At 67.9% G+C, this 57,257-nt stretch carries 53 protein-coding genes, 1 tRNA gene and 1 pseudogene (1 of these 55 running past the window's edge); 29 read left to right on the plus strand and 26 right to left on the minus strand.

The annotated features are described in order from the left end of the window. Positions 1-66: 66 nt before the first annotated feature. Positions 67-159, minus strand: a complete 93-nt coding sequence (locus FR943_RS26855) for a 50S ribosomal protein bL37 (RefSeq protein ID WP_003882799.1) — start codon at positions 157-159, stop codon at positions 67-69. A 134-nt stretch (positions 160-293) separates the two neighbouring features. Between FR943_RS26855 and FR943_RS09395 the strand changes: the two genes are divergently transcribed. Together FR943_RS09395 and FR943_RS09400 are read left to right on the plus strand one after the other, a co-directional pair. Continuing rightward, positions 294-509, plus strand: a complete 216-nt coding sequence (locus tag FR943_RS09395) for a biotin/lipoyl-binding carrier protein (protein WP_003882798.1) — start codon at positions 294-296, stop codon at positions 507-509. A gap of 34 nt (positions 510-543) precedes the next feature. After that, positions 544-2,043 (plus strand): two-component system sensor histidine kinase PdtaS, encoded by a 1,500-nt coding sequence (locus FR943_RS09400; protein ID WP_217156230.1) that lies wholly within the window; start codon positions 544-546, stop codon positions 2,041-2,043. A 177-nt stretch (positions 2,044-2,220) separates the two neighbouring features. Here the strand turns inward: FR943_RS09400 and whiB1 are convergent, their stop codons facing one another. From whiB1 to FR943_RS09415, 3 genes are all read right to left on the minus strand, one after another. After that, complete coding sequence (whiB1, locus tag FR943_RS09405; protein WP_003882795.1) at positions 2,221-2,475, minus strand: transcriptional regulator WhiB1; 255 nt, start codon at positions 2,473-2,475, stop codon at positions 2,221-2,223. A 257-nt stretch (positions 2,476-2,732) separates the two neighbouring features. Beyond that, the gene (locus tag FR943_RS09410; RefSeq protein WP_217156232.1) at positions 2,733-3,692 is read right to left on the minus strand and encodes a diacylglycerol/lipid kinase family protein; all 960 of its coding nucleotides are present in this window, start codon (positions 3,690-3,692) and stop codon (positions 2,733-2,735) included. A 35-nt stretch (positions 3,693-3,727) separates the two neighbouring features. Next, positions 3,728-4,111 carry a YchJ family protein gene (locus tag FR943_RS09415; RefSeq protein WP_217156234.1) on the minus strand — a complete coding sequence of 128 codons (384 nt, stop codon included), beginning with the start codon at positions 4,109-4,111 and terminating at the stop codon, positions 3,728-3,730. A gap of 130 nt (positions 4,112-4,241) precedes the next feature. On the opposite strand from FR943_RS09415, the gene aroQ reads away from it, so the two are divergent. Further along, positions 4,242-4,682 (plus strand): type II 3-dehydroquinate dehydratase, encoded by a 441-nt coding sequence (gene aroQ, locus FR943_RS09420; protein WP_217156236.1) that lies wholly within the window; start codon positions 4,242-4,244, stop codon positions 4,680-4,682. Further along, positions 4,679-5,056, plus strand: a complete 378-nt coding sequence (locus FR943_RS09425; RefSeq protein WP_217156238.1) for a hypothetical protein — start codon at positions 4,679-4,681, stop codon at positions 5,054-5,056. Before aroQ ends, FR943_RS09425 begins: the two co-directional genes overlap by 4 nt. Here FR943_RS09425 and FR943_RS09430 read toward each other — a convergent pair whose 3' ends face one another. From FR943_RS09430 to FR943_RS09440, 3 genes are read right to left on the minus strand one after another with little or no spacing between them, the layout of a single operon-like run. After that, positions 5,057-5,551: a GNAT family N-acetyltransferase gene (locus FR943_RS09430; RefSeq protein WP_217156240.1), complete on the minus strand. Its 495-nt coding sequence runs from the start codon at positions 5,549-5,551 to the stop codon at positions 5,057-5,059. Continuing rightward, a complete protein-coding gene (locus FR943_RS09435) occupies positions 5,548-6,645 on the minus strand; it encodes an isochorismate synthase (RefSeq protein WP_217156242.1) in 1,098 nt (365 codons plus the stop codon). Before FR943_RS09435 ends, FR943_RS09430 begins: the two co-directional genes overlap by 4 nt. Then, positions 6,630-7,241, minus strand: a complete 612-nt coding sequence (locus FR943_RS09440; RefSeq protein ID WP_217156244.1) for an acid phosphatase — start codon at positions 7,239-7,241, stop codon at positions 6,630-6,632. The genes FR943_RS09435 and FR943_RS09440 overlap by 16 nt, the downstream gene beginning before the upstream one ends. Before the next feature lie 28 nt (positions 7,242-7,269). Between FR943_RS09440 and FR943_RS09445 the strand changes: the two genes are divergently transcribed. Further along, the gene (locus FR943_RS09445; protein WP_217156245.1) at positions 7,270-8,097 is read left to right on the plus strand and encodes a ParA family protein; all 828 of its coding nucleotides are present in this window, start codon (positions 7,270-7,272) and stop codon (positions 8,095-8,097) included. A 40-nt stretch (positions 8,098-8,137) separates the two neighbouring features. Then, the gene (locus FR943_RS09450; protein ID WP_246584950.1) at positions 8,138-8,848 is read left to right on the plus strand and encodes a PP2C family protein-serine/threonine phosphatase; all 711 of its coding nucleotides are present in this window, start codon (positions 8,138-8,140) and stop codon (positions 8,846-8,848) included. A gap of 19 nt (positions 8,849-8,867) precedes the next feature. Here FR943_RS09450 and FR943_RS09455 read toward each other — a convergent pair whose 3' ends face one another. Further along, entirely contained in the window at positions 8,868-10,094 is a 1,227-nt protein-coding gene (locus tag FR943_RS09455) for an Rv3212 family protein (protein ID WP_217156249.1), read from the minus strand. A 35-nt stretch (positions 10,095-10,129) separates the two neighbouring features. Beyond that, positions 10,130-11,638: a DEAD/DEAH box helicase gene (locus FR943_RS09460; protein WP_217156251.1), complete on the minus strand. Its 1,509-nt coding sequence runs from the start codon at positions 11,636-11,638 to the stop codon at positions 10,130-10,132. A gap of 293 nt (positions 11,639-11,931) precedes the next feature. On the opposite strand from FR943_RS09460, the gene FR943_RS09465 reads away from it, so the two are divergent. Beyond that, on the plus strand, positions 11,932-12,630 hold the full coding sequence (locus FR943_RS09465) for a ferritin-like fold-containing protein (RefSeq protein WP_217156252.1): 699 nt from the start codon (positions 11,932-11,934) through the stop codon (positions 12,628-12,630). 30 nt (positions 12,631-12,660) lie between these two features. Here the strand turns inward: FR943_RS09465 and FR943_RS09470 are convergent, their stop codons facing one another. Then, positions 12,661-13,407: a hypothetical protein gene (locus tag FR943_RS09470; protein ID WP_217156254.1), complete on the minus strand. Its 747-nt coding sequence runs from the start codon at positions 13,405-13,407 to the stop codon at positions 12,661-12,663. 217 nt (positions 13,408-13,624) lie between these two features. Here FR943_RS09470 and FR943_RS09475 point away from each other — a divergent pair, with 217 nt between their 5' ends. After that, positions 13,625-13,864 carry a DUF3107 domain-containing protein gene (locus FR943_RS09475; protein WP_217156256.1) on the plus strand — a complete coding sequence of 80 codons (240 nt, stop codon included), beginning with the start codon at positions 13,625-13,627 and terminating at the stop codon, positions 13,862-13,864. A 2-nt stretch (positions 13,865-13,866) separates the two neighbouring features. Here FR943_RS09475 and fasR read toward each other — a convergent pair whose 3' ends face one another. After that, entirely contained in the window at positions 13,867-14,523 is a 657-nt protein-coding gene (fasR, locus tag FR943_RS09480; protein ID WP_217156319.1) for an HTH-type transcriptional activator FasR, read from the minus strand. A gap of 199 nt (positions 14,524-14,722) precedes the next feature. On the opposite strand from fasR, the gene FR943_RS09485 reads away from it, so the two are divergent. The 3 genes from FR943_RS09485 to FR943_RS09495 all read left to right on the plus strand — a co-directional run bounded on the left by FR943_RS09485 (position 14,723) and on the right by FR943_RS09495 (position 18,030). Then, the gene (locus FR943_RS09485; protein WP_217156257.1) at positions 14,723-15,760 is read left to right on the plus strand and encodes a DUF3152 domain-containing protein; all 1,038 of its coding nucleotides are present in this window, start codon (positions 14,723-14,725) and stop codon (positions 15,758-15,760) included. A 185-nt stretch (positions 15,761-15,945) separates the two neighbouring features. Continuing rightward, the gene (moeZ, locus tag FR943_RS09490; protein ID WP_217156321.1) at positions 15,946-17,139 is read left to right on the plus strand and encodes an adenylyltransferase/sulfurtransferase MoeZ; all 1,194 of its coding nucleotides are present in this window, start codon (positions 15,946-15,948) and stop codon (positions 17,137-17,139) included. Positions 17,140-17,175: 36 nt separating this feature from the next. Then, positions 17,176-18,030 carry a TIGR02569 family protein gene (locus FR943_RS09495; RefSeq protein WP_217156259.1) on the plus strand — a complete coding sequence of 285 codons (855 nt, stop codon included), beginning with the start codon at positions 17,176-17,178 and terminating at the stop codon, positions 18,028-18,030. A 14-nt stretch (positions 18,031-18,044) separates the two neighbouring features. On the opposite strand, the gene FR943_RS09500 is transcribed toward FR943_RS09495, so the two are convergent. Together FR943_RS09500 and FR943_RS09505 are read right to left on the minus strand one after the other, a co-directional pair. Beyond that, the gene (locus FR943_RS09500; protein WP_217156261.1) at positions 18,045-18,341 is read right to left on the minus strand and encodes an MGMT family protein; all 297 of its coding nucleotides are present in this window, start codon (positions 18,339-18,341) and stop codon (positions 18,045-18,047) included. 1 nt (position 18,342) lies between these two features. After that, the gene (locus FR943_RS09505) at positions 18,343-19,116 is read right to left on the minus strand and encodes an alpha/beta fold hydrolase (protein WP_217156263.1); all 774 of its coding nucleotides are present in this window, start codon (positions 19,114-19,116) and stop codon (positions 18,343-18,345) included. 56 nt (positions 19,117-19,172) lie between these two features. Between FR943_RS09505 and FR943_RS09510 the strand changes: the two genes are divergently transcribed. After that, positions 19,173-22,325 carry an ATP-dependent helicase gene (locus FR943_RS09510; protein ID WP_217156265.1) on the plus strand — a complete coding sequence of 1,051 codons (3,153 nt, stop codon included), beginning with the start codon at positions 19,173-19,175 and terminating at the stop codon, positions 22,323-22,325. Beyond that, positions 22,322-25,639 (plus strand): ATP-dependent helicase, encoded by a 3,318-nt coding sequence (locus tag FR943_RS09515; RefSeq protein WP_217156267.1) that lies wholly within the window; start codon positions 22,322-22,324, stop codon positions 25,637-25,639. The genes FR943_RS09510 and FR943_RS09515 overlap by 4 nt, the downstream gene beginning before the upstream one ends. Positions 25,640-25,645: 6 nt before the next feature. On the opposite strand, the pseudogene FR943_RS09520 reads toward FR943_RS09515, so the two are convergent. Together FR943_RS09520 and FR943_RS09525 are read right to left on the minus strand one after the other, a co-directional pair. Next, positions 25,646-26,180: pseudogene (locus tag FR943_RS09520) on the minus strand (VIT1/CCC1 transporter family protein); the annotation flags it as partial. Positions 26,181-26,266: 86 nt separating this feature from the next. Continuing rightward, entirely contained in the window at positions 26,267-26,656 is a 390-nt protein-coding gene (locus FR943_RS09525) for a DoxX family protein (RefSeq protein ID WP_217156269.1), read from the minus strand. A 75-nt stretch (positions 26,657-26,731) separates the two neighbouring features. Between FR943_RS09525 and FR943_RS09530 the strand changes: the two genes are divergently transcribed. Next, positions 26,732-27,826 carry a potassium channel family protein gene (locus FR943_RS09530; protein ID WP_217156271.1) on the plus strand — a complete coding sequence of 365 codons (1,095 nt, stop codon included), beginning with the start codon at positions 26,732-26,734 and terminating at the stop codon, positions 27,824-27,826. Between the two features lie 20 nt (positions 27,827-27,846). Then, positions 27,847-28,794 carry an NAD(+) diphosphatase gene (nudC, locus tag FR943_RS09535; RefSeq protein ID WP_217156273.1) on the plus strand — a complete coding sequence of 316 codons (948 nt, stop codon included), beginning with the start codon at positions 27,847-27,849 and terminating at the stop codon, positions 28,792-28,794. 24 nt (positions 28,795-28,818) lie between these two features. Here nudC and mrx1 read toward each other — a convergent pair whose 3' ends face one another. Further along, positions 28,819-29,064 (minus strand): mycoredoxin, encoded by a 246-nt coding sequence (gene mrx1 / locus FR943_RS09540; RefSeq protein WP_217156275.1) that lies wholly within the window; start codon positions 29,062-29,064, stop codon positions 28,819-28,821. A gap of 99 nt (positions 29,065-29,163) precedes the next feature. Here mrx1 and FR943_RS09545 point away from each other — a divergent pair, with 99 nt between their 5' ends. The 9 genes from FR943_RS09545 (at position 29,164) to FR943_RS09585 (ending at position 37,547) form a co-directional block, all read left to right on the plus strand. Continuing rightward, entirely contained in the window at positions 29,164-30,300 is a 1,137-nt protein-coding gene (locus tag FR943_RS09545) for an acyl-CoA dehydrogenase family protein (RefSeq protein ID WP_217156277.1), read from the plus strand. Positions 30,301-30,386: 86 nt separating this feature from the next. Next, positions 30,387-31,409, plus strand: a complete 1,023-nt coding sequence (locus FR943_RS09550; protein WP_217156323.1) for an acyl-CoA dehydrogenase family protein — start codon at positions 30,387-30,389, stop codon at positions 31,407-31,409. 87 nt (positions 31,410-31,496) lie between these two features. Then, positions 31,497-32,024: a helix-turn-helix domain-containing protein gene (locus tag FR943_RS09555; RefSeq protein WP_217156278.1), complete on the plus strand. Its 528-nt coding sequence runs from the start codon at positions 31,497-31,499 to the stop codon at positions 32,022-32,024. A gap of 106 nt (positions 32,025-32,130) precedes the next feature. Further along, complete coding sequence (locus FR943_RS09560) at positions 32,131-32,916, plus strand: aldolase (protein WP_217156280.1); 786 nt, start codon at positions 32,131-32,133, stop codon at positions 32,914-32,916. A gap of 41 nt (positions 32,917-32,957) precedes the next feature. Further along, a complete protein-coding gene (locus FR943_RS09565) occupies positions 32,958-33,836 on the plus strand; it encodes a dihydrodipicolinate synthase family protein (RefSeq protein WP_217156332.1) in 879 nt (292 codons plus the stop codon). Between the two features lie 88 nt (positions 33,837-33,924). Then, entirely contained in the window at positions 33,925-34,635 is a 711-nt protein-coding gene (locus FR943_RS09570; protein ID WP_308170516.1) for an SDR family oxidoreductase, read from the plus strand. Between the two features lie 45 nt (positions 34,636-34,680). Then, a complete protein-coding gene (locus FR943_RS09575) occupies positions 34,681-36,801 on the plus strand; it encodes an ATP-dependent DNA helicase UvrD2 (protein ID WP_218045516.1) in 2,121 nt (706 codons plus the stop codon). Between the two features lie 105 nt (positions 36,802-36,906). Beyond that, entirely contained in the window at positions 36,907-37,080 is a 174-nt protein-coding gene (locus FR943_RS09580) for a hypothetical protein (protein ID WP_217156290.1), read from the plus strand. A gap of 155 nt (positions 37,081-37,235) precedes the next feature. Then, positions 37,236-37,547, plus strand: coding sequence for a WhiB family transcriptional regulator (locus FR943_RS09585; protein WP_217156292.1), 312 nt, complete (start codon positions 37,236-37,238; stop codon positions 37,545-37,547). 126 nt (positions 37,548-37,673) lie between these two features. Here FR943_RS09585 and FR943_RS09590 read toward each other — a convergent pair whose 3' ends face one another. The 3 genes from FR943_RS09590 to FR943_RS09600 all read right to left on the minus strand — a co-directional run bounded on the left by FR943_RS09590 (position 37,674) and on the right by FR943_RS09600 (position 41,386). Then, the gene (locus tag FR943_RS09590; RefSeq protein WP_217156293.1) at positions 37,674-39,008 is read right to left on the minus strand and encodes a macrolide-binding ATPase MABP-1; all 1,335 of its coding nucleotides are present in this window, start codon (positions 39,006-39,008) and stop codon (positions 37,674-37,676) included. Positions 39,009-39,050: 42 nt separating this feature from the next. After that, the gene (locus tag FR943_RS09595; protein WP_217156295.1) at positions 39,051-39,896 is read right to left on the minus strand and encodes a cyclodehydratase; all 846 of its coding nucleotides are present in this window, start codon (positions 39,894-39,896) and stop codon (positions 39,051-39,053) included. Between the two features lie 62 nt (positions 39,897-39,958). Then, on the minus strand, positions 39,959-41,386 hold the full coding sequence (locus tag FR943_RS09600; RefSeq protein ID WP_217156297.1) for a zinc-dependent metalloprotease: 1,428 nt from the start codon (positions 41,384-41,386) through the stop codon (positions 39,959-39,961). Between the two features lie 91 nt (positions 41,387-41,477). Here FR943_RS09600 and FR943_RS09605 point away from each other — a divergent pair, with 91 nt between their 5' ends. The 5 genes from FR943_RS09605 to FR943_RS09625 all read left to right on the plus strand — a co-directional run bounded on the left by FR943_RS09605 (position 41,478) and on the right by FR943_RS09625 (position 50,857). Beyond that, positions 41,478-42,515, plus strand: a complete 1,038-nt coding sequence (locus FR943_RS09605) for a YlbL family protein (RefSeq protein ID WP_217156299.1) — start codon at positions 41,478-41,480, stop codon at positions 42,513-42,515. Between the two features lie 99 nt (positions 42,516-42,614). After that, positions 42,615-45,620, plus strand: a complete 3,006-nt coding sequence (locus FR943_RS09610) for a UPF0182 family protein (RefSeq protein WP_217156301.1) — start codon at positions 42,615-42,617, stop codon at positions 45,618-45,620. Between the two features lie 178 nt (positions 45,621-45,798). Then, positions 45,799-49,203, plus strand: coding sequence for an ATP-binding protein (locus FR943_RS09615; RefSeq protein ID WP_308170517.1), 3,405 nt, complete (start codon positions 45,799-45,801; stop codon positions 49,201-49,203). A 100-nt stretch (positions 49,204-49,303) separates the two neighbouring features. Continuing rightward, complete coding sequence (locus tag FR943_RS09620; protein WP_217156303.1) at positions 49,304-50,698, plus strand: FAD-binding oxidoreductase; 1,395 nt, start codon at positions 49,304-49,306, stop codon at positions 50,696-50,698. An 85-nt stretch (positions 50,699-50,783) separates the two neighbouring features. Next, a tRNA-Met gene (locus tag FR943_RS09625) sits at positions 50,784-50,857 on the plus strand. Between the two features lie 205 nt (positions 50,858-51,062). Here FR943_RS09625 and FR943_RS09630 read toward each other — a convergent pair. The 7 genes from FR943_RS09630 to FR943_RS09660 form a co-directional block, all read right to left on the minus strand. Next, positions 51,063-51,386: a type II toxin-antitoxin system RelB family anti-toxin gene (locus FR943_RS09630; RefSeq protein WP_217156305.1), complete on the minus strand. Its 324-nt coding sequence runs from the start codon at positions 51,384-51,386 to the stop codon at positions 51,063-51,065. A gap of 1 nt (position 51,387) precedes the next feature. Further along, positions 51,388-51,738: a type II toxin-antitoxin system RelE/ParE family toxin gene (locus FR943_RS09635; RefSeq protein ID WP_217156307.1), complete on the minus strand. Its 351-nt coding sequence runs from the start codon at positions 51,736-51,738 to the stop codon at positions 51,388-51,390. Between the two features lie 197 nt (positions 51,739-51,935). After that, on the minus strand, positions 51,936-52,715 hold the full coding sequence (locus FR943_RS09640) for a hypothetical protein (RefSeq protein ID WP_217156309.1): 780 nt from the start codon (positions 52,713-52,715) through the stop codon (positions 51,936-51,938). 35 nt (positions 52,716-52,750) lie between these two features. Further along, complete coding sequence (locus FR943_RS09645) at positions 52,751-54,169, minus strand: TIGR00366 family protein (protein WP_217156311.1); 1,419 nt, start codon at positions 54,167-54,169, stop codon at positions 52,751-52,753. Positions 54,170-54,186: 17 nt separating this feature from the next. Further along, the gene (locus tag FR943_RS09650; RefSeq protein WP_217156313.1) at positions 54,187-55,488 is read right to left on the minus strand and encodes an NtaA/DmoA family FMN-dependent monooxygenase; all 1,302 of its coding nucleotides are present in this window, start codon (positions 55,486-55,488) and stop codon (positions 54,187-54,189) included. Positions 55,489-55,516: 28 nt separating this feature from the next. Further along, positions 55,517-56,131, minus strand: coding sequence for a TetR/AcrR family transcriptional regulator (locus tag FR943_RS09655; RefSeq protein ID WP_217156315.1), 615 nt, complete (start codon positions 56,129-56,131; stop codon positions 55,517-55,519). Next, positions 56,128-57,257 carry the 3' portion of a flavin-containing monooxygenase gene (locus FR943_RS09660; protein WP_308170518.1) on the minus strand. 727 nt of this gene lie beyond the right edge of the window, so the window shows 1,130 of its 1,857 coding nt (coding positions 728-1,857); its start codon lies beyond the right edge, outside the window; it ends in the stop codon at positions 56,128-56,130. Before FR943_RS09660 ends, FR943_RS09655 begins: the two co-directional genes overlap by 4 nt.

Below are 57,257 nucleotides of genomic sequence, written 5' to 3' on the forward strand. Positions count from 1 at the left end.
CCGATACCGGAGGCCCTCACCTGTTCACCGGCGCCACGCCGTTCACAACCTCCCCGAGAGTTACAGCTAGCGCACTGACTTCGAACCGGCGTTGGGGCGCTTGCCGTGGTTCGCCTTCGAGTGCTTGCGGTCCCGCTTCTTGCGGCCACGCTTGGCCATGATGATCCTCCAGATGGTGTAGTTCTTGCTCCCTAGTGTCTCATGCCCCGGCGGCGGCGCTGACCACACCGGGTTGTGGTTCGATATAGCCGCAGAAGTAGTCGGGTTAGCAGCCGTAGTGAAGTGGGGTGAAGATGGCCGAGGACGTTCGCGCCGAAATCGTGGCCAGTGTGCTGGAGGTCGTGGTTCACGAGGGCGATCAGATCGGTGCGGGGGACACCCTGGTGCTGCTCGAGTCGATGAAGATGGAGATCCCGGTGCTCGCCGAGGTCGCCGGCACCGTGACCAAGGTCAACGTCGCCGAGGGCGACGTGATCCAGGCCGGGGATCTCATCGCGGTGATCGACTGACCCGGTTCGTGCCCGGCCCCGGTATCGCTGGCTGATGTCGACTCTCGGTGATCTGCTCGCGGAGCACACGATGCTGCCCGGCAGCGCCGTGGATCACCTGCATGCGGTGGTCGGGGAGTGGCAGCTGCTGGCCGACCTGTCGTTCGCCGATTATTTGATGTGGGTGCGCCGCGACGACGGCGTGCTGGTCTGTGTGGCGCAGGTACGGCCCAACACCGCCACCACCGTGTTGCTGGCCGATTCGGTCGGCACCCTGGCGGCAGCGGCTGACCTGCCGGTGGTCACCACGGCGTTCGAGTCGGGTGCGATCGGTCGGGGAAGTGGTGGCACGCAACGACATTCGCCGGATCTTCCCGGTCTGAACGTGGAAGCGGTGCCGGTGCGGCACCGCGATCACGTGGTCGCGGTGCTGACCCATCAGACCGCGCTGGCCGCCCGCCGGATGGCCAGCCCCCTGGAAGGTGCCTACCTGGACTGTGCCAGCGACCTGCTGCACATGCTGTCGGAAGGCACGTTCCCCAACGTGGGTGATCTGGCCATGTCGCGGTCCAGCCCACGGGTGGGCGACGGGTTCATCCGCCTCGACGAGGTCGGCGACGTGGTGTTCGCCAGCCCGAACGCGATCTCGGCCTATCACCGGATGGGCCTGGACTCCGAGCTCGACGGGCACAACCTGGTGGCGGTCACCCGGCCGTTGATCTCCGACCCGTTCGAGGCCCAGGAACTGGCCAACCATGTACGGGACTCGCTGGCCGGCGGGTCCAGTATGCGGATGGAGGTCGACGCCGGCGGGGCAGCGGTGCTGATGCGCACCCTGCCGTTGGTCATCCAGGGCGGCTCGGTCGGTGCCGCGGTCCTGATCCGGGACGTCACCGAGGTGAAACGTCGGGACCGCGCGCTGCTGAGCAAGGACGCCACGATCCGCGAGATCCATCACCGGGTGAAGAACAACCTGCAGACTGTGGCGGCACTGCTGCGACTGCAGGCGCGCCGGACCAACCACCCGGAAGCCCGTGAGGCGCTGAGTGAATCGGTGCGGCGGGTGTCCTCGATCGCGCTCGTGCACGATGCGCTGTCGATGTCGGTGGACGAGGAGGTCAACCTCGATGAGGTGATCGACCGGATCTTGCCGATCATGAACGATGTCGCCTCGGTGGACACTCCGATCCGGATCAACCGAACAGGTGCGCTCGGTGTGCTCGACGCCGACCGGGCGACGGCGTTGGTCATGGTGATCACCGAGTTGGTGCAGAACGCGATCGAGCACGCCTTCGACGCCAATACGGCGCAGGGCTGCGTGACCATCCGGGCCGAGCGTTCGGCCCGCTGGCTCGACGTCGTGGTCCACGACGACGGGCGTGGCCTGCCCGACGGATTCAGCCTGGAGAAGTCCGACCGGCTCGGCCTGCAGATCGTGCGCACCCTGGTGACCGCCGAACTGGACGGGTCGCTGGGTATGCACGACGTCGAGTCGGGTGGAACCGACGTGGTGCTACGGGTGCCGATCGGTCGGCGCAGCCGCGGAGTCCAGTGACCCGGACGCGTCTTCACAGCGAGTTCGCAGTGGAACGGCAGTACCACTAATGAATTGCACAACGGTGCCGAAGCGAAATGTGACGACCATTACGCAATTTGCCATCGATAAATGCCGCAAAAATAAGCTAGGCCCCGACTTTCGTCAGGGCCATAGCTTGAGTCGGGTCTGGTGTGATCAGACTCCGGTACGAGCCTTGGTGCGGGCGTTGCGACGCTTGAGTGCGCGACGCTCGTCCTCGCTCATGCCGCCCCACACGCCGGCGTCCTGGCCGGAGTCCAAGGCCCAGGTGAGGCACTCGGTGGTGACGGGGCAACGGTTACACACCAGCTTCGCGTCGGCGATCTGAGCAAGCGCCGGGCCGCTGTTTCCCACGGGGAAGAACAGCTCCGGATCTTCGTCGCGACAGACGGCCTTGTGGCGCCAATCCATAAGATCAAACTCCTCGTTAGACATCACATGTGTGCGCGGCGAAGCGCACCAGATTTTCTTCGGCTGTTAACGCGTGCACACGAAAGTTTCTGCACTGTTGCATTGATGCTTTCACAGGCTGAACAGATGTCAATAGCATTGAGTTAACACGTGGGCAATGTCACTGGCGGGGCCGGTGACCGAGCAGCCCACTCCGGTGTACTACACTCACACCCATCTGCGCCCTAATTCCACCATTTTAGGTGTCTTTGCGCAGGTCAATCAGCTTTCTTCAGTGGCGCCACCACGTTGAGCGCCTCCGGCACCGACGTGAACGTCATGGTTTCGCGCGCGCCGATGTAATCTCCGTCAATCTGGCAGGCGACCGGCGTGGCGCTCGTCACGGTGACCGATGACACGTCGTCGCGACGGATCAGATGCTTGGCCTTCAGGCGCGGATTGCGCGACACCATCTGACGCACCAGCCGCAGATTCGCCACGACGTTCATGCTCGTCGTGGCGAACACACCCAACCCGGTGTCGAACGTGGTGTCGGGATTCGTCCACACGGGGCGACTGTTGGCATACGTCCACGGACTCGAGTTCGACACGAACGCGAAGTGCACGCCGCTGACCGGGTCGGCGCCCGGCAGCTGCAGGGTCAGGGTCGGCTCCTTGCGGGCACTGGCCAGGAATTCGCGCACGGCCACCCGGATGTAGCGCGCCGCGGTGACCTTGCGGCCCTTCGCGCGCTGCGCCTCGACGGCGGCCACCACGTCACCGTCCACGCCCATCCCGGCGGTGAACACACCCCAGCGTTCACCGCAGTCCATCAGGCCGATGCGGCGCCACGAGCGTCCCATCCGGTAGCCGCCCAGCAGGTCGACGAGTTGGTTGGTGGCCTCGATCGGGTCGGGGCTGATACCCAGCGCCCGGGCGAAGACGTTGGCCGATCCGCCGGGCACGACGGCCACCGCGGGTGCCTGCGCGGCGGGGCGGGTACCGCAGTCCCCGAGCACCCCGTTGACCACCTCGTTGACCGTGCCGTCCCCGCCGTGCACGATCAGCACGTCCACGCCGTCACGCGCCGCGTCGCGGGCGATCTCGATGGCATGGCCGCGGTGGTTGGTGTGCTCGACGCTCAGCGTCACCCGGCTCTCCAGCGCGTGGGCCAACAGGTCACGCCCCGCCGGGGTGGTCGAGGTGGCGTTCGGGTTGACGATCAGCACGGCACGCACGGGGCATCAGCCTAACCGGCTGCGGGATGTGGCCGTCACTCGGAAATCTGTCCGTCGAGGTATCGCCACTGACCCTTCACCCGCACGAAACGGCTGCGTTCATGCAGGATGTGACGCGTGCCGCCGTGCACATACTGGGCCCGGAATTCGACCACGCCGTCCGTGTCGTCCTCGCCACCGGCCTCCGTGTCCACGATCTGCAGCCGGCGCCAGGTGAGAGTGTCGTCCAGTGTCAGCTCGGCGGGACGGGTGTCGGGATGCCAGGAGGCCCGCAGGTAGTCGGCGTCGCCCAGGGCGAAGGCGCAGAAGCGTGAACGCATCAAGGCGACAGCGGTGGGCGCCGGCGCACCGTCGTGCAGCGGGCCGCAGCACTGCCGGTAGGCCAGGCCGGACCCGCACGGGCAGGGGTGGTCGGTCACGTGGCCAAGTATCCCGGTCTGTCCCGCACGCCGTGCTGCACGCCGAGATCGACGTCAGGGTTGTGAATCTCGCCGAATCGCAACCCTGACGTCGATCTCGACGGCGCGAGAGCCCGGTACCGTACAGGACGTGACCGCACGCCGATTACTGCTCGTCAACGGGCCGAACCTCAACCTGCTCGGCACCCGCCAGCCCGAGATCTACGGCACCACCACGCTGGCGCAGATCGAGCAGCAGGTGACCGAGACCGCCGCCGGGTTCGGTCTCGAGGTGCGCGCAGTGCAGAGCAACCACGAGGGCGAGCTCATCGACGCCATCCAGGCCGCCCGCGCGGACTGCGGCGGCATCATCATCAACCCGGCGGCCTACAGCCACACCTCCGTGGCGCTCCGCGACGCGCTGAGCGCCGTCGACCTGCCGGTGGTCGAGGTGCACCTGAGCAACATCCACACCCGCGAACCGTTCCGGCACCACTCGTACGTGTCGGCTGTCGCCCGGGTGGTGATCGCCGGCGCCGGACCGGCCGGCTACGAGTACGCGGTGCGCTACCTGGCGGAGCAGTTGTCGTGATTCAACCGCCTGCCGCGCGCTACGCGGGTTTTGCGACCGCCGCCGAAGGTGTGGCCGCGGTGATCATGGCGGTGGTGCTGGTGGTGCGCGCGGTGGCCGGCGCCGATCAGCACATCGTCAGCGGGTACGGCACCGCGGTCTGGTTCCTGCTCATCGGCGGCGGGGTGCTGGCCGGTGGCTGGGCCCTGATCACGGCACGGCGCTGGGGCCGGGGCATCGCGGTGCTGACCAACCTGCTGCTGCTGCCGGTGGCCTGGTACGTCATCACCTCTCACCACGTGGTGTACGGCGTGCTGATCGGGCTGCTCGCCCTGGTGACCCTGGGGCTGTTGTTCAGTCCGTCGACGGTGGACTGGATCACCGGACGCGAATAGCTAGCCGGTTTCGCCGGCCAGCGCGTCGAGCTCGGCGCCGGACACCCGGTAGGTGGTCCATTCGGTCTGCGGCTTGCCGCCGACCGCGTCGTAGAGTGCGATGGCGTTGACGTTCCAGTTCAACACCGCCCAGGTCAATCGGCTGTAGCCGTGCTCGACACACTCGGCGGCCAAGGTGGACAACAACTTTCGGGCCAGGCCGCGGCGCCGGAACGCCGGACGCACGTAGAGGTCCTCCAGGTAGATCCCGGCCACACCGTCCCAGGTGGAGAAGTTCAGGAACCACACCGCGGTGGCCGCCACCTGCCCGTCCACCTCCACCAGATGTGCGTAGGCCACTGGACGGTCACCGAAAAGTGCTGTGTGCATGTGTTTTTCGGTGACAGCGCATTCGTGGGAGGCCTTCTCGAACTCGGCCAGCTCGCGGATCATCGCGGTGATCTCGACTTCTTCGCCGGGCCGGGCCCGTCGGATCAGCTCGCAAGCGTCGCTCATGTCGCCCCCAGTCCGGTCAGGATGGTCTTGAATTTGGTGGTGGTCTCGTCGACTTCGTCGTCGGGATCGGATTCGGCGACGATACCGCCACCGGCACTGGCCAGGGCGGTGTATCGGTCGGCCGACAGCACCGCGCAGCGGATCGACACCACCCAGCGTCCGTCGCCGCTGCTGTCGCACCAGCCCACCGCGCCGGCGTAGAACCCGCGATCACCCTCCAACTCGCCGATCAGCGCGGCCGCCCGGCCGGCGGGGACACCGCCGACCGCCGGGGTGGGGTGCAGCGCCACAGCGAGATCGATTGCGGTGGTGTGCTTTTCACGAAGCCGCCCGACGACGGGGGTGCTCAGGTGCCAGAGCGCGTCGGTGCCGTGCAACTGTGGTTCCTCGGCGACCCGCAGATCCAGGCACAGCGGGTCCAGCGCCTCGCGCAACATGTCCACCACCAACTGATGTTCGCGGCGGTTCTTGGCCGAGGCGGCCAGTGCCGCGGCGTTGGCCGCATCGACGGTGGGATCGGCCGAGCGTGGGGCCGAGCCGGCGAACGGTTGGCAGATCACCGCCTCACCTTCCCGGGCGACCAGCAGCTCGGGGCTCGCGCCGACCAGGGCGGTGCCGGTGTGCATCCCACCGGCCGGGGACAAATCGGCCAGGTACACCGTGGCGGCCGGATCGGCGTCCGCCAGCCGGCGCAGCACGCTGCGGACCTCCCACGGACTGTCCGCGGTCAGCCGCAGCGCGCGGGCCAGAACCACCTTGTCGATCGGATCCTGCGGATCGCGTAGCCGCCGGATCGCCTCGGCCACCCGTTCGCGATGTACCGCCCTCGGGGGCAGGGTTTGCCGGTCCAGCACGGCCGGAGCCGGTCCCGGCGCCCAGTCCGGCAGCGTATCGGTGAACTCCACGGTCTCGGGCTCGTACAGCGCGGCCGCAGCATCCAGGTCAAACGGCAACGCGCCCACCACGATTGGTGTTCCAGAACGCAGCGCCGCGGTGGCCGCGGCGATCTCGGCGAAACCGGCGCGCACGCCGTGACCCAAAACGGCGCCGGTCGGCCCGGCCAACACGAACGACGGATTCACTGCGGCAGGCACGGGTTGGGGTGCCCGGTCAGGCCCAGGGCGGCGATCTGGCGCACGCCGTGCTCGAATCCGCACACCGCCACCGACGCCGCCACCATCGACACCCGGATGCCCTCGCTCACCGGCAGCTCGGCCCACCGCGTCACCACCGCTCGGGAGAAATGCCCGTGCCCGACGAACACCACGTCGCGGGTGTCCAGCTGTGCCAGCGCGAGCGCCACCGCCTGATCCGCCCGCGCGCCCACCTGGGCGACGCTCTCGCCGCCGGGACAGCCGTGTGTCCATACCAGCCAATCGGGCACGCGCTGCCGGATCTCGGCGGTGGTCAGGCCCTCGTAGTCGCCGTAATCCCACTCGGCCAACACCGGGTTGACCTCGTCGACATGCAGCCCGGCCAACTCGGCGGTGACCAGCGCGCGTTGCCGCGGGCTACTGACCACGAGTGGATCGCTCAGTTGCAGTTCGGCGAGGACCCGCCGGGCCAGGGTGGCCTGTTCACGTCCGGTCGCGGTGAGGGCCAACTCGGTGCGGCCGGTATGCCTGCCGTTGGCCGACCACTCGGTTTCGCCGTGCCGAAGCAGGATCAGCCGGTGCACTCGGTCACTCACATCGGCGATTCTGCCCCACGTCCGGGCAATGCAGACGGGAGCGTGCTTGGATGAAGGTGTGACGCGAGTATTAGCGGTCGCCAATCAAAAGGGTGGGGTAGCAAAGACGACGACGGTGGCGTCGCTGGGCGCGGCGATGGCCGAGCAGGGGCGACGGGTGCTGCTGGTCGATCTGGATCCGCAAGGCTGTCTGACGTTTTCGCTGGGCCACGACCCGGACAAACTGCCGGTGTCGGTACACGAAGTGCTGCTCGGCGACGTCGAACCGGGCGCCGCCCTGGTCGAGACGGCCGAGGGGATGACGCTGTTGCCAGCCAACATCGACCTGGCCGGTTCGGAGGCCATGCTGTTGATGCGGGCCGGGCGGGAGTACGCGCTCAAGCGCGCCCTGGCCAAGATCGACGGCGACTTCGATGTGGTGATCATCGACTGCCCGCCCTCGTTGGGGGTGCTCACGCTCAACGGTTTGACCGCCGCGCAGGAGGTGATCGTGCCGCTGCAGTGCGAGACCCTGGCGCACCGCGGTGTGGGCCAGTTCCTGCGCACGATCTCCGACGTGCAGCAGATCACCAATCCCGAGCTGGCGCTGCTCGGTGCGCTGCCGACGCTCTACGATTCGCGCACCACCCACAGCCGTGACGTGCTGCTGGATGTCGCCGACCGGTACGAACTGCCCGTGTTGGCTCCGCCGATCCCGCGCACCGTGCGCTTCGCCGAGGCCAGCGCGTCGGGGTCCTCGGTGTTGGCCGGCCGTAAGAGCAAGGGTGGGTCGGCCTACCGCGAGCTGGCCCAGGCGCTGCTCAAACATTGGAAATCCGGCAAGAAGCTTCCGACCTTCACCCCCGAGGTGGGGTAGCCGCGTCGACGCGGTCACAGCGGAGCATCGCAGGGGGGAGATGACCTTGGCTTCGGTGTCAGGGGCGGCGACGGCCACCGATCAGGGCCCGGTGCGGGAGAGCAATCAGGATGCGGCGCTTGTCGAGGGCATCCTGTTCGCGGTGTCCGACGGTTTCGGTCCGGGCGGTGAACACGCCAGCCGGATCGCGCTGGAGGTGCTGGCCGCCGGGTTCGCGGCCGCGCCGGACCGAAGCGGGCTGATCGGTGCGGTGCGTGAAGCCAACGACCAGGTTTTCGCACACGTCAGCGCGTCGGGCACCAGTTCCGGCGCGACGTTGACGGCGGTAGCGATGTTCGGTGACGCCGAGGGCGGCCCGATGGTCATCAACATCGGGGATTCGCCGCTGAACCGGATTCGCGACGGCGTCATGCGTCAGCTCACCGATGATCACAGCGTGTCCGGCGAGTTGGTCCGGACCGGTGAGATCACCCGTGAGGAGGCCCGCTACCACCCGCACCGGCACCTGCTGACCCGGGCATTGGGGATCGGCCCCTACATCCGGCCCGACCTGTTCGATCTCGATTGCCGTCCCGGCGACCGGTTGCTGATCAGCAGCGACGGATTGTTCGCCGGCGCCGAGGACGCCGAGATCGCCGCGGCCGCCGCCGCCGATGCCGAGCCCCAGACCGCGGCCCAGCGGCTGGTTCAGGTCGCCAACGACGCCGGGGGCAGCGACAACACCACGGTGATCGTGATCGATATCGGCTGAGCCGGGGGCGGGCCGGGCCTCATCCGGAGCCCAGCGCCACCAGTTGTGTGCCGCGCTGTTCCAGCACGGTGTCTCCGGCCACCGCCGGTACCACCGGGGACACGCTCGGTGCGCGGGGCAGGGCGATGTGGCGTTGCCCGGCGCCGGTGCGCTGATCGAACACGTCGTAGCCGTCGCTCACCGGCACCAGCAGTTGTCCGGCCATCACGGTGGCGGGTCCGACGGGAGCGTGCGGGCCCGAGGGGCTGACGGTGTATTTGTACTCCAGTCCGTTGGCCCCGGTGGTGCTGAACACCAGCACGGAATCGCCGGTCCACCAGGTGATCAGGTCCCCGGCGCGGCTGGTGGTCGACTGCGGTGCCGGTGGCGCCGCCAGCGGCAGGCTGGCCAGGGTTTTCCCGGTTTCGTCGATGACGTTGAGCACCGGTCTCGGGGTCGGCAGATATACCGCCGTGGTGGTGCCCGACACCGCGATCACCTGGGCGCCGGACTCGTCGGTGATGTCCTGCAGTTCGACGTAGCGCACCTCCGGGGTGTCCTCGTCGTCGGCCGGGCGCAGCAGTGTCAGCCGGACGAACTTGCTCTTCGGGCAGGCCTCCAGAACTGAGACCGCCGAGGAACTCGCCGCCGCCGACAGCTGGCGGCACACCGGTGAGGCAGGCACGTCGGGCTTGATGCGGGCGTCCAGCGCCCCGTAGGACAGCATCCGGACCATGTCCGAGCGCCACAGTTCGAGGCGACTGTCCCCGGCCGAGAGCACCGTCGTGCCGTCGGAGGACAACCGGACCTCGGGGTCGGCGTAGGCGGTGCGGGCCGGTCCACGCCGGCCGGTCTTGCCGTCGACGGTGCTGACCTGCCCGCAGCCGCGGATGTCGGGGTAGACCGCGACGGCGTACTGGTACACCGAGGTCACCCCGCACAGCTCGAGGTCGCGGGCATAACTCCACAGCACCGCGCCGCTGACCGGGTCGCGGCCGCTGACGGTGGAGCCCTCACCCGTCACCACCGATCCGCCGGCCAGCACCGGGGCGGTGGTTTTCGGGCTGTCGGCGGCCCACAGTTGCTGCAGTGCCGCGGGCACTTCGCGTGCCGGGGTCAGGTAGGGGACCGGCGCCGCGGCCGGACGGCTGATCGTGGCGCGGGCGTCACTCGTCCACCAGATCAGGCCGGCGGCCAGGGCGACAATCGCGACAATCGCCACGGCGGCGGCGATATCGCCGCGGGTGCGGCGCTCGGGTTTGACCATGGACTGGTGCCGTCTGGTCTTGCCTCGTAGGGCCGTCAGCCGGCCGTGGCGGTCTCGGTCTTGCGGGGACGACGGCGCCGCCGCCGGCGGGTGCTCGGGGTGGCCTCGCCGTCCTGTTCGGTTGGCGCCGCGACGGCGTCGTCGGCGCCGGGGGCCTGGCTGCCCTCGGGGTGACCGGTGGCCGGCTTGCCGCCGCGGGTCCGGCGACGGTTACGGGACTTGGCCTTGGCCGGGCGGTCCGCCGAATCGGCCGAGGAGATGCGCTTCTCGTCACTGCTGCGTTTGGCGGCGGCGGCCTTGCGCGGCGTGCCGATGGTGCCGGTGGCATCGGCGGGGATGCCCAACTCTTCGTAGATGTGCGGTGAGCTGGAATAGGTTTCGGCCGGGTCGGGGCAGCCAAGGCTCAGGGCCTTGTCGATCATTTCCCAGCGGGCCAGTTCGTCCCAGTCCACCAGGGTGATCGCCACGCCGGTCTTTCCGGCGCGGCCGGTGCGCCCGATGCGGTGCACGTAGGCCTGCTCGTCTTCGGGGCACTGGTAATTGATGACGTGCGTGACGTCGTCGATGTCGATACCGCGCGCCGCGACGTCGGTGGCCACCAGCACGTCGACGGCCCCGGAGCGGAACGATTTCAGGGCCTTCTCGCGGGCGCCCTGCCCGAGGTCGCCGTGCACGGCGTCGACCTTGAACCCGCGCTCGGCGAGTTCGTCGGACACCTTCTGCGCGGTGCGCTTGGTACGGGTGAAGATCATCGTGGCACCGCGGCCCTCGGCCTGCAGGATCCGGCTCACCAGCTCCGACTTGTCCAGGGCGTGCGCCCGGTAGGCGAACTGCTCGGTGGTGTCGTGGGTGGCCGCCGAGTGCGGGGCCTCGGCCCGGATGTGGGTGGGCTGGTTCATGAACGTGCGGGCCAGCGTGATGATCGGGTCCGGCATGGTGGCCGAGAACAGCATCGACTGCCGGTCGTCGGGGGTCAGTCGCAGGATGCGTTCGATGTCGGGCAGGAAGCCCAGGTCCAGCATCTCGTCGGCCTCGTCGAGCACCAGCACGGACAGGCCGCCCAGCTGCAGGTGACCCTGCTGGGCCAGGTCGAGCAGCCGGCCCGGGGTGCCGACGACGACGTCGACGCCCTTGCGCAGCGCCTCGATCTGGGGCTCGTACGGACGGCCGCCGTAGATCGAGGTCACCGCGAACTTGCGGTCGGCGGCCCCCTCGACGTGCACCTTCAGATGTTTGGCGGCGCCGGCCAGGTCGTCGTAGACCTGCAGGCACAGCTCGCGGGTGGGCACCACGATCAGCGCGCGGGGGGTGCCGTTGAGCGGGCGGCTCTCATCGGTGGAGATCCGGTGCAGTAGCGGGACACCGAAGGCGTAGGTCTTGCCCATGCCGGTGCGGGCCTGGCCGATGAGGTCGTCGCCGGCCAATGCCAGCGGCAGCGTCAGCTCTTGGATGGCAAACGGGTGCTCGATGTTGCTTTCGCGGAGGGCCTGCACAATTTCGTCGCGCACGCCAAGTTCGGCAAATGTTTTATTTACGTGGGTCATGGTTGGTGGAGGTAGCCTTTCACTGTCAAACCTCATGGGCATCCAGCGCACACGGAGTTTGACGGTGAGGCGGTCGGGTTCGCCCGGATACGGTCGTATCCGTCGGCGCTGCCGATCCGCTGGGCCCAGCTCCACAGGGCGGGCCAACTGCGTGCACGCACATTTCCTGGTAGCGGCTCAGGTCTGAAAAAGTCGGCTCGAAGCCGTTACCACTGCCCATTGTAGCTGGTCGCGCGATCTGGGCCGATTTGCCAGCCGATCACAGGGTCGCGATGGCGTCTAGAGTTGGCCTCATGAATTCGCCTCAGTCTGCTGCGCAAGAGATCGTCGAGCCGGTCGATTCGGGCGTGACGGCGGATCATCCCGGGGTCAACGAGTTGTTCGCGGTGCTGGCCTACGGCGAGGTGGCCGCGTTCTACCGGCTCACCGACGAGGCGCGGATGGCGCCGAATCTGCGCGGCCGGATCAACATGGCCAGCATGGCCGCCGCCGAGATGGGGCACTACGAGCTGCTGCGAGATGCATTGGAGCGCAGGGGAGTTGACGTTGTCGCGGCGATGACGAAGTACGCGTCAGCCCTGGAGAGCTACCATCGGATGACCACACCCAGCACGTGGCTGGAGGCGTTGGTCAAGACCTATATCGGTGACGCGCTGGCCGCCGATTTCTATCTGGAGATCGCCGACGCGCTACCCGAGCAGGTGTCCACGGTGGTCCGCGCGGTGCTGGCCGAAACCGGGCATTCGCAGTTCGTGGTCGCCGAGGTGCGCGCGGCGGTGACCGCCAGCGATCGGCAGCGACACCGGTTGGCGCTGTGGGCGCGTCGCCTGCTCGGTGAGGCCGTCACCCAGGCGCAGTACGTGCTGGCCGATCATGACGAGCTCGTCGATCTGGTGATGTCCAGCGGCGAGGGCCTGACCCAGCTGGCCGAGTTCTTCGGACGGCTGCAGGACACCCATCAGTCCCGTATGCAGGAACTGGGCCTGGCGTAGTTGCCGCCAGGCCCAGCCGTCACTGCCTCGTCACTGTGTGCAGGTGGTGATCATGGTGTTGTTGGTCTGCTGCACGAGCACCGCACCCGAGGCGTCGGTGATCGAGCAGTTGAGCTGACCGGCGACACTGGTCGCGGTCACCGACTTGAGCTGAACCCCCGGGTTGAGCACCACGGTCTTGGTCCAGGGCAGTGCGACGTTGATGTCGGTTTGCAGGGCACCCTGCTCGTCGGTGTAGACGATCGTCACGAGGTCGATGAGCTGCCGGTTGCCGGTCACCTGGTAGGTGATGGCGGTCGGGCTTGCGATGGCCGCCGGCGGCGGTGCGGCCGCCGGTGCCTCCGGGGCCGGCGCAACGGTGGCGCTGGGCGTCGGGGTCACGGTGGTCACGGTCTCCGGTGAGAGCGGCGCGGTCGGCGCTGCCCGCGGCGGGACCCGAGTCGAGGTGGCGTCCTGCGCCGGCTGCGTGGTCTGGGTCGGGTCCGCCGAGGGCGACGTGAGCGTCGCCGATACCGAACCGCTGTCGCCGCCGCCCAGGATCACCACGGTGCAGATCACCGCGACCAGCAGGATCGCGCCGGCCACGGCGGCCACCCAGATCCAGCGCCGGTCGATGGGGTCTTCGTAGAACGTGACCTCGTCGTCGTAATCGGCGTCGTAGTCGGCGTCGTAATCGGTGTAGTCGGACCGGTAGCCGGAGTACCCGCCCGGCTCATACGAGCGGTCTCCGAAGCGTTCGGTCGGCGTGGTGTCGTACGGCGAAAAATGCCTGGTCATGCGGCCGTCCCAGTCGTCTCGTCCAATATCGATCCTGATGCTAGCGAGGCAAAAGTGACAGATGAGGTTGAGTGCGGCGTGTGTCGGTCACGGTCCGGACTCGGTTCGGTCTCTGCGGTTTTGCCGTTCGCGCCCCAGCCGCGGCGGCCGGGGCCGGCCGTCCACTAGCCTGCTCAAGGAAGTCGACAACGACGTGAGAAAGAAAGAAGGGTCCAGCGTGGAGGTCAAAATCGGTGTCACGGACAGCCCGCGCGAGCTGACCTTCAACAGCGCGCAGACACCGTCAGAGGTGGAGCAGCAGGTCACCGACGCACTCGCCAAGGATTCGGGCGTGCTGGCGTTGACCGATGAGAAGGGTCGGCGGTTCCTGGTGCAGAACAGCCGGATCGCCTACGTCGAGATCGGTGCCGCCGACGTGCGGCGCGTCGGGTTCGGCGTGGGGGCGGAAACCGCCTGAGGTCAGGACCGCGTGAGTGGCACGTGTGACAGTCCGCCCCAGGCGAACTGCACCGTGCCGTCCACGGCCGTATTCCGGTCGATGGGCCGGTCGTTGGTCAGCCAGTAACGCGCCGAGTCGACGCTGATGGCCACCAACCCGACCGCGATCATCCGGGCGCGGTGCGCCTCCAGTCCGGAGTCACGGCTGATCAGATCGAACACCGCGTCGGTGCAGGCCTCGGTGGCGACTTTCACCTGCGCGGCCACCTGCGGCTCGCTGACATAGTCATTCTCGAAGATCAGCCGGTAGCCCTGGCTGTCGTGCTCGATGAAGTCGAAGAACGCCTCGACCGCCGCGCGCAGCCGCTGGCGGTTGTCGGTCGTGGTGCGCAGCGCCTGGCGCACACCGGACACCAGATTGTCGACGTGGCGCTGCAGCACCGCCAGGTACAGCTCGAGCTTCGATGAAAAGTGTTGATACAGAACAGGCTTGCTGACGCCGGCGCGTTCGGCGATCTCGTCCATACCCGCCGCGTGGTAACCGCGCTCGACGAATACCTCGCTGGCGGCCGCCAACAGCTGACCGCGCCGCTCGTCACGAGGCAGGCGATTGCCGCGTCGACCACTGGTCGCCGGCTTGTCACCTCTCCTCTCGGCGGTGTTCGCGAGATCGCTCATCAGGCCCTCAATCTGTATTGCTCTGGCGCACTTGGACATGATCATCCGAGCCGCTGATCGCACCGACACTACTACCGTCGCGCGTCCGATCCGTCGCGCGGTCGTCGCGAAACGGCGTGGGTTTCGAAATGACACCAGCGTGGTCACGGCATAGCTGCGCTCCGAAGCCGCCCCCAGGAGTCTGTGCCATTCTGGTCCGGTGACCTACGACCCGGGACGTCGCGGGGGTGGCCGTGTCCCGGCGCTGCGCAACGAGTGGCGGGAGCCGCTGCGCGCACAGCGAGATCCGATTGCCGCGGACTCGGGGCGCGCCAGATCCAATCGCGACGATCATCAGCACTGGCGGAAACAGACCTGGATCGGCCGGTTCATCTCCACCTATGGCTGGCGCGCATACGCCCTGCCGGTCCTGATGGTGCTGACCGTGGTGGTGATCTACCAGACCATCACCGGCACCAGCGCCCCGCACTCCGCGGAGGAACAGGAGGGCCCGGTGCAGGGTCCGCCCACCATCGACGCGTCCGGCACCTCGATCATCGGCGCGCCGCCCAAGGGGCTGACCCAGTTCGACGCGAACCTGCCCACCGGCATCCTGCCCGCGGGCGGGCCGTTCACCCAGGCCGGCGCCCGGACCTGGCGCATCGTGCCGGGCACGACCCCGAAGATCGGTGAGGGCACCACCAAATCGGTCACCTACACCGTCGAGGTCGAGGACGGAGTGGACACCACGTCCTTCGGCGGCGACGAGGGCTTCGCCCGGATGGTCAGCGAGACCCTGGCCAATCCGAAGAGCTGGACCCACAACGGGCTGTTCGCCTTCACCCGGGTCGACGAGAGCAGCGGCATCGAACCCGATTTCCGGGTGTCACTGACCTCCCCGATGACGGTGCGGGAGGGCTGTGGCTACGACATCGAGCTGGAATCGTCGTGCTACAACCCGTCGTTCGACGGCAACCAACACCGGGTCTTCATCAACGAGGCCCGCTGGGTGCGCGGCGCGGTGCCGTTTCAGGGCGACATCGGCTCCTACCGGCAGTACCTGGTCAACCATGAGGTTGGTCACGCCATCGGCTATCAGCGGCACGAGGCCTGCGAGGCCAACGGCAAGTTGGCGCCGGTGATGATGCAGCAGACGTTCTCCACCTCGAACGACGACGCCGCCAAGTTCGATCCCGGAACCGTCCAGGCAGATGGTCTGACCTGCCGATTCAATCCCTGGCCGTATCCGATCGCCTAGCCGCCGCGTCCCGGGCGCCGGGGCAGCGCACGGCCGTGACGCCGCGAGTCCTAGCGGATGCGTCGGTCCGGTGATCGCGGTGGGCGGGGCGCGGGAAGCATCGGCACCGGATTACCGTTGTGGTACGAGCAGCTGGGACGATGATCTGACCAGAAAAACTGAGGAGACATACGGTGTCCGCGAATTTGGACGTGTCGTTACCGCCGTTGGTTGAGCCGGCCGCCGAGCTGACCCGCGAAGAGGTGACGCGCTACAGCCGACACCTGATTATTCCGGACGTCGGCGTGATCGGGCAGAAGCGGCTGAAGAACGCCAAGGTGCTGGTGATCGGGGCCGGTGGCCTGGGTTCGCCGACCTTGCTGTACCTGGCCGCGGCCGGGGTGGGCACCATCGGCATCGTCGAGTTCGACGTCGTCGACGAGTCCAATCTGCAGCGCCAGATCATCCACGGCCAGTCCGACATCGGCCGGTCCAAGGCGCAGAGCGCCAAGGAGTCGGTGCTGGAGATCAACCCGCTGGTGACGGTGAACCTGCACGAGTTCCGGTTGGAGCCCGACAATGCGGTGGAGCTGTTCAGCCAGTACGACCTGATCCTGGACGGCACTGACAACTTCGCCACCCGCTACCTGGTCAACGATGCCGCGGTGCTGGCGGGCAAGCCCTACGTGTGGGGCTCGATCTACCGGTTCGAGGGCCAGGTGTCGGTGTTCTGGGAGGACGCCCCCGACGGTCCCGACGGAAACAAGCAGGGCCTGAACTACCGCGATCTCTACCCCGAACCGCCGCCACCGGGGATGGTGCCCTCCTGCGCCGAAGGCGGCGTGCTCGGCATCCTGTGCGCCTCGATCGCGTCGATCATGGGTACCGAGGCGATCAAGCTCATCACCGGCATCGGCGAACCACTGCTCGGCCGGCTGATGGTCTACGACGCGCTCGACATGACCTACCGCACCATCCGGATCCGCAAGGATCCGGCCACCCCGAAGATCACCGAGCTGATCGACTACGAGGCGTTCTGCGGCGTGGTCTCCGAGGCCGCTGCCGAGGCCGCGGCCGGATCGACCATCACCCCGGCCGAACTCAAGGAGCTCCTCGACTCCGGGAAACCGTTGGCACTGGTCGATGTCCGTGAACCGGTGGAGTGGGACATCAACCACATCACCGGCGCCGAGCTGATCCCGAAGTCGACGTTCGAATCCGGTGAGGCTCTGGCGAAACTGCCGACCGACCGCACCCCGGTGTTCTACTGCAAGACCGGTATCCGGTCGGCCGAGGTGCTCGCCATCGTCAAGAACGCCGGTTTCTCCGACGCGGTGCACCTGCAGGGCGGAATTGTGGCCTGGGCCAAACAACTCGAACCCGACATGGTGATGTACTGACGGCTGGTTTGCCGGTCAACGGCTTAGGCTGAGGCTGTGAGTGTGGAACGGCCGCCGGAACATGTGCTGGCGGCGTTCGGCCTGTCCGGGGTGCGCCCGGTACCGCTCGGCACGAGCTGGGAGGGTGGCTGGCGCTGCGGCGAAGTGGTGATGTCGATGGTGCCCGAGCACGCCCGAGCGGCGTGGTCGGCCAAGGTGCGGGAATCGCTGTTCGTGGACGGGGTGCGGCTGGCTCGCCCGGTACGTTCCACCGATGGCCGCTACGTGGTGGCTGGGTGGCGGGCCGACACCTTCGTCGCCGGTACCCCCGAACCCCGCCATGACGAAGTGGTGTCGGCGGCAGTGCGATTGCACGAGGCCACCACGAAACTGGAGCGTCCCCGCTTCCTGACCCAGCCGCCGGTGGCGCCGTGGGCCGACGTCGACGTGTTCATCGCCGCCGACCGGGCGGCCTGGGAGGATCGCCCGCTGCATTCGTTGCCCGCCGGTGCCCGGGTGTCGCCCGGATCGTCGGACGGTCAGCGCTCGGTGGAGCTGATCAACCAGCTGGCCAGCTTGCGCAAACCGACCAAGAGTGCGAGCCAGCTCGTCCACGGCGATCTCTACGGCACAGTGCTTTTCGCCGGAACCGCCGCCCCGGGCATCACCGACATCACCCCGTACTGGCGTCCGGCGTCGTGGGCGGCGGGTGTGGTGGTGGTCGACGCGCTGTCCTGGGGCGATGCCGACGACGGATTGATCGAGCGGTGGCAATCGCTACCGGAATGGCCGCAGATGCTGTTGCGGGCCTTGATATTCCGCCTGGCCGTGCACGCGCTGCACCCCCGGTCCACGGCGGCGGCGTTCCCGGGTCTGGCCCGCACGGCCTCGTTGGTCCGGCTGAACCTGTAACGCGCCTGCACGCCTCAGAACTGGTGGCGGTACTCGGCCAGGCGTACCCGCCCGTCAGTGGCCAGCACCCCCTCGGCGCGCAACCGTTCCAGCTGCCGGGTCGCCAGATGCGGGGCCGGGCGACCCGATGCGGTGATCACCCGGTGCCAGGGCAGGTCCGAGGAGTCGGTGCGCATGATCCAGCCGACGATGCGCGGGCTGGAAAGCTCTGCGGCATCAGCGATGTCACCGTATGTACAGACCCGGCCCGGCGGGATCGCAGCGACGAGCGCCCGGACGGATTCGACCTGCTCCTCGGTGACGGCCGGCATGTCAGCGCAGTAACTCGCGGATCAGTTGCGCGGTCTCGGCGGGTTTGGCCTGGGCCACCATGTGGTCGCAATCCCAGTCCAACAGCGTGAAATCCGACCCGAGGTGCCCGCTCAGCGCGGCGATCAGACCGTCCCGCGCGTAGGGCGGATCGGTGCGGGTGGCGCGCACCAGAACGGTCGGAGTACCGTTGGGCGGCAGGACAACCGGGCGAGCCAGCTCACTCCAGTACGACAACATGGCCGGAATGCTGATCCGCCACCCGTAACGGCCGCCGGGCAGCTGGACCAGATGCTCGTCGAGATCGCGGTCCAACTCTTCCGGCGTCACCTCGCCCCAGGAACCATTGGCCTTCTCGGCGCGGGCCTCGGCGCGGTCGGGGTAATCGGGCGAGGCCAACATGGCATCGGCGATCTCGCGCATCCACTCACCGTCGAGGCCCACCGCGGGATCCAGCAACACCAGCCCGCTGACCAGATCCGGATGTACAGCAGCGAGATTGAGGGCCACCGCACCCCCGAACGAATGCCCGACCACCAGCGTCGGACGGTCCAGCAGCGCCGCCAGCGACTCGACGTTGGCATCCAATGTCCACGGCGCGGCCCACGAGGAGCGGCCGTGCCCGAGCAGATCAGGGGCGAGCACCGCGACACCGGTTAGGTGCTGTTCGGCCAGGGTCTTCCAGCGCTGGCCATGCCCGGTCAACCCGTGGATGAGCAACAGGCGGGCCGGCTGGTCGGGGCCATAGCGATACACGTTCAACTTCTCGGGCGACATCCCGTCGATGGTGCCAGAGCAGCTACTTGTCGGTACCTTCTGGTGTCATTCCCTCCATGACCACACACCACGTCGAACCGGCACCGGCCGGCACCGAGCTGCTGGTCCCAGGGCGCGGCGGTGTGGTGCGGGTACTGGGCGGTCCCGGCACGGGGAAGAGCTCGCTGCTGGTCGACACCGCGGCCGAACACATCGCGGCGGGCACCGATCCCGAGTCGGTGCTGTTGCTGACCGGTTCGGCCCGGCTGCGCACGGAGGCCCGGGCCGCCATCACCGCGCGGCTGCTCGCGGCGGGCACCCACGGCGTGGTGCGCGAACCATTGGTGCGCACCGTGCACTCCTACGCGTTCGCGCTGCTGCGGCTGGCAGCTCAGCGCAACGGCGATCCGCCGCCGCGGTTGATCACCACGGCCGAACAGGACGGCATCATCCGCGAGCTGTTGGCCGGCGATCTGGAGGACGGGGTGAACTCGCCGGTCGGCTGGCCCGAGCAGCTGTGGCCCGCGCTGAGCACGGCCGGCTTTGCCACCGAGTTGCGCGATCTGATGGCCCGCTGCACCGAGCGCGGTGTGGATCCGCGTGCCCTGCAGCGCCTGGGGCGGTCGGCGGGCCGCCCGGAATGGTTGGCGGCGGGCCGGTTCGCGCAGGCCTACGAGCAGATCATGCTGTTGCGTTCAGCGGTTGGAATGGCTGCGCCGCAGGCCACCATCCCGGCACTCGGAGCGGCTGAACTCGTCGGCGCGGCCCTGGAGGCACTCGGCACTGACGCCGATCTGCTGGCCGCCGAACGGGCCCGGATCAGCGTGCTGCTCGTCGACGATGCGCAGCACCTCGACCCGCAGGCCGCGCTGTTGGTCAAAGTCCTGTCCGCCGGTGCCGGCCTGACGGTCATCGCCGGCGACCCCGACCAGGCGGTGTTCTCCTACCGCGGCGCCGATCCGGTGTTGTTGCGCGACCACGACGCCGACTCGCCGGCGATCACCCTGACCCGGTCACACCGGTGCTCGCCCGAGATCGCCTCCGCCATCTCGGTTGTCGCTCGCCGGTTGCCCGGGGTCAACGCCGGCCGCGGGCTGGCGGGTAATCCGGAGCGGGGGGAGGGCCAGGTCACCCTGCGGCTGGCGGCCACACCGCACGCCGAGAACACCTTCATTGCCGATGCGCTGCGCCGCGCGCATCTGGTCGACGGGGTGCCCTGGTCGGAGATGGCGGTGGTGGTGCGCTCGATTCCGCGGGTCGGGGCCGCCCTGGCGCGGGCCTTGAGCACCGCCGGCGTGCCGGTCCAGGCGCCGGGCATCGACCTCGGCCTGTCCGAGCAGCCCGCTGTCGCTGCGCTGCTGACGGTGTTGGAGGCGACCGCATGCGGGCAGCTGGACGGGGACAGTGCCGTCGACCTGCTCACCGGACCGATCGGCCGGGTCGACCCGGTGACCTTGCGGCAGATGCGCCGGGCGCTGCGTCGCGCCGACGGGTCGACGCCGCCGCGGGATTTCACCGACCTGCTCGTCGCGGCGATCGATGCCGAGCCCGCCGGATTGGCCGCCGAGCAGGCGAAGCCGCTGCGCCGGTTGCGGTCGGTACTGGCCGCCGCCCGCCGCAGCCAGCGGGACGGCGCCGACCCGCGCTACACGCTCTGGCAGGTCTGGAACGCCTGCCGGCTGCAGCCGCGGTGGCTGGCCGCCAGTGAGCGCGGTGGCACCATCGGAGCGCAGGCCGATCGTGACCTGGACGCGGTGACGGCACTGTTCGACGTGGCCGACCAGTACGTGAGCCGCACCGCAGGTGCCTCGCTGCGCGGGCTGGTGGACCACGTCCGGACCCTGGGCGCATCGATCTCACCCTCGGATTCGACCCGGCCGACCGACGCGGTGGCGGTGCTCAGCGCACACGCCGCCCTGGGCCGGGAATGGGATTTCGTGGTGATCGCCGGCGTCCAGGAAGGGTTGTGGCCCAACACGATCCCGCGCGGCGGGATCCTTGGTACCCAACACCTGGTCGACGTGCTCGACGGGGTGGCCGTCGCCGATGACCGTGCGGTGTCGACCCGGGCGCCGCTGTTGGCCGAAGAGCGGCGTTTACTGCTGGCCGCCATGGGCCGGGCCCGGACCCGGCTGCTGGTGACGGCTGTCGACAGCGACGGCGGCGACGAATCGCTGTTGCCGTCACCGTTCTGTGCCGAACTGGCAGAAGTGGCAGGCGAATCCGCCCCGATGCCGCCGCTGGCCGCGCCGCGGGTGCTGGTGCCCTCGGCCGTGGTCGGCCGACTGCGGGCCGTGGTGTGCGCGCCGGAGGGCGCCGTCGCTGACGAGGCCCGGTCCTGTGCGGCAGGCCAATTGGCCAGGCTGGCGGCTGCGGGTGTGCCGGGGGCCGATCCGTCGCAATGGCACGCCCGGACCACGCTGACCACCGAGCAGCCGCTGTGGTCGGAGGCCGACGGCGTCGTATCCGAGGTGGTCCTGTCACCGTCGACGCTGCAGATGTTGACCGACTGTCCACTGCGCTGGCTGCTGGAGCGGCACGGCGGCGGCGACGGACGCGATGTCCGCTCGACGGTCGGGTCGCTGGTGCACGCCCTGGTGTCCGATTCCGGCAAGACCGAGAGCCAACTGCTCAACGACCTGGAAAAGGTCTGGGAGGGCCTGCCTTTCGAAGCGAAGTGGTATTCGGACAACGAGTTGGCGCGGCACCGGGCGATGTTGGAGACGTTCACCCGGTGGCGGGCGGACTCCCGGGCGCAGCTGACCGAGGTCGCCACCGAGATCGATGTCGACGGCGTGATCGCCGAATCCGGACCGGGCACGCCGAGGGTCCGGGTGCGGGGCCGGTTGGACCGCCTCGAGCGCGACCGGGCGGATCGGCTCGTCGTGGTCGATCTCAAGACCGGCAAGAGCCCGGTCACCAAGGCCGACGCCCAGCAGCACGCTCAGCTGGCCACCTACCAGCTGGCGGTGGCCGCCGGGTTGATCCCCGACGGCGATCAGCCCGGTGGCGGCCGCTTGGTATATCTGGGCAAGGCGGGGGCGGCCGGCGCCACCGAACGCGAACAGGATCCGATGTCGCCCGAGACCCGGGCGAATTGGCAGGACGCCGTCGGTGCCGCCGCGGCGGCCACGGCCGGGCCGCACTTCGTGGCGCGGGTCAACGACGGCTGTGCGAATTGCCCGGTGCGCTCGTCGTGCCCGGCCCAGGCGATCCGAGACCGGTCATGACGGACACCGCGCCGGCCACGGTGCGTTACAGCCCGGCGGAGTTGTCCGCGGCGTTGGGATTGTTCCCGCCGACCGACGAGCAGGCCGCCGTCATCGCCGCACCGCCCGGGCCGCTGGTGGTGATCGCCGGCGCCGGCGCCGGCAAGACCGAGACCATGGCGGCCCGGGTGGTCTGGTTGGTGGCCAACGGTTTTGCCACGCCGGCGCAGGTGCTGGGGCTGACCTTCACCCGCAAGGCGGCCGGTCAGTTGTTGCGGCGGGTGCGGACCCGCCTGGCCCGGCTGGCCGGCGCGGGCCTGACACCGGTACCGGCGGGCGAGGCGTCGGCCGAGTCCGCGACGGTGAGCACGTATCACGCCTTCGCCGGCACCCTGCTGCGCGAGCACGGGCTGCTGCTCCCGGTCGAACCGGACACCCGGCTGCTCAGTGAAACAGAGCGGTGGCAACTGGCGTTCGACGTGGTGTGTGCACATCCCGGCGAATTGGCCATCGAGAAGACGCCGGCCGCGGTCACCGCGATGGTGTTGCGGTTGTCGGGGGCGCTCGCCGAACATCTGGTGGACACCGACCAGCTGCATGACACCCACGGCGAGTTGGAGCGGTTGGTGCACACGCTTCCGGCCGGCCCGTATCAACGCGACCGTGGGCCCAGCCAATGGCTGCTGAACATGCTGGCCACCCAGACCGAACGCACCGAGCTGGTGCCATTGATCGACGCACTGCATCAGCGCATGCGTGCCGACAAGGTGATGGACTTCGGGATGCAGATGTCGGCGGCAGCACGACTGGCCGCGAATTTTCCGCAGGTCGGCGCGCAACTGCGCGAGCGTTTTCGGGTGGTGCTGCTCGACGAATACCAGGACACCGGGCACGCCCAACGGGTGGCACTGTCGTCGTTGTTCGGTGGCGGTGTCGACGATCGCCTGGCGTTGACCGCAGTCGGTGATCCCATCCAGTCGATCTATGGGTGGCGCGGTGCGTCGGCGACGAACCTGCCGCGATTCACCACCGATTTCCCGCTCGCCGACGGCACCCCGGCCCCGACCTTGGAATTGCGGACGAGTTGGCGCAACCCGCCCAGCGCCCTGCATCTGGCCAACGCGGTATCGGCCGAGGCCCGGCAACGTTCGGTGGCAGTGCACGAGCTGCGGCCCCGGCCCGATGCCGAGCCGGGCACCATCCAGTGCGCACTGCTCGATGATGTCGAAACCGAACGTGACTGGGTGGCAGACCAACTGGCGCAGCGCTACCACGCTGCGGTGGCACAGGGCGGCCCGCCACCCACCGCCGCGGTCCTGGTTCGGCGCAACGCCGACGCCGCGCCGATGGCCGAGGCGCTCGGGGCGCGAGGGGTCCCCGCCGAGGTGGTGGGTGTGGCCGGGCTGCTGGCCGTGCCCGAGGTCGCCGACCTGGTCGCGATGCTGCGGCTGGTGGCCGAACCCACCGCGGGGTCGGCGGTGATGCGGGTGCTGACCGGCCCGCGCTGGCGGTTCGGTGCCGCCGACATCGCCGCGCTGTGGCGCCGGGCAAGGGAGCTCGACGACCGTCCGGCGGGAGAACCGAACGCCGCGGAGATCGTGGCGCAGGCCGCTCCGGATGCTGATGCGGCCTGCCTGGCCGACGCGATCTGCGATCCCGGTCCCGCCGAACGCTATTCACCGGCCGGCCAGCAGCGGATCGAGGCGCTGGCCCGGGAGCTGACCATGTTGCGGGCGCACCTGAGCCATCCGCTGCCGGAACTGGTCGCCGAGGTGCGGCGGGTGGCGGGATTGGACGCCGAGGCCCGGGCCGCCCGCCCGGTGACCGCGGGATGGTCGGGAACCGAGAACCTCGACACGTTCAGCGACGTGGTGGCCGATTTCGCGGCACGCGGCGGCGGCTCGGTGCTGGCACTGCTGGCGTACCTGGATGTGGCGACCGAGGAGGAGAACGGCCTCGCCCCGGCCGAGCTGACGGTGTCGCACGACCGGGTGCAGATCCTGACCGTGCACGCGGCCAAGGGTTTGGAATGGCAGGTGGTGGCGGTTCCGCATCTGAGCGGTCGGGTGTTCCCGTCGACGGCATCGGCGCGCACCTGGCTCACCGATTCGTCAGACCTGCCCCCGCTGTTGCGCGGCGACCGGGCCGTCGAATCGGAGCTCGGGGTACCGATATTGGACACCTCCGACATCAACGACCGGAAAATCCTGTCGGACAAGATCTCCGAGCACAAACGCAGCCTCGAACAACGACGCATCGACGAGGAACGGCGGTTGCTGTACGTCGCGATCACCCGCTCCGAGGACACCTTGCTGATCTCCGGACATCACTGGGGCGCCACCGAGAGCAAGCCGCGAGGCCCGTCGGAGTTCCTCACCGAGATCAAGGCCATCATCGACGACGCTGCCGCGCAGGGGAATCCGTGTGGCGTGGTCGAGCATTGGGCACCCGCGCCGACAGACGGTGAGGTTAATCCGTTGCGAGACAAGGTCGTCGAAGCGATGTGGCCCGCGGCTCCGGCCAGGGCCTCCGATGTCGACCGTGGCGCGGCGCTGGTGGCGCAGGCGCTGGCGGGGGAGCACCAAGATGACCCCGGCACCGACCACGAGGGTTGGTCGGCCGATGTCGACGCCCTGCTGGCCGAGCGGGCGCGGGAACCGCAGGCCGCACCGATGCAGCTTCCCGGCCAGCTGTCGGTCAGCACCCTGGTGGAGTTGAGCCGGGATCGCCAGGCCGCGTTGCAGCGGCTGCGGCGCAGGCTGCCGCAGCGTCCGGACCCGCATGCCCTGCTGGGTACCGCATTCCACGAATGGGTACAGCGGTACTTCCACTCCGAGCGGTTGTTCGATCTCGACGATCTGCCCGGCGCGGTGGACAGCGACACCGGGCGTGCCGGTGCGGCCGAGCTGTCCGAGTTGCAGGACGCGTTCATCATGTCGCCGTGGGCCGCGCGTACCCCGATCGAGGTCGAGGTGCCGTTCGACATGGCGATCGGATCGAGTCGGACCACCGTCGTGCGCGGTCGCATCGACGCGGTGTTCGCCCACGACGACGGCACCACCACGGTGGTGGACTGGAAAACCGGCGAGCCCCCGGCCACCCCGGAAGCCATGGCGCAGGCCGCGGTTCAGCTGGCGGTGTACCGGCTGGCGTGGGCCGCGCTGCGGGGCTGCCCACCGGAATCGGTGCGGGCCGCGTTCCACTACGTGCGGTCGGGGCAGACCGTCAGCCCCGACACGCTGCCCGGGGAGGACGAGTTGGTGGCGTTGTTGAGCGATCCGGTGACCGCTTCACCGGAGCCGGAGCCGGAGCCAGAGCGGGAGCCGGAATCCTAGGCGGCCTCAGGTGATCGCGGTGCCCACCAGCAACCCGATCGCGTAGGTGATCGCCAACGCCAGGCTGCCTCCGATCACGTTGCGCAGCACCGCCCGACCTTGCGGTGCCCCGCCCAACCCGGCCGAGACCGCGCCGGTCAGCATCAGGGCCAACAGCACTGCCACCGCGGTCACCGGAATTCCGCCACGTCGTCGGCGGCACCAGGATCGCGGTCAACGGCAACAGCGCACCGATCGTGAACGACAGCGCCGAAGACGCGGCCGCCTGCCAGGGATTGGTCAGCTCCCTGGGATCGAGGCCCAATTCGACCTCGGCGTGGGCGGCGAAGGCGTCGTGGTCGGTCAGTTCCTCGGCCACGGTGCGCGCGGTCGTGGTCGACAACCCCTTGGCTTCGTAGAGCGCGGCCAGTTCGTCGAGTTCGGCGGCCGGGTCATCGCGCAGTTCGCGACGTTCCTCGCGCAACAGGGCGCGCTCGGTGTCGCGTTGGGTGCTCACCGAGACGTATTCGCCCAAGGCCATTGACACCGCCAGCAACGATAGCCTTGCCACACCTGACCGCCTGGGCCGAGTGCGCCGGCGGCGCAGATGAAAATCATTGTGCGGCAGGGATTCTGGGCAATCCGGGATCAGGAGTTGCGGTACACTCGCAGCGCCGCGGTGATCATCGGGATCTGCAGTGGCAGCCGGGCGATGGCCCCGATCCGCAGTGGCCACGGCTTGGACCACCAGAGCCGGACCATGTTCAGGTTGCCCGGGAACACCGCGAGGAACAACGCCACCGCGGCCAGACCGCCGAGGCGCCGGGTGCGTGGCGCCGCCAGCAGGGCGCCGGTGGCCAATTCCGCGACGCCCGAGGCATAGGTGTAGACGCGTGGGCTGCCGGGCAACTCGGCCGGGATGATGCTGTCGTAGGGCTTGGGTGCCACGAAGTGCAGCACTCCCGCGCCGAACAACAGCGCGGCAAGTCGGTGGGCGGTCGTCGTGGCGTCGATCCGCGCAGGCTGGGTTGTAGTCATGGTTACATTGTGGCGTGGGTCTGATCGGATCGACCTCGGTACCTCCCGGGGCGCTTTGCTCGATGATGAGGTCGCGTGGCTAAGGGCAGGCTGCGGCGTCGACTCGCCGCGATCGACTCGAACCTGACGTCGCGCCCGGATGCTGCGCTAGTCGACGTGTTGCGGATCCCGGAGCCATTCGTCAGCCCGGCGCGCAGGATCGTCATGCGGGTGCTGTATGCGCTCGGCGCTCTGTTCGCCGCGGTGCTCATCGTCTATGCGGATCGCTACGGTTACCGGGACAACGACAGTGTCCCGGATGCCAACAATCCGTTGTCGTTCCTGGACTGCCTGTACTACGCGACGGTGTCGCTGTCGACGACAGGCTACGGCGACATCACGCCGTACACGGATTCGGCGCGTCTGGTGAACGTCATCGTCATCACGCCGCTGCGGGTGGCCTTCCTGATCGTTCTCATCGGTACCACCGTGGAAACCTTGACCACCCAATCCCGGCAGGCGCTGAAGATTCAGCGATGGAGGAACAGAGTGCGCAACCACACCGTCGTCGTCGGATACGGCACCAAGGGGCGGACGGCGGTCGCCGCGATGGTCGGTGACGAGGTGTCTCCGGCCGACATCGTCGTTGTCGACGAAAACGCCGGCGCGCTGGAACGTGCCAAAGGCGCCGGCCTTGTCACCGTGCACGGCGACGCCACCAACTCGGCTGTCTTGCGGTTGGCCGGTGCCCAACATGCCAAGTCGATCATCGTCGCGGCCGACGACGATGCCAGCGCGGTACTGGTCACCCTGACCGCCCGTGAACTCGCGCCGAAGGCCAAGATCATCGCCGCGGTGCGGGAATCCGACAACCTGCATCTGCTCAAGCAGTCCGGTGCGGACTCCACGGTGGTGTCTTCGGAGACGGCCGGCCGGCTGCTCGGTATTGCGACGCAGACCCCCAGCGTGGTGGAGATGATGGAGGATCTGCTGACCCCCGATGCCGGCTTTGCCATCGCCGAACGTGAGGTGACCCCGAAGGAGGCGGGCGGCTCACCGCGGCACCTGCACGACATCGTGCTGGGGGTGGTGCGTGCGGGCCGGCTGGTCCGGGTCGATGCGCCGGAGGTGGATGCGCTCGAGGCCGGCGACCGGTTGCTCTACATCCGCAGCGCGGACGCCGAGCGGTGAGCTCCGGTGACCGCCCCGGTGTGACAGGCCACCGGACTTTCGGTCTGCGGCACGTTCCGCTGCTTTCGCGGGTCGGCGCGGACCGGGCCGATGCGCTGCGTACCGATATCGACGCGGCGACCGAAGGCTGGGCGGAGGCGCTGCTGCTGCGGGTCGACCGGCGCAACCAGGTGCTGATTTCGGGTGGCCGGGTGGTGCTGGGTAGGGCCTCGAGCCTGGGCACCGACAAGCCGCCCGAACATGCGGTGTTCCTGGGCCGGCTGCGCGACGGGCAGCACGTGTGGGCTGTCCGCAGCGCGCTGGAGGGCCCGGAGGATCCCGACGCCGACGCCGAGGTGCTGGACCTGCGCCGGGCCGGGGAAGTGTTCGACGACACCAGCGCGCAACTGGTGGCGACCGCGACGGCGCTGCTGAACTGGCATGACCGGGCCCGGTTCAGCGCCGTGGACGGCGCCCTGACCAGGCCGGCGAAGGGCGGTTGGTCGCGGGTGGATCCGGTCAGCGGGCACGAGGAGTTCCCGCGCATCGACCCGGCGGTGATCTGCCTGGTGCACGACGGCTACGACCGCGCGGTATTGGCGCGGCAGACGGCCTGGCCGCAGCGGCTGTTCTCGATCCTGGCCGGCTTCGTCGAGGCCGGTGAATCGTTCGAGTCCTGCGTGGTGCGCGAGATCTCCGAGGAGATCGGGCTGACCGTCAGCGACGTGCAGTATCTGGGCAGCCAACCGTGGCCGTTCCCACGGTCGCTGATGGTCGGGTTCCATGCCATCGGTGATCCGGAGCAGCCGTTCGTGTTCAGCGATGGCGAGATCGCCGAGGCCGACTGGTTCACCCGGGCCGAGATCCGCGCGGCCCTGGATCAGGGCGATTGGAGCGCGGCCGACCGCGACTCGTCGTCACGGCTGCTGCTGCCCGGGTCGATCTCCATCGCCCGTGAAATCATCGAATCCTGGGCAGCCCTGGACTGATCGGGAACGACGACAGCGGGACCGTCAGCCGAGTTTGGCCTTGACCTGCTTGATGGTCGGGTTGGTCAGCGTCGAGCCATCGGGGAACTTCACCGTCGGCACCACGTGGTTGCCGCCGTTGACCGAGCCGACGAATTCGGCGGCGGCCGGATCCTGCTCGATGTCGACCTCGGTCCAGGCGATGCCCTCGGCCTTGAGCGCGGTCTTGAGCCGCGAGCAGTAGCCGCACCAGGTCGTGGTGTACATGGTCACAGTCGGGGTAGCAGTCATAGTGCACATAACGTAGCCGAACCGGCGGCGATACCCGCGGTGACGCAGGTCTCGGGCGCATCGCGGTAAGTTGCTGATCCGTAGTGGACGGAGCAGAACATGACCAGCTTGGTGCCACCGGTGACCGGTGATCCGCATGGCCTCGACGAGTTGCGCCTGCAGGTGCGCCGATTCATCGCCGAGCAGCAGCAGGCCGGCCGGATCGGCCGGTACGCCGACTGTTGGCTGACCGGGTGGGACCAGGACTTCAGCCGCGAGCTGGCCGCCCGCGGGTGGCTGGGGATGACGGTGCCGGTGGCCTACGGCGGCCATGGGCGCAGCCACCAGGAACGGTTCGTGGTCACCGAGGAGCTGCTGGCGGCCGGGGCGCCGGTGGGCGCGCACTGGATCGCCGACCGTCAGATCGTCCCGTCGTTACTGAAGTACGGCACCGAGGAACAGCGGCGAAAGTTCTTGCCCGCCATAGCCAAAGGCGAGTGCTATTTCGGAATCGGGATGAGCGAGCCGGATTCGGGCTCGGACCTGGCCAGCGTGCGCACCAAGGCCGTACCGGTCGACGGCGGGTGGGCGATCAGCGGGACCAAGGTGTGGACCTCGGGGGCGCACCTCGCCCACGCCTTCATCTGCCTGGCCCGCACCGCACCGGTCGATCCTGCGCACCGTCACGACGGACTCAGCCAGTTCATCGTCGACCTGCACGCGTCGGGCGTCGACATCCGCCCCATCATCTCGATGAACGGCAAACACCACTTCAACGAGGTGATCCTCGACGAGGTGTTCGTGCCCGAGGCCATGGTGTTCGGCACTATCGGCAACGGCTGGCAGCAGGTGACCTCGGAGCTCAGTTTCGAACGCAGTGGGCCTGAGCGTTTCCTGTCGACGTTTCCGCTGCTGGCCGACATGGCGTCGCACATGCGTGACGGGTCCTTGCCGCGCCATACCGATCTGGGCCGGCACTTGGCCCGCATCACCGGGTTGCACCAGATGTCGATGGCGGTCGCCGGGGCGTTGGAGCGGCACGAGCCGGCCGACACCGCAGCGGCTGTGGTCAAGGTGCTGGGAACCTCGACCGAGGGTGACATCGCCGATTTCGCCGACGTTCTCGGCGACGCCGAGGACGAGGGGTATCGGGCCATGGTGGCCGACGCGGTGGTCCAACGCCCCGGCTTCACGCTGCGCGGAGGGACGAATGAGGTGTTGCGGGGGGTTGTTGCGAGGGGACTGGGGTTGCGCTGATGAGCGCTTGCGCGAAGAAGAGATGGTACTGATGAGCGCTTGCGCGAAGAAGAGAGGGCACTGATGAGCGCTTGCGCGAAGAAGAGATGGTACTGATGAGCGCTGTTGACACCGAATTGGTCGAGATGATGTCGGCGGTCTTTGCCGCGCATCGGGAACAGCATCCGCCGGGTGCGGCAATCGACGAGTTGTGGGGCCGGCTGGACGAACTCGGGCTGGTCCGGCTGACCGGTCCGGAAGAGTCCGGCGGCAGCGGCGCCGGCTGGCCCGAGGCGGTCGAGTTGTTGCGGGCGGCCGTCTGGCACGGCGTGAGAATCCCACTGGCCGAACATGATCTGCTGGCCTGCTGGCTGTTGGAGGCGGCCGGGTTGGCGGTCGACGGTGCCCGGCGCACGGCCTGCGTGCTCGACGGTGCCGGCACGGCGCGCGCGGTGCCGTGGGTCACCGGCGCCGAGCGGGTTGTGCTGCTCTGGTCCGGTGACAGCGGATATCAGGTGGCCGATGTGCCCACCGCCTGGCTGTCGGTCAGCGCGGGTCACAACAGTGCGGGTGAGCCTCGCGACGAGATCAGGGTGGATCTGTCGGGTGTGACCGGAACCTCGGTGCCCGACAGTGTGTTTGACCAGTTCTTGCACCGGGCGGCGGTGGTGCGTGCCGTTCAGGTGTGTGCTGCCTTGGATCGGATCGTGGCGCTGTCGGTGGTGCATGTGGGTGAACGTATCCAGTTCGGCCGTCCGTTGGCGAAGTTTCAGGCGGTGCAGCATCTGGTTGCCGACATCGCCGCCGAGGCGGCGTTGGCCAGAGCGGCCACCGATGGTGCGCTGGCGGAGGCATTGCGCTCGGACTGGTCCTCGTCGCATCTGGATTTTCTTGTGGCAGTGTCCCGTTCGTGTGTCGGCCATGCTGCTTCGGTGGTGGTGCGCAATGCCCATCAGGTGCACGGCGCGATCGGCACCACGCGCGAGCACCGCCTGCACGAGTTCACCATGCCCGCACTGGCGTGGCGTTCGGAGTACGGGTCGGTGGGGCACTGGGATCAGGTGCTCACCGATTACGCCACCACTGCCGGTGCGGACGGCCTGTGGGCCCTGGTCACCGCGACGGATTGAGCGAACGGACGGAATGTCGCCCATAGGACACCGCGTATCCTGTGGGACCATTGGAGCAGACGTGGTCGTCGATCGGACGGATGTGAGATGAGCGCTCTGTTACGCGCTGTGCGCCAACAGCGGGGGATGACGCTCGAGGAGCTCGCCGGGGCGACGGGTTTGACGAAGAGCTACCTGTCCAAGGTGGAGCGGCAGCGCTCCACCCCCTCGATCGCGGTCGCCATGAAGTTGGCCCGCGCGCTCGAGGTGGATGTCGCACAGTTGTTCTCTGAGGATCCGGCGGTCACGACGTTGGCTGTCGACCGTGCCGGGGAGCGGGGCGGCAACCGCTATCAGGCTGTGGCCGCCGGCATGCTCGGAAAGTCGATGTCGCCGTTCATCGTGCGACCGACGCTCAAGTTCGCCGAGCACCCCCATCCCGAACATGCTGGCCAGGAACTGGTTTTCGTTCACGCCGGGGCCGTGGAGCTGCGTTATCAGGATGAGTTGATCGCTTTGGAGCCCGGTGATTGCGCGTATTTCGACGCCTCGCTGCCGCACCAGTTGCGGCAGCGGGGAAGCGCGCCCAGCGAGGTGCTGGTGATCACCCATACCGAGTACAGCCGCGGCCGCTGACCAACCTGCGGCGGATGCGTCGCACTGAAAATGGTTGACTGTATGACACACAGTGTCCTACAGTCGTGACTGTTCGGCGGATCCTCCACGCAGAAAGGATGCCGAGATGGCGAACACGCTTGGTGATTCGAAGCAAGTCCTGATGCAGCGGGCCCTCGACGGGTTGTCCACCCATGTCAAGGAGTCCGCACTGACGACGCGGCAGAAACTGGCCCTGACGTGTCGGGCATTGTTCGACGCGGGCCACGACTCGGGCCTGGCGGGCCAGATCACCGCCCGGGCCGAAAAGCCGGGAACGTACTACACCCAACAGCTCGGGCTGGGCTTCGACGAGATCACCGAAGCCAATCTGCTGCTGGTCGACGAGGATCTCAATGTGCTCGAAGGTGGCGGAATGGCGAACCCCGCCAATCGATTCCACAGCTGGATCTACCGCGCCCGTCCCGATGTGCAGTGCATCGTGCACACCCACCCGTTCCATGTCGCCGCGCTGTCGATGCTGGAAGTCCCGCTGCACGTGTCCCAGATGGACATCGCGCCGCTCTACGACGACTGCGCCTTTCTGGCCGACTGGCCCGGGGTCCCGGTCGGCAACGAAGAGGGCGAGATCATCAGTGCCGCACTGGGGGACAAGAAGGCCATCCTGTTGGCACACCACGGTCAGGTGATCGCCGGGGCCAGTGTCGAGGAGGCGTGCTCGCTGTCGATGCTGATCGAGCGCGGCGCCAAACTGCAACTGGCTGCGATGGCAGCGGGGACGATCGCCGACCTGCCGCCGCGACTGGCCCGCGAGGCCCACGACTGGACATTGCGGCCCAAGCGCAGCCAGGCCAACTTCGCCTACTACGCGCGGCGTGCGTTGCGCAACCATCCCGATGCATTGACCAGTTGACCGACCACACCAGCCTGCGCCCCACCGAAGAAGGACACGCCATGCCCGCCAGCCCGGAAATCCACGGAATTCTCGCCTATCCGGTGACACCCTTCACCGACGACGACCGCGTCGACACCGACAAGCTCGCCGCGCTCACCGACCGGTTGGTCACCGACGGGGCACACGGCATCGTCCCGCTCGGCAGCACCGGGGAGTCGGCGTATCTCACCGAGGCCGAGTTCGATGCCGTCGTCGACACCACGATCGCGGTGGTCGACCGGCGGGTACCGGTGATCGTCGGTGCCTCGGATCTGACCACTGCCAACACCATTCGCCGTGCCCGTTTTGCCGAGCGGGCGGGCGCCGATGCGGTGATGGTGCTGCCGATCTCGTACTGGAAGCTGTCCGAACGCGAGATCGCCCAGCACTATGCCACGGTCGGCGCGGCGATCGGCATTCCGATCATGGTGTACAACAACCCGGCGACCAGCGGCATCGACATGCAGCCGGAGCTGTTGGTGCAGATGTTCAACGACATCGACAACGTCACCATGGTCAAGGAATCCACCGGCGATCTGACGCGGATGCTTCGCATCGCCGAGCTCAGCGACGGGCGGCTGCCCTTCTACAACGGCAATAACCCGTTGGTACTCAAGGCTTTCAATGCCGGGGCGAAGGGATGGTGCACGGCCGCTCCGAACCTGCGTCCGCAGCCGTGCCTGGACCTCTACGAGGCGATCCGTGCCGGGGACGCGGCTCGCGCCGAGAAGGTATACGAGCAGATGCGTCCCCTGCTGGAGTTCATCGTGGCCGGCGGCCTGCCCACCACGATCAAGGCCGGGCTGGACCTGTTGGGCCGGGGCGTCGGCGTGCCGCGGCTGCCGTTGCTTCCGCTCGATGACGATGGTCGGGAGAAGTTGCGGGCCTTGCTCGGATAGCTCATATAGTTCGAGACGGACTATTCGGCCGGGACGGGAGACACCATGCGGATCGCAGTGGCCGGGGCCACCGGAAACATCGGTGCGCGTGGTCGCTGCCCTCCGCGGCGCCGGGCATGAGGTGGTCTCGATCAGCCGGGCGCACGGGGTGGACCTGGCGACCGGCCACGGTCTCGACGCGGCACTGGCCGGAGTGCAGGCCGTCGTCGATGTCACCAACGCCCCGCCCGGTGACCGCGACGGCACGGTGGCCTATCTGGGCACCGCGACCGCGAATCTGCTGGCCGCCGAGCAGCGTGCCGGGGTCGCCCATCACGTGTTGCTCTCGATCGTGGGGATCCAGCACATCGAAGGCAATGCCCATTACGCCGGAAAACGTGCGCAGGAGAGCCTGATCGAAGCGGGGCCGGTGCCGTGGACGATCGTTCCGGCCACGCAGTTCCACGACTTCGCCGAGATGGTGGTGGGGTGGACCGAGCAGGACGGGCCCGACGGTGTGACGGCTGAGATCGCACCACTGCTGGTGCAGCCGATCGATCCCGGCGATGTGGCCGCGGTGCTGGCCGAGATCGCCGTGGGTGATCCGCAGGGCCGATACGTCGATGTGGCCGGTCCGCAGACGCAGGATCTGGTGGACATGGCTCGGCGGACCCTGGCGGTGCGCGGGCATGCGGTCAGATTGATACCGACGTGGTCGTCGGTGTTCGGTCTGACGATGGCCGGCAACGCGCTGTTACCCGGTGAGCCTGCGCGCATCGCGCCCACCACGTTCGAGCAGTGGCTGGACCGGCAGCGATAGGTCCGGCCCACGCCGGGCCCAGACGTGTCAGCGGTTCCTGACATCATGGACCGCATGCCGTTGGAGGCTCCCTCGCCCGCTCTGGGCGATCTGGACGATGAGCAGCGGGAGGCAGTGCTGGCCGCCCGCGGCCCGGTGTGCGTGCTGGCCGGTGCCGGCACCGGCAAGACCCGCACCATCACCCGTCGCATCGCGCATCTGGTGGCGGCCGGCCACGTCGCGCCCAGCCAGGTGCTCGCGGTGACGTTCACCGCGCGGGCCGCCGGCGAGATGCGGGCCCGGCTGCGGGTGCTGGGGCAGGAGTCGGGGGTGAACACCGCCGCGGTGCAGGCCGTGACGTTTCACGCCGCCGCGCGCCGGCAGCTGCAGTATTTCTGGCCGCGCCTGGTCGGCGACACCGGGTGGGAGCTGCTCGACAGCAAATTCGCGGTCGTCGCCCAGGCTGCCAACCGGGCCCGGATGTCTACCAGCACCGACGACGTCCGCGATCTGGCCGGCGAAATCGAATGGGCCAAGGCATCTTTGATCACCCCGGAGGCCTACGGTGCCGCGGTGGCCAAGGCCGGGCGGGACATCCCGTTCGATGCGGACAAGGTGGCGGCAGTCTACGCGGGTTATGAGGCGCTCAAGGCCCGGCGGGACGGTTCGACGCTGCTGGACTTTGACGACCTGCTGTTGCACACCGCTGCGGCCATCGAGAACGACGCCGCGGTGGCCCAGGAATTCCGCGATCGTTACCGCTGCTTCGTCGTCGACGAGTATCAGGACGTCACACCGCTGCAGCAGCGGGTGCTCGATGCCTGGCTGGGGGAGCGTGACGATCTCACCGTGGTCGGCGATGCCAACCAGACCATCTACTCGTTCACCGGGGCCACCCCGCGTTTCCTGCTGGACTTCTCGCGGCGCTTTCCCGATGCCGCGGTGGTGCGGCTGGAACGTGACTACCGCTCGACGCCGCAGGTGGTGTCGTTGGCCAACCGGGTGATCGCCGCCGCCCGCGGCCGGATGGCCGGCAGCAAGCTGCATCTGGTGGGCCAGCGCGATCCCGGGCCGGAGCCGACGTTTTCGGAGTATCCCGACGAGGTGGCCGAGGCCAACGCCGCCGCCCGGTCGATCAAGAAACTGATCGACAACGGGACCGAGCCGGCCGAAATCGCGGTGCTGTACCGGATCAATGCGCAGTCCGAGGTGTACGAGGAGGCGCTCACCGAGGCCGGGATCGCCTTCCAGGTGCGTGGCGGCGAGGGCTTTTTCAGCCGTCAGGAGATCCGTCAGGCGTTGGTGGCATTGCAGCGCAACGCCGAACGCGACGTGACGGGCGCGGATGTGGCTGTCCTGGTCCGTGAGCTGCTGGAGCCGTTGGGGTTGACGGCCGAGCCCCCCGCCGGTACCCGCGCACGCGATCGCTGGGAGGCGTTGACGGCGCTGGCCGAGTTGGTCGACGAGGAGGTGGCGGTGCGTCCGGAGCTGGACCTGCGGGCACTGGTCGCCGAATTGCGGCAGCGGGCCGACGCGCGGCACCCGCCGGTGGTGCAGGGTGTGACGCTGGCCTCCCTGCACGCCGCCAAGGGGCTGGAGTGGGATGCGGTGTTCCTGGTCGGCCTGGCCGATGGCACGCTGCCGATCTCGCACGCGCTGTCCCACGGGGCCGACAGCGAGCCGGTGGAAGAGGAACGCCGCCTGCTGTATGTCGGGGTCACCCGGGCCCGGGTACATCTGGGGCTGAGCTGGGCATTGGCCCGCACTCCCGGTGGGCGCCAGGGCCGACGGCCGTCGCGGTTCCTCAACGGCATCGCGCCGCAGCTGCAGCAGGGCGGTGCCGCGCCGGACCGGCCCCGCCGTCAGCGTGGGCCGGCGCCGCGGTGCCGGGTGTGTAATGCCGCCTTGTCGACGCCGTCGGCAATCATGTTGCGGCGCTGTGAAACCTGCCCGTCGAACCTGGACGAGGAGCTGCTCGCCGAGCTCAAGGACTGGCGGCTGCGCGTCTCCAAGGAGATGAAAGTACCGGCGTATGTGGTGTTCACCGACAACACCCTGATCGCGATCGCCGAGTCGCTGCCCGCCGACGAGGCAGCCCTGGTGGCCATCCCCGGCATCGGCGCGCGCAAGCTCGAACAATACGGTCCCGATGTACTCGAGCTGGTCCGTAGCCGCCAGAATTCGTAAAGATCATGCCAAAACCGCAGGTAGAAAATAGGTTGTGCGATTTGGCTGTTAGGCTTTAGCCTCGTAACACAGCTCTGGTGACGAGACGGAAGGAGGGTGCCCGCAATGGATAACAACATCGAATTCAGCGGTGTAGCGGTTGTCGGCATGCCGTCGTCCGTACTCTCCGCCGCCCCCGCCGCCGCGTGGCCGGCCGCTGCCGCTGCCGCTGCTGCACCGCAGCACAAGCGCCGTCACGCCGCCGCTGCCGGCACGTCCGTGGAACGGAGCCTCGTTTAGACAGAGCTCCCTCACCAGCCAAATGGCCACGGACCGCAGCCAACCGGATCCGTGGCCAATTTTTTTGGGAGTTGTTCCGACACCCGCCTGGTCACAGATCCCTCGAAGAGACAGATCGCAGACAAACTACGACCAGGAAGCAGGGGGACAAGCACATGTCCATTGCGATGACCGCTCCAGAGATGAGCGTCGCGCCGGTGACATGCGAACAGCGGCTACCGGCGGTGCCATGCCACATCGGGAATCCCGATCTGTGGTTCGCCGAGAGCCCAGTCGATCTGGAGCAGGCCAAGGCCCTGTGTGCGGAATGCCCGATCCGCAACGAGTGCCTGGCCGCGGCCCTGGAACGGCAAGAGCCGTGGGGTGTTTGGGGCGGGGAGATCCTCGATCGCGGCAGCATCGTGGCGCGCAAGCGGCCACGCGGGCGTCCGCGTAAGAACGTCGCGGGCACGACCGCCGCGGCGTGACCTTGTCCGCCCCCAATTGTCACGCTGGAGTGGCGCTCGAACCCGGGTGCCACTCCAGCGTGACGCTCGGGCGGAAACCCGGCGGACAGCCGGAGCCGAAGCCTGAGCCCAGGCCCAGGCCCGGGCTCAGGCAGCTTCTTCGGAGAACCCTGGAACCAGTTGTGTGGCAATCGCTTTCACTGGCACATGGGCATCCAGCTGGCAGCAGATGGCGATGGTCGAGGCGATCACCCGCAGCGGAATGGCCAGATTGGCGGGTAGATCGAGTTGGCGGGCCATTTTGATCTGGGCCACCGAGTTGTCCATCTGCCCGGCGGCCATCCGCCGCAGCCAGCGACGGTTGTAGTGGAAGACGTCGACCTCGATGGGTTCGACGTACTGGCGCAACATGTCGTCGACTTCCTCGACCGAAACCTGTTCGCCCTTCTGGATGAAACCGGCTTCCTCCATGGTGGGCAGCAGCTCGTCGTAGTTGTTGTCGCGGGCCAGCCGGATGCACTCGCCCAGCGAGCGTGGGAACCCGCCCGGTAGCGGGGCCACCGCACCGAAGTCGATGACGCCCATCCGGCCGTCGGGTAGCAGCATGAAGTTTCCCGGATGCGCGTCGCCGTGCATCATCTCCAGCCGCACCGGCGCCCCGAAGGTCAGCTCGGTCAGCCGGGTGCCCATCAGGTCTCGTTGTTCGGTCGTGCCTTCCCGGATGATCACCGACATCGGGATGCCGTCCATCCATTCGGCGATGACGACCTTCGGTGCGCTGGCGATCACGGCGGGCACGCAGAAGTGCGGATCGTCGCGGTAGGCCTTGGCGAACGCGCGCTGGTTGTCGGCCTCCAGGCGATAGTCCAGCTCCATCTCGGTGCGTTCGATGAGTTCGTCGACGACACCTTGGATGTCGGCGCCGGGGGCCAGCTGCTTGAACACCCCGACCAGACGTTGGATCGTCTTCAGGTCGGCGCGCAGGGCCTCGTCGGCTCCGGGGTACTGGATCTTGACGGCCACCTCGCGGCCGTCCGACCACACCGCCTTGTGCACCTGGCCGATGCTGGCCGAGGCGATGGGGGTGTCGTCGAACGAACTGAACCTTTCGCGCCACTTGGTGCCCAACTGCGCATCGAGCACGCGGTGCACCTTGGCCGCCGGCAGCGGCGGGGCGTCCTTCTGCAGTTTGGTCAGCGCCTCGCGGTAGGGCTTGCCGTACTGCTCGGGGATGGCCGCCTCCATCACCGACAGGGCCTGGCCCACCTTCATGGCCCCGCCCTTGAGCTCGCCCAACACGGTGAACAATTGCTGGGCGGCCTTGTCCATCAATTCGGCCGTGACTTCGTCCTTGGACTTGCCGGTCAGGCGCTTGCCGAAGCCCAACGCGGCCCTGCCCGCCATGCCGCCGGCCAGGCCGGCCAGCTTTGCATTCCGGGCGACGCTTCCCCGTTTGATGTCAGACACCAGACCATCATCCATGACTTGGCTGAACTGCCTACAACCAGTTGGCAACATTCGTTTTCAACATGGGCAGTCGGGGTGACGTGACCACCGTCGGGCGACGATCGAGTAGCCGTCGGCGTCGAGTTCCAGGGTGGTGTTCAGCGTCGCCGGCGCCTCGGGTGTCGGCTGCGGGCCGTCGGCCTGCCGGACGGCCCGGATCACCAGATCGACCTGCTGCATCGCCAAGGCCGCGGTGGCCAGGATCGTGGCGCGGGTGGCGCTGCCGACAGCACCCCGAAGTTGGGTGGCCACCGCGGGCCACGCTGCGTCGCGGTCGGTGCGATGGAGATCATGACAGTGCAAACAGCTGGTCACGCCCGGAATCACGAGCGGCCCCACCAACCCGGCGCCGTCCCGCACACGCACCGACAGGTGGGCGATGCCGCGGTGATGCAGATCCTGGACCAGCTGCGGGTCGGTTATCTGATAGTCGGCCAGTACCACCAGGTCGGTGGGTGCCGCCATGGTCCGGACGCGGGGATGCGTGGTGTTGCGCACCTTGGCGCCTGAGCAGCGCAGCCCGCTGGTGAGCAGCTCCGACAATGGTCCGCGGCCATGGACGCGGATGGATGCGACCCGAGCCGGCCGTGGCGGATCGGTGCTCAACACCCCGGCGTCGGTCAGCGCGCCGATCAGCTGATCGACAGCTGAGGTCGCGAGACCGGTCAACGGTGCTGTGGCCGTGACCAATTCATCCCGGGTGGCGCCGAGTTGCAGCGCCCGCAGCAACTCGACCAGGTGGGTCTGGGACATGCCGGCCGGGGGACGGATCAACACTGCGCGGCGCGGATCCCAGCCCAATTGCACCGCATCGTCGGGCCGCCGCAGGATCGGCCGGCCCGCGGCGAGCACATAGCGCGTCATGGAATGACTCTGCCACGCCGACGGTCGACGCCGTTTCAGTTATCCACAGGCCGTGCGGGCGGTCAGGATTCGCCGGTCTCGCCGCTCTGGTCCGGACCGTCGTCCGGTTTCTTGCCCAGATCGGTTTCCTTCTCCAGATCGGCGAACGCCTGCTCGAAGGCGCTGTCGAGGCCGCTCGTGTCGCCGCCGATCATCCGGTCGATGAAGCCGGCCGGCTCATCGAGGTCGGCCGCGCTGGGCAGCAGGTCGGGGTGTTGCCACACGCTGTCGCGGACATCGGTGCCGACCGCCTCGGTCAGCCGCTCCCACAGGGTCGCCGCTTCCCGCATCTTGCGGGGCCGCAGCTCAAGGCCGACGAGGGTGGCGAACGTCTGCTCGGCGGGCCCGCCGGTGGCGCGGCGCCGACGCAGCATCTCGGCCAGGGCCGAGGTGCCGGGGATGCGGTCGCCCAGCGCCGCGCTGACCACGGTCTGCACCCAGCCTTCGATGAGCGCCAGCAGTGTTTCCAGCCGCTCCAGGGCGGCTTCCTGTTCGGGGGTGGCCTTCGGTTCGAAGATGCCCTGGTTGAGCAGTTGTTCCATCTCCGAGGGGTCGCCGAGGGAGGTCGGGTTGAATCCTCGGGCGAAGTCTTCGATGCCCGACATGTCGACCTTCATCCCCTTGGCGAAGGCCTCGACCGCGCCGAGCAGCTGGCTGGACAGCCACGGTACGTGGCTGAACAGCCGGTGATGGGCGGCCTCACGGGCGGCCAGGAAGGTCAGGATCTCGCTGCGTGGCCGTTCCAGGCCTTCGGCCGCGGCTTCGATGGCTTCGGGCATGAGGGCTGCCACACCCTTGGGACCCAGTGGCAGACCGACATCGGTGGAGGTCAGCACCTCGCGGGACAGCTTACCCAGCGCCTGACCGAGCTGGGAGCCGAAGGCCATGCCACCCATCTGCGACATCATCGCCAACAGCGGACCGGCCATGCTCTGCGCCTCTTCGGGCAGCGCTGACGCCCACACCGAGGAGATCTGTTCGGCCACCGGATCGCACAGCCGTTTCCAGGTGTCCAGGGTGTTGTCCAGCCAGTCACTGGGCGTCCACGCGACGGATTTGGTGGTGCCCGCGGGCAGCGGGGTGACGCCGTCGAGCCAGGTCTCGGCCAACCGGACCGCGTCGACCACCGCGCCGGTGGTCTTCTCGGGTACCGGCGCGACGAACCCGATCGAGTTCGACGCCAGTTGCCGGGCCAGGTCGTAGTTCACCGGGCCGGTTTGCTTGCCACCGCCCATCACGTTGCCCGCGCCGCTGAACATCTCGCCGAGCTTGGTGAAGATCTGCCCGAGGTCGCCCATGTCGAAGTTTCCCCCGCCCATGCCGAAACCGAACGGGTCTGAACCCGGACCCGGCCCGGGATTGCCGGGGCCGGACCCCGAATCGGGGTCCTTCTTGTCTTTGTCTCGGTCGGGATCGTTCCCGGCGGAGAAGCCGAAAGGCAGGTCAGCCATACCCACAACGGTACTCATCGGGGTGTGCCCGGGTGCGGCTGTGGGTCACGCTGTGGGTGAACACGAAGGAGCAGCCTCTACTGTGGGCGGCGTGAACAGGCGGATTTTGACGCTGCTGGTGGCGTTGGTGCCGATCGTGGCCTTCGGCGTGCTGCTCTCGGTGGTCACGGTGCCCTTCGTCTCGCTGGGTCCGGGTCCGACGTTCAACACCCTCGGTGAGGTCGACGGCAAACAGGTCGTCGACATCAAGACCGCGGGCGGGGCCGGCGACCCGGTCCATCCCACCTCGGGTCACCTCAACATGACCACGGTGTCCCAGCGTGACGGTCTCACGCTGGGACAGGCGCTGGCGTTGTGGATGTCGGGCCGTGAGCAGCTGGTTCCGCGCGATCTGGTGTATCCGCCGGACAAGTCCCGCGACGAGATCGACAAGGCGAACAACACCGACTTCAAGAAGTCCGAGGACAGCGCCGAGTACGCGGCACTGTCGTTCCTGAAGTACCCGATGGCGGTGACGGTGCAGAGCGTGACCGATCCGGGCCCTTCGGCGGGCAAGCTGCGTGAGGGCGACGCGATCGACGGGGTGAACGGCACACCGGTGGCCAACCTCGACGAGTTCCAGGCGCTGCTGAAGAACACCAAGGCCGGCGACGAACTCGTGATCGACTTTCGCCGCAAGAACGCCCCGCCGGGGGTGGCCAGGATCACGCTCGGCGACAATCCGGATCGGGAGTACGGCTTCCTGGGCATCGGGGTGCTCGACGCCCCATGGGCACCGTTCGACATCGACTTTCACCTGGCCAATATCGGCGGCCCGTCGGCCGGGCTGATGTTCAGCCTCGCCGTCGTCGACAAACTCACCACCGGCGACCTCAACGACGGCAAGTTCGTGGCCGGCACCGGAACCATCACCGGCGAGGGCAAGGTCGGGTCCATCGGCGGTATCACGCACAAGATGCTCGCCGCCCAGGATGCCGGGGCCACGGTGTTCCTGGTGCCGGCCGACAACTGCACCGAGGCGCGCTCTGCCGGCCCGGACGGGATGGAGCTGGTGAAGGTGGAGACGCTGACCCAGGCGGTCGAGGCGTTGCACACCATTTCTGCCGGTGGCGAACCTCCTCGCTGCTGAGCCGCGCATGGCCGGTGTAGATGGCTAGAGTTGTAGGCAATTCGGGCGGCCCCCTCGGGCATGCCACGAGTCCACCGAGCCTGAAACGGGAGTTCACGAGTGGGGATGCGGCCTGCGGCGAGGATGCCGAAGCTGACACGACGTAGCCGGGTGTTGATTGCGCTGGCGTTGGTGGTGGTGCTGGCGCTGTTGATCGGACCGCGGCTGGTCGATGGCTATGTCGACTGGCTGTGGTTCGGTGAGCTCGGGTACCGCTCGGTTTTCACCACTGTGCTGGCCACGCGCGTGATCGTGTTTCTGGTGGTGGGGCTGTTCATCGGGGCGGTGGTGTTCGCCGGCCTGGCCCTGGCGTATCGCAGCCGCCCGGTGTTCGTTCCCGCGGCCGGGCCCAACGATCCGGTGGCTCGGTACCGCACGACCGTGCTGGCCCGGTTACGGCTGTTCGGCATCGGGGTGCCCGTCTTCATCGGGTTGCTGGCGGGCGTCATCGCCCAGAGCTATTGGGTGCGGGTGCAGTTGTTCCTGCACGGCGGTGACTTCGGGGTCACTGACCCGGAGTTCGGCCGCGACCTGGGTTTCTATGCGTTCGACCTGCCGTTCTACCGGTTGGTCCTGACCTACCTGTTCGTCGCGACGTTCCTGGCGTTCGTGGCGAATCTGTTGGGCCACTATGTGTTCGGCGGCATCCGGCTCACCGGCCGCAGCGGGGCGCTGAGCCGCGCCGCGCGGATCCAGTTGATCAGCCTGGTCGGCACCCTGATCCTGCTCAAGGCGTTCGCGTACTGGCTGGACCGCTACGAGTTGCTCAGCAATACCCGCGCGGCCAAGCCCTTCACCGGCGCCGGCTACACCGACATCAACGCGGTGCTGCCGGCCAAGTTGATCCTGTTGGCCATTGCCCTGATCTGCGCGGTGGCGGTGTTCTCCGCGATTGTTCTGCGTGACTTGCGGATTCCGGCCATCGGTGTGGTGTTGCTGCTGCTGAGCTCGCTGGTGGTGGGCGCGGGCTGGCCGCTGGTCGTTGAGCAGTTCAGCGTCAAGCCGAACGCCGCGCAGAAGGAAGCCGAGTACATCAGCCGCAGTATCGCCGCGACTCGGCAGGCCTACGGCCTCACCGACGACACGGTGACCTACCGCAGCTACGAGAGCACCGGTGAGACCACCGCTGCCCAGGTCGCCTCGGACCGGGCGACCACGTCCAACATCCGGCTGCTGGACCCGACGATCGTCAGCCCGGCCTTCACCCAGTTCCAGCAGGGCAAGAACTTTTACTACTTCCCGGAGCAGCTGTCCATCGACCGCTATCCCGGGCCCGACGGCTCCCTGCGCGACTTCGTCGTCGCCGCACGCGAACTCAACCCGGACCGGTTGATCGACAACCAGCGGGACTGGATCAACCGGCACACCGTGTACACCCACGGCAACGGGTTCGTCGCTTCGCCGGCCAACACCGTGCGCGGCATCGCCAACGATCCGAACCAGAACGGTGGTTACCCGGAGTTCCTGGCCAGCGTGGTCGGGGCCAACGGTGGTGTGGTGTCGCCCGGTCCGGCGCCGCTGGATCAGCCCCGGGTCTACTTCGGTCCGGTGATCGCCGATACGTCCGCCGATTACGCCATCGTCGGCAAGATCGGCGACACCGATCGTGAGTACGACTACGAAACCAACACCGAGACCAAGAACTACACCTATTCGGGTAGTGGCGGTGTGCCGGTGGGCAACTGGTTGGCGCGCTCCGTGTTCGCGGCGAAGTTCGCCGAGCGGAACTTCTTGCTGTCCAACGTGATCGGCGAGGACAGCAAGATCCTGTTCAACCGGGACCCGGCGAAGCGGGTGGAGTCGGTGGCGCCGTGGCTGACCACCGACACCAGTGTGTACCCGGCGATCGTCAACAAGCGCATGGTGTGGATCGTCGACGGTTACACCACGCTGGAGAAGTACCCGTACTCGGAGCTGACGACGTTGTCGAGTGCGACGGCCGATTCCAATGAGGTGGCGGTCAACCGGTTGGCCCCGGACAAGCAGGTGTCCTACATCCGCAACTCGGTCAAGGCCACCGTGGACGCCTATGACGGCACGGTCACGCTGTACGCCCAGGACGAACAGGATCCGGTGCTCAAGGCCTGGATGAGTGTCTTCCCGGGGACGGTCAAACCCAAGTCGGACATCTCCCCGGAGTTGCAGGCGCACCTGCGTTACCCGGAGGACCTCTTCAAGGTGCAGCGCGCACTGCTGGCCAAGTATCACGTGGACGATCCGGTGAAGTTCTTCACCAACGCCGACTTCTGGGATGTCCCACTGGATCCCAACCCGACGGCGAGCAGCTTCCAGCCGCCGTACTACATCGTGGCCCGGGATCTGGCCAACAACAACGGGCAGTCCTCGTTCCAGCTGACCAGCGCGATGAACTGGATCCGGCGTGACTTCCTGGCCGCTTACATCAGTGCGAGTTCCGATCCGTCGAGCTATGGCAAGATCACCGTGTTGACCATTCCGGGCCAGGTGAACGGGCCCAAACTGGCGTTCAACGCGATCAGCACCGATACCGCGGTGTCGCAGGATCTCGGTGTGATCGGGCGCGACAACCAGAACCGGATCCGGTGGGGCAACCTGCTGACGCTCCCGATGGCCAACGGCGGCTTGCTGTACGTGGCACCGGTGTACGCCTCGCCGGGCAGCAGCGACGCGGCCTCGTCGTATCCGCGTCTGATTCGAGTGGCGATGCTCTACGGCGACAAGGTCGGTTACGCGCCGACCGTCAGCGATGCCCTGACCGAGTTGTTCGGGCCGGGTGCCGGCGCCACCGCGACCGACGTGGCGCCCACCGAGGGCAAGCCGCAGCAGACCCCCGACGCGGCGGCCGCCGCGCAGCCGCCTGCCAACGCCGACGGTCAGGCACCGCAAGGTACTCCGCCTCCGGCGGTCGCAGCGGTGCCCCCGGGTGCGCCAGTGCAGCTGTCCCCGGCCAAGTCCGCCGCGCTCAAGGAGATCGAGTCGGCGATGTCGGCGGCGCGTGACGCTCAGCGCAGTGGTGACTTCGGCAAGTACGGTGACGCGTTGCAGAAGTTGAACGATGCGATGAACAAGTACGACTCCGCCAAGTAGCGGAGCGGATTGGCGCGATGGGACCGCCAAGTAGCGGAGCGGATTGGCGCGGAGGTACCGCCAAGTAGCGGAGCGGATTGGCGCGACGGGACCGCCAAGTAGCGGAGCGGATTGGCGCGACGGGACCGCCAAGTAGCTGATACTCGCCGGGTGCGGTGCCGACAATTAAGCTGCGTCGGTGCGCTATCGCTTGCTTGGGCCGCTGCAGGTGCTGCATGCCGGTGCACCGGTGGATATCGGTGCACCCAAGCAGCGCACGGTGCTGGCGATGCTGCTGCTGGCGCAGGGCCGAGTGGTATCTGTCGACCGGCTGATCGATGCGGTGTGGGGTGACGATCCGCCGGCCAGCGCCACGGCGAGCCTGCAGGCCTACATCTCGAATCTGCGCCGGGTTCTGCGGGACGGCTCGCCGGTGGCGTCACCGATTGTGCGTCTGCCACCGGGCTACTACCTCGAGGTACCCGACGATGCGGTGGATGTCGCGGTGTTCGCCGCGCGGTGTGCCGATGCCGGGGCCGCCGTGGGCCAGCAGCGCTGGGCCGAGGCGTTGTCGGCCGCCGATGAGGCGCTGACGCTGTGGCGGGGAGACCTGCTCAGCGACCTGGCCGAGCAGGATTGGATCACCCAGGATGCGGCCCGGCTCCGCGAGCTGCACAACCAGTGCCTCGATCATCGGATCACCGCGCTGCTGGCGTTGGGGCAGGTCCCACTGGCATTGTCAGCGGCGGCCGAATTGTGTTCGGCTGAACCGTTCTCCGACCGGGGCACCTGGCTGCTCATGCTCGCGCAGTATCGAGCGGGCCGGGTCTCCGAGGCGCTGGATACCTACGCCGGTCACGCCCGTCGGCTCGATGCAGAACTCGGCTTGGCGCCGAGCACCGAATTACGTGAACTGCAGACTGCGATCCTGCGCCAGGCGCCGGAGTTGGCGGCGTGGCCCCGTTCGCCCGAGTGGACCGGTGCCGATGAGGTGCACACGCCGGCCGCCCCACCGGCCCAGGCGCCGGCACCTGACGTGGGCCGCGCCGCCCTGATCGGACGTGGTCGTGAATTGTCCACCGCAGCAGACCTTCTCGATGAGGTACGGGTCGGTGAGACGCGATGGCTGGTGCTGTCCGGTCCGCCGGGTATCGGCAAGACGCGTCTGGCCGAGGAGATCGATGCCCGGTTCGGCGACGATGCGGTCTGGGTGACGTGCCCCGACGAGCGCACCACACCACCGTGGTGGCCGATGCGACAACTGGTGCGGGGTTTGGGCGGCGATGCCGACGAGGTGCTGGTGGTGCCGGCGCACGCCGATCCGGACACCGCGCGGTTTCGGGTGTACGAGCGGGTGCAGACACTGTTGGAGTCGGTACGGCGGCCGCTGATGGTGGTGATCGACGATGTGCAGTGGGCGGATTCGACTTCGGCGGCCTGCTTGGCCTACATCGCCGGGGCGCTGTGGGGGCACCCGGTGGCCATCGTGCTCACCGTCCGTGACGGGGAGCACGGCGACGAGGTTGCCCGCCTGCTGGCGACGGTGGCCCGCGGGGAGGGCAACCGGCAGCTGATCCTGCCTGCGCTGTCGTCCGAAGATGTTGCGGTGCTGGCCAATCAGATCGCCCCAGATGCAGTCGACGACGCCGAGGCGGTGGTGTTGGCCGAACGCACCGGCGGCAACCCGTTCTTCGTGTCCGAATACGCTCGCCTGCCGCGCGCGGAGCGGCACGAGATCCCGGTCGCGGTGAAAGCCGTACTGGATCGTCGGCTGGCCGGCCTGGCACCCGAGGTGCTCGGGCTGATGCGGGTGGCGGCGGTGGTCGGTGACGTGATCGACGCCGACGCGGTGCTGGTGCTGGGCCGGGTGGCCGGGCTGGACTTCGACACCCTGGCCGATCATCTGGACGCGGCTGCCGACGAGCGGATCGTGGTGAGCGCGCATGCCGGTGACGGCTATACCTTCGCGCACGCGCTGTTGCGTGAGCATCTGGTGGCCGGGCTGCCGGCGCTGCGCCGCCGGCGTCTGCACCTTCAGGTGGCGGATGCGTTGACCGACAGTGTGTCTGCAGATGCGGTGACTCGGCGGGCCCAGCATCTGGTGGCCGCCCAGCCGCTGGCGGATCCACAGCAGGTGGTGTCGGCCTGCCGGTTGGCCGCCGAGCAGGCGACGCAGCGGTGGAGTTCGGATATCGCGGCCCGGTGGTGGCAGGCGGCCCTCGATGCGTATGACCGGTTGCCGAGTGCCGTGCGCAGCGATGTGGAGCGCGACGACTTGACGGTGGCGATGCTCGACGCGCATGCCCGCGCCGGCCGTGGACGGTTGGTGCTCGACGCGGTTGAGCGGAATCTGGCCGATGCCTTGCGCAGTGAGCGGGCGGATACCGCCGGTCGGGTGGCCAGTGCACTGTTGCGGGCCAGCGGGGGATGGCCGTGGTTGGCGCCGGGGGAGGACCCGGGCTCGCTGCTGGCCCTGCTGGAGCGGGCCGCGTCGATGGCAAGTGCCCATCCGGGACCGGGGGCGCGGGTGCTGGCCGCGCTGGCCGTCGGATGCTGCTATCACCCGGATCCGGCGGTGGCCGCGGGGTTTCTCGACCGGGCCGAGGAATTGGCGCGACGCACGGGCGATCCCGATGTCATCGCCGACACGTTGATGGGCCGGCTGATCACCTATTCCGGGGTGGCCGAGTTCAGCGAGGCGACCTTCGGCTGGATCGACCGGTTGAATGCTTTGCGGCACAGCAGGTCCCGGGAAGACGTGGTGATCGCCCATTCGGTCGCGACGATGGCGGCGATGAACCTTGGCGACATCGAGCGCACCGAGCGGCACTTGCGCGCCGGGATGGCCGGCAGCGAGGAGCTCCAGCTGCCGGTGCTGCGTGCCCAATTACGGTGGATGCAAGCGGTGTTGGCGATCTGGCGCGGAGACTTCGCCGAGGCCGGTCGCCACCACGCGATCGCCGCCCATGTTCACGAACAAACCGAACTCTACGGTGCCGGAAGTGGATTGCTGGCCGAGGTGACGCTGTTGCGGGAGACCGGCGGCCCGGTGCCTGCCGGGCTGAGTGCCGCCCTCCCGCACGATGACTCCGGTGGTCAGGGGATGGCGGCCCTGGTACACACCGCGCTGCTCACCGCTGTCGACGGTTCGCGGGCCGAGGCGGTGGCCCAGCTGGATTATTGGCGCCTCGACACCGACCGGGGGCAGGTGTGGACCGGGTTGGGGCAGGCCGCCTGGATGGCGCACCTGGCCGCCGACTACGGGTTGGACGACTACGCGGGCGACCTGTTGGCTGCGCTGGAACCGTTCGCCGACCGCATAGCGATGATCGGACAGGTCGGGCACGCGGGACCGGTGGCGTTGGCGACGGCACGGTTGCACGCGCTACGGGGGGACCGCGAGCGCGCGCTGATCGACCTGGGCCGGGCCGAGGACATCGCCCGGCGCACCGAGGCCAAGCCCACCCAATTGTGGTGTGCGCTGTTGCGGTGCCGGCTCACCGAGGACGGACCGAGCCGGCGCGAGGCCGCACGGCAACTGCTCGCCGAGGCACAGGAGTTGGGCATGGCCGGTCTGGTGGTCCGCGTGTCGCTGCTGACCTGACCTGGGGCTTGGCGGTTTCTTGAGCTCGGCGCCAAGTGAACCCCAAGGGGGTGCGCCGATGCTGTGCGCGACATTCGTACCGCGCGCCGAGAGGATTCCGATGACCCTGACCGATGTTGCCCACGGCGGCCTGGACGATGCGCTGACCGGGTTGCGGGCCCACGTCGCCGCCCCCGTCGCGCTGCCCGGAGAAGCCGGCTACGAGCGGGCCACCCCGTGGAACGTGGCGGCCACGGTGGCGCCGGCCGCGGTGGTGTTGGCGACCTCGGTCTACGACATCGCCAACACCGTGCGGTTCGCCGCAGCCCGGGGATATCGGGTGAGTGTGCAAGCCACCGGGCACGGCGCGATGGGCGTGGCGCCTGACACCCTCCTGGTGGTGACCGCCGGCATGACGAGCGTCACCGTCGACCCGGTGGCGCGCACCGCGCGGGTGGCCGCCGGGGCGACGTGGCAGCACGTGCTCGACGCGGCCTCCCCGCACGGCCTGGCCGGGATCTGTGGCTCCGCACCGGGAGTCGGCGTGGTGGGGCTCCTCACCGGCGGGGGCATCGGGCCGCTGGTGCGTAGTGTCGGCTTGTCGTCTGACTACGTGCGGTCCTTCGAATTGGTCACCGGCACCGGAGAGGTACTGCGGGTGACGCCCGAGCAGAACGCGGAGCTGTTCTGGGGGTTGCGCGGCGGCAAGTCGACGCTGGGAATCGTCGCCTCCGTCGACATCGAGTTGCTGCCGATCTCCGAGTTCTATGGTGGGGCAGTATTTTTCGATGGTGCCGACGCGGCGGCGGTACTGCGCGAGTGGGCGCAATGGTGCGCCGTGTTACCCGAGTCGGTGTCGACTTCCATCGCCTTGCAACAGCTTCCATCGCTACCCGGCATCCCTGAGCCGCTGGGCGGGAAGTTCACCGTGGCGGTGCGCTACGCCGCCGTCGATGACTTCGCCGCAGCGCAGCGGCTGCTGGAGCCGATGCGGGCCGTCGCGACGCCGGTCCTCGACACCGTCGCGGTGCTGCCCTACGCGGCAATCGGTGCGGTGCATGCCGATCCGGTCGACCCGATGCCGCTGTACGAACACCACACCCTGTTGCGGGAATTGACGTCGGACACCGTCGATGTCCTGCTCGCCGCCGCCGGGCCGGATTCCGGTTCGGTGCAGACGATCGTGGAAGTCCGGATGCTCGGTGGTGCCTATGCGCGGGAAGGGCGGCACCGCAGCGCGTTCTGCCACCGCGACGCGGCCTTCGCCGTGACCACCATCGGGGTCCTGGTGCCGCCGGTCGCCGACGTAGTGGTGCCGCAGGCCGGCGCGCTCGTCGTGGCGCTGTCGCAGTGGTCCACCGGCGGCCAGATCGCCAACTTCGCGCCGTCGGACGACGCCGGCCGGGCAGCACGCGTCTACGACGAGGACACCTTGCACTGGCTGGCCGCGCTGGCCGAGAGGCATGACCCGGCCGGGGTGTTCCGGTGCGGCCCGGTGGTGCGTTTCGTAGGCTGATTTTCGGGCGATTTCGGGCCGAAATGGCCTTTGACCATACGATTTGGAACTGCGACGACCGTCCCGGTAACCTGGTATTCACCAACGCGGGGTGGAGCAGCTCGGTAGCTCGCTGGGCTCATAACCCAGAGGTCGCAGGTTCGAATCCTGTCCCCGCTACTAGCGAGAATGGCTCTCAGGCGAAAGCCTGGGGGCCATTCTCAATCTCAACGCTCTGGCCCGTCGAGGTGCCCGGTGAATTGTGTTATTTCTCAACGTATCCGCAATTGCGGAAAGCTCTTGGGTGATACACCGAACAGATCGACAGGGAGCTACCGATCATCGGCTTCACCGACAACCGGTTCGATCCCGGCAGCTTGGTGGATTAGCCCGTCAACTCGACGCTGCTGTCATCGAACTCCGCCACAATCCGTAAGTTGCCGCCCAGCGCCGCCACGTACGACTGCAATGTGCCCAGTTCGGTCCGCGACAGGTCCCCGCTTTCCAGCTTCGACACGCGCGCCTGCGACACACCCATGAGTGCAGCGACATCGGATTGCCGGGCGTGGCCGTGTGCCTTCCGAATGTCGGCCAGCTGCTGAGCCTGAACGGCTTCGTGCATCAACTTCCGCGCGGCATCGATGCGCGCGGGATCGAGTCGGCCCCGTTCGATCGCCTCCGCGCGAATCTCGCGCCAATCGCGTGCCATGTCAACTACCTCCCGTTGCCAGCCAACCCGCGTAGCGCTGCTCCGCGATCGGAATGTTCGTGTCGTACCAACTCTTCCAAGTGCCCGATTTGTCTCCGCCGATCAGCAGGATGGCCTGCCGCGCGGGATCGAAGATGAACAGGATTCGGATGCTGGTGCCGGCTGGGCGAAGCTCTTTCATGTTGTGGAACTTTGAACCCTTGACCTTGTCCACCATTGGTCTGCCGAGCGTTGGGCCTTCCAATTCCAACAGATCGATGGCCGCTGCTACGGCGGCCATCGAGTCTTCGTCGAGAGTGAAGAACCACAGTTCGACCTCCTCGAGCAGAAGCACGGGCCAAACGGTTCCCATCAGTATAACTCGTAAGTTATATGAATGGGTTGTCCATGGGTGAATTCGGATTCAGCGTCCCGGTGCGGGCAGTTGTTACCCGGTGCAGAATCCGAGAGTCCGTAACCCATGTGCCCGATACTGGCAGCGGGTACCGACAGTCAGTGGTGCTGTTCAACAGCGCGTCTTGGTAGCGCCGTCGACCTCTATTCGACCGCCTACGTCGTCAACCGCTCCCGCATCCCCGGCGCGAGCACACCGGTGAGCTTCTCCCAGTCCACGGTCACCGGGTAGTAGTCGCCGAGCACATGGGCGACCGGGATATAGACGACCAGTCCGTCGTCGTCGGGCAGCCAGTTGGCGAGTTGATCGGCCACCGGTTCGGGGGCCTGCTGGTTGGCCAGCTTCTCGTCGTCGGCGATTTCGGCCTTGATGCCGTCGACCAGTGCGGTCAGCCCGGAGGTCTGGTCGGTGAACAGCTCGGTGATCGGGATCGGCTCGCCGGTGTGCGCGTCGAGCACCGTCGTCGAGACCGCGTTGAACGGGTGTGCGGCATGGTCGACGAAGATGTTGAGCAGCAGCACGCCGGCCACCGCGCCGGTGCCGATGTGGCTGACCTCGCTGCGGTCGTCCTTGTCCACGATGCCGGGCGCGACGGTGACCGGGACGTTGTCCTCTCGGGGCTTGAGGTACTCGTCGAGCCCCGCGCGCATCGCGGCGTTGAACGCGTCGCGCACCGCCGCGTCCCCGCCTTTCAGCTGGGGAAGTTCGGCTTTGTACGTGACGGTTCCACTGGTGCCGTCGACGGAATCGATGAAACCCGTGAACGGCTCGGCCGCGGCGGTCGCCGAGGTGCTGCTGGTCGTGGTGGTCGGGGCGGGACTGCCGGCGCCTTCCGAACTACCTGAACCACCCGAATTGCACGCGGTGGCCGCACATATCATCGAGGCGACGAATGCCGCCGACACCAGTCTGCGTATCCCGGTAGCCTGATTCATCTTTCGACCTTAGCCCGGTGCAGGGGTGTTCGCGGTCAAATGACGTAGGGCGCAATCAGGGTGGTGGCCCCCAACACCAGCACGCCGATCAGGAACGCGATGATCGTAAAGCCCATCACCTGACGGACATTGAGCTTTGCTATCGCCAGCAGCGGCAGTAGCCAGAACGGCTGGATCATGTTGGCGACACCCTCGCCGACGGCGACGGCCATGGACATCAAGCCGAGGTAGGCCGGCGAGCCCTGGCCGACCGCCAGCGCCGAGTCGACGGCAATGGGCCCCTGCACCGCCCAGTGCCCGCCGCCCGACGGCACGAACAGGCTGATGATCAACGAGCCGATGAACGTTAGGAACGGCAGCGTGTACTCCGTGGCCCCGCTGACGAGCGCCTCGGCCAGCAGCGTCTGCAGCGGCTTGGCACCTTCGACGGCGTGATAACCCAGCAAGCCGACCAGGCCGCCGTAGAGCGGGTACTGCAACAGCAGTGGGCCCGACACCTTGGCGGCTCCGGTGAAGGCCCGGATGAACCGGATCGGTGTCCGGTGCAGCAGCGCGCTGGTGATGGTGAACAGCATGATCATTGAGGAGATGTTCAGCTCGAAACCGCTGAGGATGAAATAGGCCAGGCCCGCGGCGAACACCAGAACGTTGAGGATCCAGAGGTTTTCCAGCCATTCGGCGAAGGTCTTCTTGGTTTCCGCCGGCTGCGTGTCCGAGTCCGGCTGCCCTTCGTCCTCGAACACCGCGGGATCGGGGGCCAAGCTCTGCTGCGGCTCCATGCGCCAGATGGTGAGCGCGAGCAGCGCCAGCACAACGATCACCGACAGCCAGCTGTAGGGCTGGAAGATGGTCTGCTCCAGCGGCACGGTGATCCCGGTGATCTTGTGGATCACGTTGATCGGACTGCCCTCGTCGGTGTTCGCCAGCGCGATCGACGACGAGAGTCCCTGGGTCCAGACGATGAAACCCATGAACGCCGCCGCGATGAGGTAGCCGAAATGCGCATCGGTGAAGCGCTTGGCGACCTGTCTGGCCACCAACGCACCGGCGACCAGTCCGAGCCCCCAGTTCAGCAGGGACAGCACCGCGCTCACGACGAAACACAGCAGGGCGCCCTGAACCTGGTTCTTCGGCGTCGCGGCGACGCGAATGATGGCCCGTTTGAGGATCGGTGCCTCGGCCAGGGTGTAGCCGGTCACCAGCACCAGGACCATCTGGAAGGCGAACGTGAAGATGTTCTGCGACCCCCACACCCCGCCGTACCAGGCGGTGAGCATGCCGTCGGGGGTGGCGCCGTCGACCAGCACGGCAACCAGCGCGGCCACGATCAGAGTGAGGATCACCGCGAACAGATAGGGGTCGGGCATCAGGCGTTCGACGTACCGAACACTCAGCCCGGTCAGCGATTGCATGACGCCGCGGCGCTGGGTCGTGTGCTCTTCGCTCGTCGTCATCGGGACGGACTTTAGCGTCAGAACCGCTCGCGCAGTGGCTGATCCGCCGGAGTGCTGCGGTAGATACCGCGATCGATCAACCGGGGGACGACCTCGTCGATGAACTCCTGGATGGACTCTGCGCCCGCCGAGAACATCAGGTTGAACCCGCCGACATTGCCGTCTTCATGCCAGGCGGCGAAGTCCTCGACGAGGTCGTCGTAGGAGCCGACGAACTTGCGGTGGGTGGCTCCGCCGCGGCCGACCGCCTGGGCGACGACGTCACGCACGGTCACCCCCGGGCGTTCCTGGATCCAGTTGTACAGCCCCACATAATTGCCGAAGGTGCTCTTGATCGTCTTCTCGACATCGGCGGGGACCGGCAGCGCCGCCACCGGGAACGGAGCGTTGATGTCTTCGAGTGGGACCTCGATCCCGAACTGCCCGAGGGCAAATGGCGCGATCGGTTCCCAGTTGACGTAGCTGTCCAGTTCGCGCAGCCGCTCTTCGGCGTCTTTTGTGGTCTTACCGACGTAGGGGATGAGGCCGGGGATCGGTGGCACCGATCCCGGGGTGCGCCCCTGCTCGACGAGTGCTTTGTCGAGGGTTTCGCGGTAGACGGCGGCGCTCTCGCGGGTCGAGGAGTTGGTGAACACCATCTCGGCGTGCTTGGCGGCCACCTTGATGCCCGCGCCCGATCCGCCGGCCTGGGCGATGAGCGGCCGCCCCTGCCGGCTGGGCGCCACGTTCAACGGGCCGGAGACCTGAAACAGCGTGCCGCGGTGGTTGATCGGTTCGGCGTAGAACCGGGTGCGGCCGTCAGGATCGCGGCGCAACTCCCGGTTGTCCCACAGGGACCGGAGCACATCGAGGAACTCGTCGGCACGCTGATACCGCTCTTCGCGGTCCAAATGCTTTGCCAGACTGTAGTTCAGCGCGAAGTCGTCGATCACCGAGGTGACGGCGTTGTACCCGGCGCGCCCGTCGGAGGCCTGGTCCAGCGAGGCCAGCAGCCGGGCCAGGTTGTACGGGTCGTAGAAGGTCGTCGATGCGGTGGCGATGAGCCCAACATGCTTGGTGTGCTGGGCGATCGCGGTCAGCGCCGTGATGGGTTCGGCCGGCCCGCCGTCGAAGGCGGGTGACCCCTGCATCCCGGGGATGTCACCGACGAACAGCGCGGTGAACAGGCCCTCGTCGCCGAAACGGCCGTATTCGAGGAGGCGCTCGAACGTGCTGCGTTCGGCGATCCCGTGGGCCTGCTCGTACCCGTAGGCACCTTGGTGCAGGTTGATGTCGTTGGCGACCAGGTTCAGGTGGAGATAACGCTGTGTTGAAGTCATCGAAGGTGGGGCCTCCTGTAGTGGGGGGTCAGCGCATGGTGGCGTGCAGGGCGTCGGTCATTGCCTCGATCGCGGCCTCCCGCTCCACCGGCCAGCCGTCGACCAGCCACAGGTGCATGAAGGAATCGACCATGGTGTACATCATCGCGATGGCCAGCCGGATCTGGGCCTCGGTGGCACCGGGCATGGCGTCGTTGCGGATCCACTCCTCGACGTTGGCCTCCATGGTGGCGCGGTGGGCCGCGGCGAAATCCGGGTCGGCGGCGCGGGCCTGGTGCAGCGCCATGTACAGCTGGGGTGCGGAGGTGTAGAAGTCGACGACCTTCTCGAAAAAGGCCCGGATGGACGGGCGTCCGGACGTGCCGCCGCGCGGCGCGTCCTGTTGCGACCACACCGTCATCCGGGTGTTGCGCAGCTCGCGCAGCACCGCGGCCTTGCTGTCGAAATGCAGGTAGAAGGTGGCCCGGCCGATCCCGGCGCGGCGCACGATGTCGTCGATGGTGACCGCGACATAGCCACGTTCCCCGAAGGCCTCCAGGGCAGCGGCCATGATGGACTCACGCGTCATGATCCGGTGGCGGTCACGCATCGTGAGTTTGGGTGCCGCGCCTTCGGTTTCGGTGGCGTGCGTCGTCTCGGTCACGTCAGGGTCACACCCTCCAACTGGCCGGTCGAGCGCCACTGGGCCAGCATGTCGAAGAACTCCACGGGTTTGCCGCCGAAGTTGGTCGAGAGCATGCCGTGTGGATTGTCCTTGTCGCCTTCGGAGCTGAGATAGCTCGGCGTGCACTCGGCGTAGAACGCCTTGGGTTTCTCCGATGATGCGTTCATCGCTGCCAGCCACTCGTCCTCGGCGTCGGCGGTGGCTTCGATGGTGGTTGCGCCGCGCTGCACGAAAGTGCTGACCAGGTAGGCGAAGTGGTGGGCCCGTTCTTCGGCGGTGTGGGTGTAGTTGGGGGAGACGCCCGACTGGGTGTAGCCCAAGAAGAAACAGTTGGGGAAGCCATGGGTCTGCAGCCCGTGCAGGGTCCGCATTCCCTTGGCCCACTTGTCGCTCAGGCGCACGTTGTCGCGGCCGACGATCTCGAACCGGAGGCGCCGGGTGAACTCGGTGCCCACCTCGAAACCAGTCGCGAAAACCAGTGCGTCCAGCTCATATTCGACCCCGTGGACCACGACGGCGGTCGCGGTGAACCGCTCGACGCCACGACCTTCGGTGTCGACCAGTGTCACGTTGGGCCGGTTGAAGGTGTCGAGATATTGGTCGTGGTAGCCGGGACGCTTGCAGTTGAGCCGGTACCAGGGCTTCAGCGACTCCGCGGTTTTGGGATCGCGCACGGTTTCGTCGATGCGGGCGCGCAGCAGTTCCATCGCCTCCCAGTCGGCGCGGAACAGGAACTCGGCGATCTCGGCCTCGGTCATTTCCCGGCCCAGCCGGGCGGTCTCCCGGGCCACCGCGGGCTCCGACAGCGCCAGCGCCTTCTGGGTCCAGCCGTCGTCGGTCAGATCGACGTCCATTTCCACGCCGCAGGTGACGCGGGTGAAGTTCTCCATCCGCTCGCGCTGCCAGCCGGGCTGCAGACCCGCCGCCCAGTCCGGGTCGGTGGGCCGGTTGCCGCGCACCGACACGGTGCTCGGGGTGCGCTGGAAGATGTACAGCTGCCGGGCCTGCTCGCCCAGGTGCGGAATGCACTGCAGCCCAGTGGATCCGGTGCCGATTACGCCGACCCGCTTGTCGGCGAGTTTGGTCAGCCCACCGGACTCGTCGC

The sequence above is a fragment of the [Mycobacterium] fortunisiensis genome, from assembly GCF_019050325.1.
GTDB classification, from domain to species: Bacteria; Actinomycetota; Actinomycetes; order Mycobacteriales; family Mycobacteriaceae; genus Mycobacterium; species Mycobacterium fortunisiensis.

Coding starts and splice junctions, on each gene's coding strand:
- FR943_RS09635 (WP_217156307.1), bottom strand. CDS start 51,738: ATGGGAACCGTTTGGCCCGTGCTTCTGCTCGAGGAGGTCGAACTGTGG.
- FR943_RS09600 (WP_217156297.1), bottom strand. CDS start 41,386: ATGGCTGACCTGCCTTTCGGCTTCTCCGCCGGGAACGATCCCGACCGA.
- fasR (WP_217156319.1), bottom strand. CDS start 14,523: ATGAGCGATCTCGCGAACACCGCCGAGAGGAGAGGTGACAAGCCGGCG.
- FR943_RS09595 (WP_217156295.1), bottom strand. CDS start 39,896: ATGACGCGCTATGTGCTCGCCGCGGGCCGGCCGATCCTGCGGCGGCCC.
- FR943_RS09590 (WP_217156293.1), bottom strand. CDS start 39,008: ATGGATGATGGTCTGGTGTCTGACATCAAACGGGGAAGCGTCGCCCGG.
- FR943_RS09465 (WP_217156252.1), top strand. CDS start 11,932: ATGAATTCGCCTCAGTCTGCTGCGCAAGAGATCGTCGAGCCGGTCGAT.
- FR943_RS09395 (WP_003882798.1), top strand. CDS start 294: ATGGCCGAGGACGTTCGCGCCGAAATCGTGGCCAGTGTGCTGGAGGTC.
- FR943_RS09640 (WP_217156309.1), bottom strand. CDS start 52,715: ATGAATCAGGCTACCGGGATACGCAGACTGGTGTCGGCGGCATTCGTC.
- FR943_RS09580 (WP_217156290.1), top strand. CDS start 36,907: ATGGATAACAACATCGAATTCAGCGGTGTAGCGGTTGTCGGCATGCCG.
- FR943_RS09550 (WP_217156323.1), top strand. CDS start 30,387: ATGGTACTGATGAGCGCTGTTGACACCGAATTGGTCGAGATGATGTCG.
- FR943_RS09650 (WP_217156313.1), bottom strand. CDS start 55,488: ATGACTTCAACACAGCGTTATCTCCACCTGAACCTGGTCGCCAACGAC.
- whiB1 (WP_003882795.1), bottom strand. CDS start 2,475: ATGGATTGGCGCCACAAGGCCGTCTGTCGCGACGAAGATCCGGAGCTG.
- FR943_RS09510 (WP_217156265.1), top strand. CDS start 19,173: ATGACCACACACCACGTCGAACCGGCACCGGCCGGCACCGAGCTGCTG.
- FR943_RS09455 (WP_217156249.1), bottom strand. CDS start 10,094: ATGGTCAAACCCGAGCGCCGCACCCGCGGCGATATCGCCGCCGCCGTG.
- FR943_RS09470 (WP_217156254.1), bottom strand. CDS start 13,407: ATGACCAGGCATTTTTCGCCGTACGACACCACGCCGACCGAACGCTTC.
- FR943_RS09450 (WP_246584950.1), top strand. CDS start 8,138: ATGACCTTGGCTTCGGTGTCAGGGGCGGCGACGGCCACCGATCAGGGC.
- FR943_RS09565 (WP_217156332.1), top strand. CDS start 32,958: ATGCCCGCCAGCCCGGAAATCCACGGAATTCTCGCCTATCCGGTGACA.
- FR943_RS09525 (WP_217156269.1), bottom strand. CDS start 26,656: ATGACTACAACCCAGCCTGCGCGGATCGACGCCACGACGACCGCCCAC.
- FR943_RS09630 (WP_217156305.1), bottom strand. CDS start 51,386: ATGGCACGCGATTGGCGCGAGATTCGCGCGGAGGCGATCGAACGGGGC.
- FR943_RS09585 (WP_217156292.1), top strand. CDS start 37,236: ATGTCCATTGCGATGACCGCTCCAGAGATGAGCGTCGCGCCGGTGACA.
- FR943_RS09445 (WP_217156245.1), top strand. CDS start 7,270: ATGCAGACGGGAGCGTGCTTGGATGAAGGTGTGACGCGAGTATTAGCG.
- FR943_RS09515 (WP_217156267.1), top strand. CDS start 22,322: ATGACGGACACCGCGCCGGCCACGGTGCGTTACAGCCCGGCGGAGTTG.
- FR943_RS26855 (WP_003882799.1), bottom strand. CDS start 159: ATGGCCAAGCGTGGCCGCAAGAAGCGGGACCGCAAGCACTCGAAGGCG.
- FR943_RS09430 (WP_217156240.1), bottom strand. CDS start 5,551: ATGAGCGACGCTTGCGAGCTGATCCGACGGGCCCGGCCCGGCGAAGAA.
- mrx1 (WP_217156275.1), bottom strand. CDS start 29,064: ATGACTGCTACCCCGACTGTGACCATGTACACCACGACCTGGTGCGGC.
- FR943_RS09645 (WP_217156311.1), bottom strand. CDS start 54,169: ATGACGACGAGCGAAGAGCACACGACCCAGCGCCGCGGCGTCATGCAA.
- FR943_RS09505 (WP_217156263.1), bottom strand. CDS start 19,116: ATGTCGCCCGAGAAGTTGAACGTGTATCGCTATGGCCCCGACCAGCCG.
- FR943_RS09560 (WP_217156280.1), top strand. CDS start 32,131: ATGGCGAACACGCTTGGTGATTCGAAGCAAGTCCTGATGCAGCGGGCC.
- FR943_RS09575 (WP_218045516.1), top strand. CDS start 34,681: ATGGACCGCATGCCGTTGGAGGCTCCCTCGCCCGCTCTGGGCGATCTG.
- FR943_RS09555 (WP_217156278.1), top strand. CDS start 31,497: ATGAGCGCTCTGTTACGCGCTGTGCGCCAACAGCGGGGGATGACGCTC.
- FR943_RS09400 (WP_217156230.1), top strand. CDS start 544: ATGTCGACTCTCGGTGATCTGCTCGCGGAGCACACGATGCTGCCCGGC.
- FR943_RS09620 (WP_217156303.1), top strand. CDS start 49,304: ATGACCCTGACCGATGTTGCCCACGGCGGCCTGGACGATGCGCTGACC.
- FR943_RS09460 (WP_217156251.1), bottom strand. CDS start 11,638: ATGACCCACGTAAATAAAACATTTGCCGAACTTGGCGTGCGCGACGAA.
- FR943_RS09545 (WP_217156277.1), top strand. CDS start 29,164: ATGACCAGCTTGGTGCCACCGGTGACCGGTGATCCGCATGGCCTCGAC.
- FR943_RS09500 (WP_217156261.1), bottom strand. CDS start 18,341: ATGCCGGCCGTCACCGAGGAGCAGGTCGAATCCGTCCGGGCGCTCGTC.